Source organism: Variovorax sp. 05L425, from assembly GCF_056397705.1.
This window is the reverse complement of record NZ_JBFTNY010000005.1, coordinates 222,900-274,268: the sequence shown is the minus strand read 5'-3', so window position 1 is coordinate 274,268 and position 51,369 is coordinate 222,900. Positions and strand designations below refer to the sequence as shown.

Genomic DNA, 51,369 nt, shown 5'->3' with positions numbered 1-51,369 from the left:
CAAGGAGATGGTCATGCCCGGCGACAACGTGTCGATCACGGTGAAGCTGATCAACCCGATTGCCATGGAAGAAGGTCTGCGCTTCGCGATCCGCGAAGGTGGTCGCACCGTGGGCTCGGGCGTCGTGGCAAAGATCCTCGACATCTGATCGAACGCACGAAGGAATAACCATGGCTACCAAGCAAAAAATCCGTATCCGCCTGAAGGCGTTCGACTACAAGCTGATCGACCAATCGGCTGCAGAGATTGTGGACACCGCCAAGCGCACCGGCGCGATCGTCAAGGGTCCTGTGCCCCTGCCGACTCGCATGAAGCGCTTCGACATCCTGCGTTCGCCGCACGTCAACAAGACCAGCCGTGACCAGTTCGAGATCCGCACGCATCAACGCCTGATGGACATCGTCGATCCAACGGACAAGACCGTGGATGCACTCATGAAGCTCGACCTGCCGGCCGGCGTCGACGTTGAGATCAAGCTCCAGTAAAAACGTCTACTTACTTGGCAAAGCCCGCTTGCACTTCTGCAAGCGGGCTTTGTTCTTTTGGCCTACGGGTGTGGCATCCTAGAAACATGCGGCGACCGGCCGTTGCGAAGGCTAGCGAGGCGCTGGATATGGAATGCAGATTGTTTTGGCGGGGATTGGCGTTGTCGGCAGCGTTGGCACTCGTGGGAGGATGCGGCGGTGGTGGCGGTGGTGGAGGTGGAATCAGTGCGGTTCCGTCGCCCGCCGCAGGCGTGCCAGCCGCCGCTTCCGTCACCTTGAGCGGTGTCGCTACGTACGATTCGATCCCCAACACGACAGGTGCTTTGGCTTATGCGGCGAGCAGCGCCAAGCCGATTCGGGGGGCTGTGATCGAAATCTTGAACAGCGCGTCGACCGTCATCGCCTCAACAAGTACAGATGCAAACGGCGCGTACTCTGTGAGCGTACCGTCGGGCACGTCGCTCATCGTGCGCGTCAGGGCGCAGATGTCGCAAGTCGGCGCTGGTGCAAGCTGGGACGTCTCGGTCCGTGACAACACACAATCGAACGCCATCTATGCGATGGAGACGCCAACGTTCTCCTCAGGGACAACTGCTTCGCTCTCGCGTGACATTCATGCCCCGTCCGGGTGGGGCGGATCGAGCTACAGCGGGACGCGTGTAGCGGCACCTTTCGCCGCTCTGGATACGATTTACGCGGCCCAGGCGAAAGTCCTGTCGGTCGCGCCAAACACGGCCTTTCCCGCGTTGCGTGTGTTCTGGAGCGCCAACAACGTTCCGGCCACAGGCAATCCAGCCCTCGGCCAGATTGGAACGACCTTCTTCAGCAACGGAAGTGCAGGCCGTGCCATCTATGTTCTGGGCAAGGAGAACGTCGACACCGACGAGTACGATTCGTCGGTGATTGCCCATGAATGGGGTCACTACTATCAGTCGGCATTCAGTCGAGACGATTCGCCGGGCGGGAGCCACGCCATCACGGACAGCCTTGATCGCCGGGTCGCGTTTTCCGAAGGATGGGGCAATGCGTGGTCCGGCATTGCGCTCGGGCGCAGCAACTACACCGATTCGGTCGGCCCTGGCCAAGCGCAGGGCTCCAACGTTGATCTCCGCACCGGCGTTGATTCAAACCCTGGCTGGTTCCGCGAGGCGTCCATACAGTCGATCATTTGGAATCTGAACGGGCAGGTCGGCTTCAAGGCGATCCACGACACGATGACTGGCCCCTTCAAGAACGGCCTGCCTGTGACTTCCGTTCACCCGTTCGCAGTCGCCTTTTCTTCGGCGGCACCGGGAAGTGCTTCGAACTTGGCCACGTTGCTGGCAGGGCAGAGCATCAGTGCCGCATCCGACCCATTCGGTGGGTCGGAAACCAACAATGGCGGCGTTGCCGTCGCGCTACCGATGTACCAACGGGCCACGCCAGGTGCAGTCAATTCGGCTTGCGTCTCTAATCAGGCGGGTTCCGGCAACAAGCTGGGGAGCTACGTCTATCTTCGGTTTACCGTGCCATCGGCGGGCAACTACACCGTCACGGTCGCTGGCACGTCGACGGCCGTCGATCCTGACTTCGCGGTTTACAACGGTGGCCAGATTGCCGAGGCCGACGGGCTGGGTCAGAGCGAGACGGCCGCCGTAAGTTTGCCGGCCGGGGAGAGCATTCTGGTGATCAATGACTTCAACAACTCATCGGCCTCCACATGTTTCAACGTCACCATCCAATGAACGCTGCACCTTTGAAAATGGGCCCAGGCGCATGCGCTGCCGTCACGCTGGCGTTGGCGTTGGTGTTGGTGTTGGCGCTGCTCGCTCCTTCAAGCGCGGCAGCTGATGGCGCGAAGGCGCCTGGAATGGTCAAGGGTGCGCCGGCGAGCACATCCATGAAGACAGCTCCAATGAAAGCAAACGGTTCAGGAGTGGTCGTGCGATATCGCATCGACGGAACGCCCGCGATTGGCGTCGCCATTCCCTTAGTGTTGACCTTCGACGGAGTGACGGAACATGGCGGAGCGGCGCTTCGGTTGACGACTGAGGGTGGTCTGGCGCTCGGCGATGTCGCTGCGACTCGGACGCTGCCAGCAGGCGAAGTCACCTCATTGACGATCAAAGTCACCCCGTCCGCAGCGGGTATCGGTTATCTGCACGTGTTCACGACTCAGTACGGCGCGACCAGCGCAACTTCGATTCCCGTCCAAGTGGGCCAGTCCCCTTCAGCGCTGCCGGGTGCCGGTGAGCTCAAGCAAAGCCCCGGCGGGGATAGGGTCCGATCGATGCAGGTGAAGTAGGCCCCCAGCCGGGGCCACCATCCCCGTTGCAGCATTTGCGCATTGCGCGCTATAATCTTCGGCTCTGCCAAAATTGCGCCCCAGGGTTCATTTTGCGCGGAGCTTTATTAACCTTCTTTCGTATACCAAACGCTGTCGCCAATTGAAGTGGCAGCGGCGGAAGTTTTGGAGAAAACCAATGAGTCTGAGCAACTCCCTCGGGTTGCTGGGCCGCAAGGTGGGGATGATGCGTCTCTTCACCGATGACGGGGATGCTGTTCCTGTCACGGTGATTGATGTGTCCAACAACCGTGTGACCCAGATCAAAACCCAAGAGAATGATGGCTACGTCGCACTTCAAGTGACGTTCGGTTCGCGCAAGGCATCGCGTGTTACCAAGCCTGAAGCCGGTCACCTCGCCAAGGCGGGTGTCGAAGCTGGCGAAATCATCCAGGAATTCCGCGTGACCGCCGACACGGCCGGTCAGCACAAGACTGGTGGCGTCATTGCGGCCGCCAGTGTGTTTGCGGTCGGCCAGAAGGTGGACGTGCAGGGCACTTCCATTGGTAAGGGCTACGCTGGCACGATCAAGCGTCACAACATGAGCTCGCAGCGCGCGTCGCACGGCAACAGCCGTTCGCACAACGTGCCGGGTTCCATCGGCATGGCGCAGGATCCCGGACGCGTGTTCCCCGGCAAGCGTATGACGGGCCACCTCGGCGATGTCACCGTGACGACCCAGAACCTCGATGTGATCCGGATCGATGAAGCCCGTCAATTGCTCCTGATCAAGGGTGCAATTCCGGGTTCGAAGGGTGGCTTCGTCACCGTGCGTCCGGCTGTCAAGGCTAGGCCGCAAGCCGCTGAAGGAGCGAAGTAATGGAACTCGAACTCCTGAACGAACAAGGCCAGGCCGCGTCGAAGTACGACGCCCCCGAGACCGTGTTTGGCCGCGACTACAACGAAGACCTGGTTCACCAGATCGTCGTCGCATTCCAGGCCAACGCCCGCCAAGGCACGCGCGCCCAGAAGGACCGCGAGCAGGTCAAGCACTCGACCAAGAAGCCTTTCAAGCAAAAGGGAACGGGCCGCGCCCGTGCCGGTATGACTTCCTCGCCGCTGTGGCGTGGGGGTGGCCGCATTTTCCCGAACATGCCTGACGAAAACTTCTCGCAGAAGATCAACAAGAAGATGTATCGCGCCGGCATGGCCTCCATCTTCTCGCAGCTCGCTCGTGAAGGTCGTCTGGCCGTGGTCGATTCGATCAAGGTCGACTCTCCCAAGACCAAGGCGCTGGCCGCCAAGTTCAAGGCAATGAATCTCGAGTCCGTGCTCGTGATCGCCGAGGAAGTCGACGAGAACCTGTACCTGGCCTCGCGCAACCTGGTCAACGTGCTCGTGGTCGAGCCGCGTTACGCCGATCCGGTGTCGCTGGTTCACTACAAGAAGGTGCTGGTCACCAAGGGTGCCGTCGATAAGCTCAAGGAGATGTTCGCATGAGCCGCATGAACCCTACTCCCGCACAACGTCAGTTCGATGAAGGTCGCCTGATGAATGTGCTGATCGCCCCGATCGTGTCTGAAAAAGCGACGATGGTCGGCGAGAAGTCGAATGCCGTCACCTTCAAGGTGCTGCAGGATGCCACCAAGCCCGAGATCAAGGCCGCTGTTGAACTGATGTTCAAGGTCGAAGTCCAGGGCGTGTCGGTGCTCAACACCAAGGGCAAGACCAAGCGCTTCGGCAAGTCCATCGGTCGCCGCGACAACGTTCGCAAGGCCTATGTGACGCTCAAGGCTGGTCAAGAGCTCAACCTCGTCGGGGAAGGCGCTTAATCATGGCCGTCATCAAGATGAAACCCACTTCGCCGGGCCAACGCGGCGCGGTGAAGATCTCGCGAGACCACCTGTACAAGGGCGCGCCGCACGCGGCCTTGCTGGAGCCGCAATTCCAGAAGGCTGGCCGCAACAACAACGGTCACATCACGACCCGCCACAAGGGTGGTGGCCACAAGCACCACTATCGCGTCGTGGACTTCGTGCGCAACAAGGACGGCATCCCGGCCAAGGTCGAACGTATCGAGTACGACCCCAACCGTACCGCCCACATCGCGCTCGTGTGCTACGCCGATGGCGAGCGCCGCTACATCATCGCCCCGCGCGGTCTGGAAGCTGGTGCAACGCTGTTGAGCGGTTCGGAAGCTCCGATCCGTGCCGGCAACACGCTGCCGATTCGCAACATCCCTGTGGGTTCGACGATCCACTGCATCGAACTGCAGCCTGGCAAGGGCGCGCAGATCGCCCGTTCGGCCGGTACCTCGGCCACGCTGCTGGCCCGTGAAGGCGTCTATGCCCAGGTCCGTATGCGTTCGGGCGAAGTCCGCCGCGTGCACGTCGAGTGCCGCGCGACCATCGGTGAAGTCGCCAACGAAGAACACAGCCTGCGCCAGCTCGGCAAGGCCGGCGTGAAGCGCTGGATGGGTATCCGCCCGACCGTTCGCGGCGTGGTGATGAACCCGGTCGACCACCCACACGGTGGTGGCGAAGGCAAGACCGGCGAAGGCCGCCATCCTGTCGACCCATGGGGCAACCTGACCAAGGGTTATCGCACCCGTAACAACAAGCGCACGCAAGTCTTCATCGTGTCGCGTCGCAAGAAGTAAGGGTTAGCAAATGACTCGCTCTCTCAAAAAAGGTCCGTTCGTCGACCACCACCTCGTGGCCAAGGCCGACAAGGCCGTGACGACCAAGGACAAGAAGCCGATCAAGACCTGGTCGCGTCGCTCGATGGTTCTGCCCGAGTTCATCGGTCTGACCATTGCCGTGCACAACGGCAAGCAGCATGTGCCTGTGTACATCACCGACCAGATGGTCGGCCACAAGCTCGGTGAATTTGCGCTCACGCGCACGTTCAAGGGGCACCCCGCGGACAAAAAAGTCCAGAAGAAGTAAGGAACGACCATGTCTGAAACACGTGCAGTCCTCCGCGGCGTCCGCCTTTCGGTCGACAAGGGCCGTCTGGTCGCCGACCTGATCCGCGGCAAGAAGGTCGATCAAGCGCTCAACATTCTGCAATTCACGCAGAAGAAGGCCGCTGTGATCGTGAAGAAGGTGCTCGAGTCGGCCATCGCCAACGCCGAGCACAACGACGGTGCCGATATCGACGAACTGAAGGTCAAGACCATCTACGTCGAGCAAGGCGCCACGCTCAAGCGCTTCACCGCGCGCGCCAAGGGTCGCGGCAATCGCATCAGCAAGCCCACGTGCCATGTGTACGTGACGGTTGGCAACTAATAGGCCTGGAAGAAATATGGGACAGAAAATCCACCCAACCGGCTTCCGCCTTGCGGTCAGCCGTAACTGGTCCAGCCGCTGGTACGCAAGCAACCGCGACTTCGCCGGCATGCTGGCCGAAGACATCAAGGTGCGCGAGTACCTGAAGAAGAAGCTCAAGAACGCGTCCGTTTCGCGCGTGCTGATCGAGCGCCCCGCCAAGAACGCACGCATCACGATCTACTCGGCACGTCCGGGCGTCGTGATCGGCAAGAAGGGCGAGGACATCGAGAACCTCAAGCGCGAGCTGGGCAAGCAACTCGGCGTGCCGGTTGCTGTCAACATCGAAGAAGTGCGCAAGCCCGAGATCGATGCGCAACTGATCGCCGACAGCATCACTCAGCAGCTCGAGAAGCGGATCATGTTCCGCCGCGCCATGAAGCGCGCGATGCAGAACGCCATGCGTCTGGGTGCCCAGGGCATCAAGATCATGTCGGCCGGTCGCCTGAATGGCATCGAAATCGCACGTACCGAGTGGTACCGCGAAGGTCGCGTGCCGCTTCACACCCTGCGCGCCGACATCGACTACGGCACCTCGGAAGCCAAGACCACCTACGGCGTCATTGGCGTCAAGGTCTGGGTCTACAAGGGCGACACGCTGGGTCGTAACGACCTGCCGGCCGTCGAAACGCCGCGCCCCGACGAAGAGCGTCGCCCTCGCGGCCCGCGTCGTGATGGCCGTCCTGGTGGCGATCGTCCCGGCTCTGACCGTCGCGGTCCGCGCGCCGGTGCCCGTGGCCCGATCGGCGGCAACGTCGCCCCGGCCGATGGCAGCGACAAGCCCGCAGAAGCCACTGGCGCCGCTCCGGCGGCTCCAGGTGCAGACTCGAAACCCGCCGTTAAGCGCGTCCGCAAAGCCGCGCCAGCTGCAGCAGCTGACGGTGCCAAGACCGAGTGATCGGTCTTAGAACTACGGAGTAATAAACATGCTGCAACCTGCACGCAGAAAGTTCCGCAAGGAACAAAAGGGCCGCAACACCGGCATCGCGACTCGCGGCAACGCGGTGTCGTTCGGTGATTTCGGCCTGAAGTCGATCGACCGAGGCCGTCTTACGGCCCGTCAGATCGAAGCCGCACGTCGCGCGATCTCGCGTCACGTCAAGCGCGGTGGCCGCATCTGGATTCGTGTGTTCCCCGACAAGCCGATCTCCCACAAGCCCGCAGAAGTGCGGATGGGTAACGGCAAGGGCAACCCAGAGTACTACGTCGCCGAAATCCAGCCCGGCAAGGTGATCTATGAGATCGTCGGCGTCCCCGAAGAACTGGCTCGCGAGGCCTTCCGTCTGGCCGCTGCCAAGCTGCCGCTGCGTACGACCTTCGTCGCTCGCCAGCTCGGCGCCTGATCGAGGAGAACACCATGGCAACACGTAAGAAGAAGGAAGTTGCGGCTACGGCCAAGACTTCGAAGGCCGCCGAGCTGCGCAACAAGGACGTTGCGGGCCTGCAAGCCGAAATCAAGGATCTGCAGAAGGCTCATTTCGGCCTGCGCATGCAGAAAGCCACGCAACAGTTGTCGAATACCTCGACGCTGCGCGTGACGCGCCGCGACATCGCGCGCGCCAAGACCATTCTTGCTCAGAAGCAGCAAGAAGCCCAAGCCGCCAAGTAAGGAGTGAACATGACGGAAGCTAAAAAATCCCTCAAGCGCACCTTGATCGGCAAGGTGGTCAGCGACAAGCGTGAGAAGACCGTGACTGTGCTGGTCGAGCGTCGTGTGAAGCACGAACTCTACGGCAAGATCGTGGCCAAGACCAGCAAGTACCACGCCCATGACGAAAAGGGCGAGTACAAGCTGGGCGACACCATCGAGATCACCGAAAGCCGGCCGATTTCGAAGACGAAGAACTGGGTCGTGACCCGTCTGATCGAAAAGGCCGTTTTGGTCTGATCGCAGGCGAAGCAGCCCGAGCAAAAGCGGCCCACAATGTGGGCCGTTTTTCTTTTTCAGGAGTCCTTCAAATGATCAAAGTCGGCGACACGCTTCCCACTGCAACCCTCCAGGAATATTCCGAGGTCGAAGGGGAGGGCTGCAGCATCGGTCCCAACCCTGTCGATGTCGCGAAGGCCACTGCCGGGAAGACCATCGCGCTGTTCGCGTTGCCTGGCGCTTTCACACCCACCTGCTCTGCCAAGCACGTACCTGGGTATGTGCAGCATTTCGAGGACTTCAAGGCTGCGGGAGTCGATGAAATCTGGTGCGTGAGCGTCAACGATGCCTTCGTCATGGGCGCTTGGGCTCGCGACCAGAAGACGGGCAGCAAGGTCCGCATGTTGGCGGACGGCAGTGCTGCCTTTGCCAATGCGACCGGCCTGACGTTGGATCTGACCGCGCGAGGGATGGGTATCCGTAGCAATCGCTATTCCATGCTCGTCAGGGACGGCAAAGTTGTTTCGCTGAACGTCGAAGGCCCCGGAAAGTTCGAAGTCAGCGATGCCGACACGCTGTTGGCACAAGCCCGCGGCTGATCGCTCCCCGCGTTCGTAGCGCTCCGGGCCGCGTGAGGACGGGGCGAGCTACAAATCAGCTTTGAGGTAGTGCGACCCGGCAACCGGGTTGTGATAGTAAGGAGGCACTTCGATGAAGCCGAGGTCTTCGTAGAGTGCCCTCGCAGACTCCATGTCGTCGAGCGTATCGAGCAGTACGCACGCGTAGCCCGCTCCGCGCGCGGCGTCGAGAATGGCTTCCGCGAGTTGTCGCCCGAGCCCCACCCCCCGAAATTCCGGACGTACATACAGGCGCTTCATTTCGGCGGCATTGGGATAGTCCGCCGAATCCAAGGGACGCAGCGCGCAACAACCGGCGACATGCGCGAGATCGCCATTGGCTCTTTGCAGAGGTTGCGCATTCACGGGAACCGCCGTATCGATCGTGTTGACCAGTGCCAGAAGCAAGGCGCCACGCGGTTCCGCGTAGTCACCGGGCAAGTTGACAAGTTCAGCGTCGAAATTCTGAAATCCGAGGTCGATGCCCAGGGAAGCAGCATAGTCCTGAAAAATCGCCCGTGTGGCTTCGAGTTCGTGCGGTTCGTCGGGCGTCAGCAGCACGATTTCAGGCGTGTCTGCCAATGGCAGGGGACGTGACATGGAGTTGCTCATACGCGCAATGATGCTATCCAGACGGCAAAGCCTACGCAGACCGCGAACACGGCAAGCGCAAGAAGTCTTGACGCGAAATCGTCACGGCTCGGCGCGCCGTTGCCGTCGGCGAGCGGCTTGTCGCCGGAAATCATGGGCCGGATGAGCCGCCGGCCTTTGACAAATACATAGAAAAGAACCGCCAGGACGTGCAGGCTCACCAGCGTGATGACCAGCCACATGCCTGGCTCGGCATGCCACTTCGTTGCGGCGCTCACCACGGAACCGGGCACAAAGCGTGTCAGCGGCCCCGATGCCGAGATCTCGTCGTCGGCCACCAAGCCGGTCGCTACTTGCACCAGCAGCAGGCCAAGGACCGCGAACACCGATAGCGCGCCCAATGGAGAGTGGCCGATGAGATGGTCGGGGTGCGCACGACCTCGCAGATACGAAACGACCGAGCGCGGCGCATAAATGAAAGCCGAGAAGCGCGACCAACGACCGCCGACGAATCCCCAGACCAGACGAAAAAGCAGAAGCGACAGCGCGGTGTAACCGAGACGGAAATGCCATTCCATGATCCCGCCAAGTCCGGTTGCAATGAGGCTGATCACAGTCAGCGCCAACGCCCAGTGGAACAGCCGGGTCGGCAGATCCCAGACACGCGTTCGAATCGCGCCAGGCTCATCCAGCCTCGCGCGGCGCGTCGTGGGCTCGAAAGATGCGGTCATCGGTGGCTGTGACGCAGGATGCGGGATCCGCAGATTAGCAAACTTCGGTGGCGAGTGGCCTTGCGGGTTGTCTCTACCCATTGGCTGCGCCAAATCTCTAAACTGGACTACGGCACCGTACTCAGCGATGCACGAGCAAAAAGGATTCACGATGAAATCTCTCGTCACCCTCATCCTGGCTGCCGTTTGCGGAGCCTTTTCCGTGTCGGCCAGCGCTCAGTTCGCCAAGACTGAGGATGCCATCAAATACCGCCAGAGTGCGATGTTCATCCAGGGGCAGCATGTGGGGCGCCTGGGTGCCATGGCCAACGGCCGGGTTCCTTTCGATGCGACGGTTGCGGTCGCCAATGCCGAGGTGGTCGCCCAGATATCAAGGCTACCCTGGGCCGGCTTTGGGCCGGGCACGGAGGGCGGCAAGGCCAAGCCGGAGATCTGGAAGGAGCAGGCCAAGTTCAAGGAGTTGAGCGATCGGCTGATGGCCGAAACCGACAAGCTCCTTGTTGCGACGAAAACCGGCAACCTCGACGCGCTGAAAACCGCGATGGGCTCGCTCGGTGAAACGTGCAAGGCGTGCCACGATTCCTTCAGGAACAAATAGCTCGCACCTGGCCGCGAGCACCGAATACTCGTCGGGGGCTTTATGCCTCGGCGAGCAGTTTCTCGATCAACTTGTGCAATTCGGCGAAGTCGGGTTCGCCGACATAGCGCTTCACGATCTCGCCGCGCTTGTTGACCACGTAGGTGGTCGGCGTCAGCTGGACGTCGCCCCAAGCCTTGGCCACGGCGCCTGTGTTGTCGATCGCCACCTTGAACGGCAGTTTGCGCGTTTCGGCGTAATTGACGACGTAGGCCGGTGGGTCGTAGCTCATTGCCACGGCGAGGGTGTCGTAGCCCTGATTCTTGTATTTGTCGTAAGTCGCGATGACCTTGGGCATTTCACCCACGCAGGTGACGCAGCTCGTTGCCCAGAAATTGACCAGGGTGACCTTGCCCTTGAGGTCCTCGGTGCTTTTCTTCGTACCGTCGAGAAGCACGAAGGTCGATGCCGGCGCTGCGGAAACGCCCGTGTTCAGGTACACGCCCACGCCGACGACCAGGGCTAGCGCAGTTGCTGCGGCGTAGAAGAGCTTTTTCATGGAAGAAGAGGGTGGAGTTCGCGGATTTTAGTTCCCATCGCCGGATCGTGCCGGGCTCCCAGGCTCGCCGAAGGGGCGTTCGATAATGGGCTTTCCATGTCGACTCCGTCCTGCCATCGTCCCAGTCGCACGGCATACGCCGTGGCCGCGATCGCCCTTGCGGCGTGCAGTCCGACCTTCAACTGGCGAGATGCCCCGGTGGGGGACGCCGGCGTTGTCGTTCTGCTGCCATGCAAGCCTGACCACGCCACTCGGCAGATCCCCCTCGGAACCGAGGCGGTTGCAGTCGACATGGCCGGTTGCAAGGCCGGGGGCGCCACGTTTGCCGTCGCTCACGCCACGGCCGGCAGTGCCGAGCAGGCCGAGAGCTGGATTCGCGCATGGCGAGCCGCGACACGCTCCCAGCTCGCGAGCACCCAGGTCGTCGAGGCCCCTGCCACCGTGCCTCGTGCCGCTGCGTCGCCCGCCCCGGCGCGGCTCGATACCCAGGGCCCACCGGCCGAAAGCCGCGACGACGCGGCCCACGTCCTCTGGTTCGCGCAACAGCGACCGGACGGAATGGCGATTTATCAGGCTACCGTACAGGGTTCGCCGTCATCGTCCGACGCACTGGCGACGTTTTTCGAGGGAATTCGCATCCCGTGAGTGGACAAAGGCACGAAACAGGCCCTGGACGTTGATGAGATGCTGCGTGTTGTGTTGTCTTATTTCTACACCCTCACGGATGCCCCCGCATAATTGGCAGACTGTCTGCCGACTCACATGAACAGCATCTTCATCATTGCTCATTCGCCGCTTGCGCAGGCACTGCGGCAGTGCGCATTGCATGTGTTTCCTGATTGCGAGCAGTTCATCGTTGCGCTCGACGTCTTGCCTAACGTCTCCCCCGACGAAACTCTCGCCGCAGCGCGCATCACCTTGGCGCAGCTTCATCGCACACCGCGCTCGCAGGTGCTCGTGCTGGCCGACGTTTTCGGAGCAACGCCCTGCAATGTGGCCCAGAAGCTGGTCGACGGCGTCCGCTCCCGCCTGGTGGCTGGCGTTAACCTACCCATGTTGCTGCGCGCCGTCAGCTATCGGAACGAACCGCTTGATACGCTTGTGCAGCGTGCGCTCACCGGAGGAACCGCGGGCGTGATGCAAGTGGCCGTGACCGCTCCCCAGAATCAGGCAAGAAGAAAGCACAGTGACCAAGACATCCGTGACCATCAGCAATAAGCTGGGCCTGCATGCGCGGGCCTCGGCGAAACTCACCAAGCTTGCGGGGAGCTATCCCTGCGAAGTCTGGCTTGCGCGCGGCGATCGTCGGGTGAATGCGAAGAGCATCATGGGCGTGATGATGCTGGCCGCCGGCATCGGCGTGACTGTGGAAGTCGAGACGATCGGCGACCGCGAGCAAGAGGCGCTGGATGCCATCGTTGCACTCATGAACGACAAGTTCGGGGAAGGTGAATAGATGGCGCACTTCGTGGGGTAAGGCGTGACATTCTCGATCCACGGTCTCCCGGTTGCCCGTGGCATTGCCATCGGCCGCGCCGTGCTCGTCGTGTCGAGCCGCATCGACGTCGCGCACTATTTCATCAAACCCGAGGAAGTCGAAACCGAGATCGACCGAGTCCGGGTCGCCCGGAACGCGGTGGCCGAGGAACTGCAGAAATTGCAGGCCAGCGTGGCGCTGATGGGTCCCAACGACGCCCCGCACGAACTCTCCGCGCTCCTCGACGTGCACCAGATGCTGCTGCAGGACGAGGTGCTCACCGGCGGCGTCAAGCACTGGATCGTGGAGCGCCTCTACAACGCCGAGTGGGCGCTCACAACGCAGCTCGAAGTGGTTGCGCGCCAGTTCGACGAGATGGAGGACGAGTACCTCCGCGAGCGCAAGGCGGACCTGGAGCAGGTCGTCGAGCGCCTGCTGCACCGGATGAAGGGCACGGCAGCAGTTCTCGCGCCGAACCCGCCGCGCCGCAAGCGCGCCTCCGAAAACGACGACGACGAGCATTCCGACCCCACTGCCGGCGACGGCATCGACGTGCCGCTGGTGCTGATCGCGCACGATCTCTCGCCGGCCGACATGCTGCAGTTCAAGAAGAGCGTGTTCGCGGGCTTCGTGACCGACGTCGGCGGACGCACCTCGCACACGGCGATCGTCGCGCGCAGCATGGACATCCCGGCCGTGGTCGGCGCCCGCAGCGCGAGCCAATTGGTGCGGCAGGACGACTGGGTCGTCATCGATGGCGATGCTGGCGTCGTGATCGTCGATCCCTCGCCGATCATCCTGGCCGAATACGGCTTCAAGCAGCGACAGGGCGACCTCGAACGCGGGCGGCTTTCCCGGCTGCGGCACAAGCCGGCCGTGACGCTTGATGGTCAGCGCGTCGAATTGCTGGCCAATATCGAGATGCCCGAAGACACGGTGGGCGCGGTCCGAGCCGGCGCGGTCGGCGTGGGTCTGTTCCGTAGCGAATTCCTCTTCATGGGCCGCGAAGCGCAGCGCATGACGCGCCTGCCCGACGAGGAAGAGCAGTACCAGGCATACAGGCGCGCGGTCGAGGGCATGCAGGGCATGCCTGTCACCATTCGGACCGTTGATGTCGGCGCGGACAAGCAGCTCGACGGTAAGTCGGTCCGCGAAGACTCGCACCTGAATCCTGCCCTCGGTCTGCGCGCAATTCGCTGGAGCCTGGCAGATCCGGCGATGTTTCTTACACAGCTACGTGCCATCCTGCGCGCCGCAGCGCACGGCGAGATCCATCTGCTGATTCCGATGCTGGCGCACGTGAGCGAGATTCGGCAGACCCTGTCACTCATCGATTTCGCGCGGGGCGAACTGGACAACCGCGGCGTCGTTCACGGCAACGTGAAGCTCGGCGCGATGATCGAAATCCCGGCCGCCGCGCTCACGCTCAAGACCTTCCTGAAGTACTTCGATTTCCTGTCGATCGGCACCAACGACCTGATCCAGTACACGCTCGCCATCGACCGCGCCGACGAATCGGTCGCGCATCTCTACGATCCTGCGCATCCCGCTGTGCTTCGGCTGGTGGCCGACACCATTGCCGAGTGCCGGCGCCAGGGCAAGAGCGTGAGCGTGTGCGGAGAAATGGCGGGTGACGTCATGTTCACCCGATTGCTGCTCGGCTTGGGCTTGCGCAGCTTCTCGATGCATCCCTCGCAGATCCTGGCTGTGAAGCAGGAAGTGCTGCGCGCCGACACCCGAAAGCTCGAATCCTGGGCGCAGGGCGTGATCGAGGCCGAGGAACCCTCCGCCGCGCTAGCGCCGGTCGCCCTCGCGCCGCAATAAAACGAAACACGCCGAAACCGTCGCGAAAGGACTTCACGGCTGCGCAAAAGCACCATCGAGTCTCCCTGATCGATCCGATCACATGCAAAGGAAGACTCTCATGAAACGCTGGTTCAAACGTTCTCTCTTCGGTATCGCCGGTGCTGCGCTGGTTGCGGGCAGCCTGGCCGGTTGCGGACACCGCCACGGCTGGAGCGGCGACTCCGAGCAAGACCGGGCCGAGTTCCGTGCGCGCATCGTCGAGCGCGTGAGCAGCAAGCTCGAGCTCGACGCCACGCAGAAGCAGAAGCTCCAGGTGCTGACCGAAAAGATCCAGGCCCAGCGCGCAGCGTTGCGCGGCGGCGGCGATCCGCGCGCCGAGTTCCGTGCCTTGTTCGCCGGCGCAAAGCTCGACCAGGAGCGCGCGAAGAAGCTGGTCGAGGACAAGAGCGCCGCCGTGCAGGCCGGCAGCCCCGAAGTGATCGCGGCGGCCGCCGACTTCTTCGACAACCTGAATCCGGCGCAGCAACAGAAGGTCCGCGATTTCATGGACCGCGCCCGCCGCTGGAGAAGGGGATGAAAGTCCTCTGACGCATGCCCTCGGGTCTGGTGACGAGCCTTCTCTTTGCGCGTATGCACAATGCCCGAATGCCCCGCATCCTGTTGATCGACGACGACGAGCACCTGGGTGCGCCGCTCGCGAGTTACTTCGCGCGCTTCGACTACGTGCTGGACAGCGCGACCCGTCCGAGCGAAGGCCTGGCAAAGCTGCGCGCGACGACCTATGACGCCGCCATCCTGGACGTGATGCTGCCCGAGATGGACGGCTTTGCGCTCTGCCGCGAAATCCGCAAGCAAAGCGACATCCCGATCGTGATGCTGACCGCGCGCGGCGAGGTCATGGACCGCGTGGTCGGCCTCGAACTCGGGGCCGACGACTATCTGCCGAAGCCCTTCGAGCCTCGTGAACTGGTGGCGCGCGTGCAGACCATCCTGCGCCGCCAGCGGGCGGTGCCGCCTGCGGCGCCATCGCAGCGGCGGGAGTTCGAGGGTCTGTCGATTGACCTCGACAGGCGCGAGGTGCTGCGCCACGGCGAACGCGTGGATCTCACCGGCACCGAGTTCGAGCTGCTGGCCCTGCTGGCGGACCAGCCGGGGAAGGTCTGGAGCCGCGACGACATCCTGAATCGCCTTCGTGGGCACGAAGCCGAGCTCTACACGCGCGCGGTCGACATCGTCGTGAGCCGGCTGCGCAAGAAGCTCGAGCCGCTGGACTGCATCAAGACGCTGCGCAACGCGGGCTACACGCTCGCTGTCGGCAAGAGCGCGTCATGAGGACGCGGCGAGCTGGCCACGGCTGGCGCCATCGCTGGCGGCATTCGTTGCGTGTGCAACTGATCATCGCGTTCGTGCTGCTTGCGCTGGCGATGGCCGCGGTGTTCCTCGGCGGCATGCAGCGGGCCTTCTCGACCGGCTGGCGCGACGCCGCCAGGCCGCTCGTCGCCGACTACGTGGATCGCATCGTGGCCGAGCTTGGCACGCCGCCGGACGTGGCCCGCGCCGAGGCGCTGGTCACGCGGCTGCCGATCTCGATCCGTATCGAGGGACCGGTCGTGAACTGGGATTCACATCCAGACCGTCACCGGCACGGTTTCGGCCCGCGGGGGGACTGGCTCAGCCGCACGACCGCCGATGGCCACCGCATCAGCTTCGGCGTCGGCACGCTGCCCTGGGAGCGTGAGCCGCAGGGCATCGGCTGGATCACGCTCGGGCTGCTGCTGGCCCTGATCGTGCTGGCCTACGCGTACGTCCGCCGGCTGTTGCGGCCGCTGGACGACATCCGTGCTGGCGCGGAGCGCTTCGGGCGCGGCGCCTTCGAGGAACCGATCCCGCTGCGCCGGCGCGACGAACTGGGCGACCTCGCGCTGCGCATCAACACCATGGCCCATGACATCCAGGGGATGCTCGACGCCAAGCGCGCGCTGCTGCTGGCGCTGAGCCACGAGTTGCGCTCACCCCTCACGCGGGCGCGTCTCAACGCGGAACTGCTCCCGGCGACAACGGAGGGCGCGGCCGAGCGCGCTGCGCTCCTGCGCGACCTGGCCGAGATGCGCGACCTCATCAGCGACCTGCTCGAGAGCGAGCGACTCGCCAGCCCGCATGCCGCGCTGCACCGCGAACCGATCGATCTGGCGGCGCTCGTGCGCGAGGTGGTCGACGAGCTTGATGGGGGAGAGAACGTCGCCGTGGAAATCCTGGCGGATCTGCCTTTGCTCTCGCTGGACCGCGCGCGCGTCCGCCTGCTTGCGCGCAACCTGCTCGACAACGCGCTGCGCCACGGGGCCGAGGGTGCGGCGCCTCCTCGCGTGACACTGCGCAGGGCTGGGCAGGGTGTGGAACTGGAGGTGCGAGATTTCGGCCCGGGCGTCGACGTGGCGCAATTGGAACGCCTCGCGGAACCCTTCTACCGGACCGACAGCGCACGCCAGCGCGCGACCGGCGGCGTGGGCCTCGGCATGTACCTGTGCCGTCTGGTGGCCGAAGCGCATGGCGGCAAGCTCACCGTGCGCAACGCCGAACCCGGACTCGCTGTCACCGCGCTATTGACCTGAAGCTGCGGCCCGCGCCTGCTCTACGGCGTCGTCCACGCTCCAGGCGGCGTACGCGGCGGGCGGCAGATCGGGATTGCGCACCTGTTCGAGCAGATCGCGGACCGTGTCCTTGACCCGCGCGAGCAGCAGTCGCGCGCCGCGCTGGCGGACGGAAGCAGCGAAATCGCACAGCGCCTCGATGCTGGTGCCGTCGAGATCCGCCGACTCTTCGAGACTGAGCACCACGTGGCTGATCGGCTGCGTCGCTTCCACGCGGGTCCGGACCGTGGCCAACACGGTGTCGGCATTGCCGAAGAACAGCGGCACCTCGGGCCGTGCGATCAGCATGCCGGCGGGCACCTGGGCTTCCGGGTGGCGCGCAGTGTCCACGTAGTCGTGGCTCTGGCCTAGTCGGCCGAGCCAACTCACGTGTGAATTCGACAGGCCCTGCAACAGCAGGAGCAGGCTGACGCCGATGGCTGCCAGCAGGCCGTCCAGCACGCCGAACAGAAGCACCGCGCCGAACGCGACCAACGCGATGACCCGGTCGCGCCGCCAGGCGAAGTAGGGGCGCAGGCTGCCAGGATTCAGCGTGTGGCCGACGGCATGCATCACGATCGCAGCGAGCAAGGGCTCTGGCGTATGGGCAATCCATGGCAGCAGCGTGATGACAGCGAGCAGGACTACGGCCCCGGCGACTAGCCCGGCGGCGCGGCTTTGTGCGCCGGCGGCTTCGTTGGCGGAGGTGGCCGAATAGCCGGCGCCGACCGGCATCCCCTGGAACAACCCGGACGCCAGGTTGGCGGCACCGAGCGCCAGCAGGTCGCGATTGGGCGAGACGGTATCGCCGTGCCGCAGCGCAAAGGTGCGGATCGATCCACAGGATTCCGCATAGAGGATCAGCGCCATCGCGAAGGCCAGTTCGCCCATGCGCAGCCACTCCTCGCGCGTGAGCGTCGGCGTGTTGGGAGGCGAGAGACCGAGCTCGATCGGCCCGACCGCGGCAATGTGCCATTGGCGACAAAAGCCGGTGACGTCCAATGCGATGCCGGCGGCGATCACGAGCAGCGCTGCGGGCACCGTGCGCCAGCGCCCCAGCCCATGGAGCAGGGCCACGCCGATGGCGGCCATTGCCAATCCCGCGTAGTTCCATTGGGCGAAGCTGGTGATCAGCTCCCACGAAAGGCGAAAGAAATCGCTGTGCACCGGGTGCACATCCACAACCTTGGGCAACTGCTTGACCACGATGGTGAGCGCCAACCCGAGTGCGAAGCCGCGCAGCACCGGCTTGGCGATCAGGTTCGAGACGGCGCCGAGCCGCGCCGCCGCCGCGATCAGGAAGAAGCACCCCGCCAGCAGCACGATCCCTGCGCTGAGGGCCAGTTGCAATGCGGTGCCGCGCGCGCCGGCGGAAGTCGTGGCCGCCAGCAGCACCGCGGCCGAAGAAGACGTGGCCGAAACGATCGCGAAGCGGCTGCTTCCCAGAAGACCGTAGACGAACAGGCCCGCAAACAGCGCGATCACGCCCGACTGGGGCGGCATCCCCGCAATGCCCGAATAGGCGACCGCCTCCGGCAGCAGCAGTCCGGCGATGGAAAGGCCAGCGACCCAGTCGGCGGCGCGGATGGCGCGATGCGCGGGGGGTGGGTTCATGGATGAATGGCGAGGAAACCTGGCCCATTGTCGCCTTCGCTACCAGCCCCGGCGGGTGTCGGCACTACGATGCGCTTGCCCCAGCAAGCCCTCAAGGAGATATGAGCATGAGCAGCACACCCACCAATCGCCAGGTTCGACTCGCCAAGCGGCCCGAAGGCATGGCCACGCGCGACAACTGGCAGTTCACCACCGAGCCGGCGGGCGAACCTGCCGAAGGCGGCGTTCTCGTCAAGGCGCTGTCGCTCTCGCTCGACCCCGCGATGCGCGGTTGGATGAACGAGGGCAAGAGCTATATCCCGCCGGTCGAGATCGGCGCTGTGATGCGTGCGGGCGGCGTGGGGCGCGTGGCCGCATCGCGCAACCCGGCATTCGCGGTTGGCGACATCGTGTATGGCACGCTCGGCGTGCAGGAGTACGCGCTGATCCCGCAAGAGGAGATCAAGCGCAACGGGCTCACGAAGATCGACCTCAATGCCGGGACGATCACCCAATGGCTCAACGTCCTGGGCATGCCCGGCATGACCGGCTACTTCGGCCTGATGGACATCGGCGATCCCAAGCCCGGCGAGACCGTGCTGGTCTCCGGCGCCGCCGGCGCGGTCGGCCAGACCGTCGGGCAACTTGCGAAGATCAAGGGCTGCCGTGCCATCGGCATCGCCGGCGGGCGGGCCAAGTGCGAGTGGGTGGTGAAAGAGCTGGGTTTCGATGCCTGCATCGACTACAAGGCCGGCCCTGCCGCCGTGCGCGAGGGCCTGAAGACGCATTGCCCGAAGGGCGTGGACATCTACTTCGACAACGTCGGCGGCGAGATTCTCGACGCGGCGCTGGCCAAGCTCGCGCGCGGTGCCCGCATCATCATCTGCGGCGCCATCAGCCAGTACAACAACACGACGCCCGTGCAGGGGCCGAAGAACTACCTGAGCCTGCTGGTGAACCGGGCGCGCATGCAGGGCATGGTCGTGTTCGACTACGCCGACCGCTATCACCTCGCGGTGGCCGAGATGTCGGGCTATCTCAAGGATGGCCGCATGAAGAGCCGTGAAGATGTCGTCGAAGGCATCGAGACTTTCCCCGAGGCGTTGACGAAGCTCTTCACCGGCGAGAACTTCGGCAAGCTGGTGCTCAAGATCGCGGACTGACTACCTTCGCGCTCGCGTCCCCATCACTGCGGCGGAGATGATGAGGACGGCGGCGAGCGCGATGGTCCAACTGAGCGGGCGTTGCGTCACGATCAGCAGTAACGCGGTCGATGCCAGCGGTGTGATGTAGCTCAGGATGCCGATCTGCCGCGCGTCGCCGCGCTTGAGCGCCATGTCCCAGAAGAAGAACGCAGCGCCCAGCGGGCCGAGTCCGCACAGCGTGACGAGCAGCCAGTCGCGCGATGAGAGCGCGACGGAAGGCTCCAGAAGCGCATGGCACGCCAGCGAGAGCGCGCCCGACACCAGTCCGAAGAGGCCGATTGCAGTGGTCGGAAACGCCGGCACGCGCTGCGTCCAAAGCGAGTAGCTGGCCCAGATGAACGCGGAGCCCAGTGCGGGCAGAAAACCCCAGTAGCTCCCGCCAATGTTCGCCGAGACGCCACTGCGCGCGCCGAGGATGGCAATGGCCGCGCCCGCAAAACCCAGCAGCGCTGCCACCACGTGCAGCGGACGCAGCGACACGCCAGGCAGCAACACCGGCGCCAACACCACCATGAACAGCGGCCAGAGGTAGTTGACCAGGTTCGCTTCGACCGGTGGCGCGTGCCGCAGTGCGATGAACAGCAGGAAGTGAAAACCGAACAGACCGTAGACGCCCAGCGCCAGTGTGCGCGCCGGCACCGCCCATGCGCGGCGATTGCGCAGCACGAGCGGCCAGCTCATGACGCTGCCGATCATCAGCGCGAGCCCGGTCAGCAGGAAGGGCGGCAGATGCGAGAGCGAAGTGCCCAGCGAGGCGAGCGTGGCCCAGAGTGCGATGGCGGCGAGGGCGTTCAGCGTAGGAGACATGGGACCGAGCTTAAGCGGACCCGTCGCCCGCCACCTCACCCCAGTCGCAAGAGCAGCGCCGACGCGCCGCAGACAAGCAGGAACGGAATGCTGATGCGATGGAATTCGCGCAGACCGTTCGGCACTTTCGCAAGGCGCAGCGCGATCAGGTTGGCGAGCGAGCCCAGCACGCATCCGAAGCCACCCACGCTCACGCCCGCCGCGAGAGCGGGCAGGTCATGCACAAAGTTGTCGAGCAGGATGGTGGCCGGCACGTTGCTGATGAACTGAGAAGTCACGATCGCCGCCAGGTACGCGCGCCAGCCTTCGCCGATGGGCAACCGACCCAGAAGCGCGGCGATGGCCGGAAGCTCGGCCAATTGCCGCAGGTCGATGAACATCAGCGCAATGATCGCGAGCAAGGCCCAGTCCACGCCCAGCAGCACGCGCGGGCGCAGCAGGAGGAAGGCGCCGAACACACCCGCCAGACCGGCGAGCAGCCAGCGTTGATCGAGCGCAATCACGAAGCCGATGAAGAGCACGCCCGACAAGACCAGCAGGCGCGGTTCGATCGGCGTGGTTTCGCCCGATGGCTTCAGCGTGATCGGCGCGCGTGGCACCAGGAAGCGGATTGCCGCGAACAGCCAGAACAGCATGACCGCCACAGTCGGCGCCATCATGGTCATGAAGCCGACGAAGCTCTCGCCCGATCGATGCCAGAGGAAGAGGTTCTGCGGATTGCCGATCGGCGTCAGCGCGGAGCCGGCGTTGACGGCCAGTGCTTCGATCACCACCAGCCGAACCAAGGGAAGATGCGCTTGCGTTGCCAGCACCCGGGTGAGCGGCACGAGGAGGAACAGGCTCACGTCGTTGGTCACCAGTGCCGACAGCAACGCGGCGCTCGCGGCGAGCAAAAGGACGAGGTTGCGCAACTCGGTCGTGCGCGACAGCAGCCGCGCCGCCGCGGCCTGCAGCATGCCGCTGCGTTCGACGCCTTGCGTGATCGCCAGCAGGCCGGCCAGTGCGCCGACGGTCTGCCAGTCCACGAGCCGCACATAGTCCAACGGCGCGCGCGGACGGACCACGGCAAAGACCACGGCGGCGGCCAGCAACACCCACAGCAGCCCGTTTCCGCCGCCATGGTCGGCATCGGCCGGCGCGCCGTCAGCCGGTGTGGCGTTCACGCAGTTCGCGCTTGAGCACCTTGCCGATCGCACTGCGCGGGAGTTCGTCGATGAATTGCACCCCTGCGAGCCGCTGTGTCTTGCCCAACTGAGCGTTGGTCCACTGCAGGAGCGCCTCGGCCGGCGTGTCGTCTCCGGCGCGCCGCACCACGAAGGCCACAGGGGTCTCGCCCCATTGCACCGAAGGCACGCCGACCACCGCAACATCCGCCACCGACCCATGGCCGCGCAGCACCGCTTCGAGATCGCTCGGATAGATGTTGAAGCCGCCGCTGATGATCATGTCCTTCTTGCGATCGAACAGCGTGAGAAAGCCGTCGTCATCGAAACGTCCAACATCGCCGGTGCGGATGAATCGCTTGCCGGCCGGGTCGAACCATTCGGCCTCGCGTGTCTTGCCCGGCTGGCGGTGGTAGCCGACCATCATCCCGGCCGAGTGACCCACGACTTCGCCGGCCTCGCCGGGTGCGACTTCGTTGCCGGCCTCGTCGATGAGCCGGATGTCGCTGCCTTCGGCGGGGCGGCCGACGGTATGCAGCTTGTCCGGATGCAGATGGGCTTCGAGGATGCAGGTGCCGCCGCCCTCGGTCATGCCGTAGAACTCGATCAGTCCGCCTGGCCAGCGCGCGAGCACGTCGGCCTTCAGCGCGGCGTTGAACGGCGCGCTGGTGCTGAACTTGAAGCGGAAGCTCGAAAGTTCATGCGCGCCGAAATCGGGATGCGCCATCAGACGCTGGTATTGCACCGGCACCAGCATCGTATGTGTCACGCGATGACGCTCCGCCAGCTTCAGGTACCCCGCTGCGTCGAACTTCGGCATCAGCACGACGCAGCCGCCGAATGCGATGGTCGGGAAGAACACGACCAGCGTGGTGTTGGAGTAGAGCGGCGTGGACAGCAGCGTGACCGTCTCGGGCCCGTACTCGTACTTCGCGCCGCGCCTGACGTGTGACCAGCGCATGCCGTGGCCCTGCACGATGCCCTTGGGCTCGCCGGTAGTGCCGGAAGAATAGATGATGTTGAAGGGCGACGAAGGATGCAGTTCGACCGCTGCCGGCCGCGCGCCGGAGAGGACGAGCCAGTCGTCGAAGTCGCCGCCCGCGCTCGAGGCGTCAAGCGCAATGCGCGGAATGGCGCCGGGCGCCGCGGGCCCTATGACTTCCGCCGCTGCTTCGTCGACGAACAGGATGCGTGCGTCGGCGTCTTCGATCATCCGCGCGAGGCTCGCGGGCGTGGAGCCGGGCGCCAGCGGCGCGACCGCGACGCCCGCACGCAGCGCGCCCAGGAACACGGCTGCGTAGTTGACGCTGGATGCCGCGCAGATCGCGATGGCATCGCCGGCACGCAGGCCGTCGCGCTGCAGGCTGGCCGCGATGCGGTCCATGAGGGTGTCGAGCGCGCCATAGCTGAGTTCGCGCGTGGCATCCGCCAGAGCCGCCCGCCCGGGGGCCTGCTGCGCATGAAGATAAACAAGCTCGGCGATGGCACCGAAGTCGCGTTGGATGGCTGTCTCGAATTCGCTCATTGTTTGCTCGGGAGGTATTGATCAGCCCGGCCGGCGCAGCCAGGCACCTTCGCGAAACACCGCGGAACCGGCTTCGCCGGGCCGCTGGTTGTTGCCCCCGGTAGGAGGTGGGAGGCTACACGGATTGAGTCGACCTGGGGGCGAGCTTCGCTTCATGCGCCTGCTGGTCCGCGTGGTAGCTGCTGCGCACCATCGCACCCACGGCCGCGTGGCTGAAGCCCATCTTGTAGGCCTCTTCCTCGAACATCTTGAAGGTGTCGGGATGCACGTAGCGGCGCACCGGAAGATGGCTGTTGCTGGGCGAGAGGTACTGGCCGATCGTCAGCATGTCGATGTCGTGCGCGCGCATGTCGCGCATGACTTGCAGGATCTCTTCGTCGGTCTCGCCGAGTCCGACCATGATGCCGCTCTTCGTTGGCACCTTGGGATGCAACGCCTTGAACTTCTTCAGCAGGTTGAGGCTGAACTGGTAGTCGCTGCCCGGACGCGCTTCCTTGTAGAGGCGCGGCGCCGTCTCGAGGTTGTGGTTCATCACGTCCGGCGGGGCAGCCTTGAGGATTTCGAGCGCGCGATCGTCGCGGCCGCGGAAGTCGGGCACCAGGATCTCGATCTGCGTCTGCGGCGACAACTCGCGGATGTTGCGGATGCAGTCCACGAAGTGCTGGCTGCCACCGTCGCGCAGGTCGTCGCGGTCGACGCTGGTGATCACCACGTACTTCAGGCGCAGCTTGGCAATCGTCTTCGCGAGGTTGATCGGCTCGTCCTTGTCGAGCGGATCGGGCCGGCCGTGGCCGACGTCGCAGAACGGGCAGCGCCGCGTGCACTTGTCGCCCATGATCATGAAGGTCGCGGTGCCGTTTCCGAAGCATTCGCCGATGTTGGGGCACGAGGCCTCTTCGCAGACGGTGTGCAGGTTGCTTTCGCGCAGGATCTGCTTGATTTCGTAGAAGCGGGTCGTGGGCGAGCCGGCCTTGACGCGAATCCATTCGGGCTTCTTCAGGACTTCGCCCTGCACGACCTTGACGGGAATGCGCGACAGCTTGGCGGCGGCTTTCTGCTTGGCGAGAGGGTTGTAGTTCTCGGGGCTCTGCGCGTCGCGGACAACGTTGAGTGTGCTCATGGCTTCTCTTTGGCGGGGCTCAAGGTGCGAGATAGATGTTGAGCTTGTTGCCCAGCACCTGCGCTGCTTCGTCCCAGGTTGTTTGAACGCCGATTGTAGAAAGATCGACGGTTTTCAGCCCCGCGTACCCGCAAGGGTTGACGCGGGAGAAGGGTTCGAGGTCCATCGCCACATTGAGCGCGACGCCGTGGTAGGTGCAATGGCGGCTGACCTTGATACCCAGCGCGGCGATCTTGCCGAGCCCGCGAAACGGGTCATCGGGATGCACTGGGCCAGTCAGTGCCGCATGCGAAAAGGGATCGTCGAGCCGCACGTAGATCCCCGGCGCGCCGCCAACGCGATGGCCGGTGACGCCGAAATGGTCCAGCGTGCGGATCACCGATTCCTCGATGCGATAGACGTATTCCTTGACGTAGTAGCCGGCGCGCCGCAGGTCGATCAGCGGATAGGCCACGACCTGGCCCGGGCCGTGGTAGGTCACCTGACCGCCGCGGTCGGTCTGGACGACCGGAATATCTCCCGGGTTCAATACGTGGTCCGCCTTGCCGGCCAAGCCCTGCGTATAGACGGGCTCATGCTCGCAGATCCATAGTTGATCGGCCGATTCTGCCGTCCGCTCATGCGTCGCCTGTTGCATCGCGGCGTAAGTCGCGGCGTAGCCGGCGCGGCCGAGCAGCGTAACTTCGAGCGCAGCGGTCATCGGGAAGCGCTCAGAGCACCACCTTCACCATGGGATGGCTGGAAAGCGCGCGGTAGAGATCGTCGAGCTGCTCGCGGCTGGTCGCAGTGACGGTGATCGTCACGCCGAGGTAATTGCCGGCCTTGCTGTTGCGCAGCTCGACGGTGCTAGCGTCGAAGATCGGGTCGAACTGTTCGGCGATCTGCGTGACCGCATGCACGAAGCCGTCGACCTTCGCGCCCATGACCTTGATCGGAAACTTCGACGGATACTCGATCAGCGAATCCTTGCGCGCGTCGGTGGGCGCGCCGGGCGGTTGAGTGATGGTCATGCTGCGACTCCGTTCTCTTGCGTGCTGCGTGCCTTGGCCTGTTGATAGGCGGCATAAAGGGCCTGGTAGATGGGGCCTGGACGGCCTGCGCCAATCGTCTGGCCGTCGAGCCTCACGACCGGCAGGATTTCCTTGCTGGCCGAGGACAGCAGCAACTCGTCGGCACCGAAGACCTCGTCGCGCTCGATACGGCGCAAGGTGAACGCGATGCCGGCAGCGGCGCAAAGCCGCTCGATCAGGCCATAGCGAATGCCGGCGAGCACCAACTCGTCCTTGGGTGGGCCGCTGATCGCGCCGTCCTTCACCACCCAGACGTTGCTCGACGACGCCTCGCTCAGCCACTCGCCGCGGAACATGATGGTTTCCGCCGCGCCGGCCTCCACGCTGATCTGCCGCGCCAGCACGGCGCCGAGCAGGCTGGTGCTCTTGATGTGCGCCTTCTGCCAGCGGAAGTCGTGCGCGCTCACGCACGCGACACCCTTGGCGCGGACTGCATCGGGCACCGGCTTCATCGGGTTGGCCATGACGAAGACTGTGGGAGTGAGCCCTTGCGGCATCGCATGCTCGCGCGGCGCGACGCCGCGCGTCACCTGGATGTAGACGCCCTGCATTCCGGCGCGGACCGACGGCGACGCCGCTTCGATCAGCCGTATCACGATGTCACGCCATTGCGACGCGGCCAGCGGATTCTTGATCTGGAGTTCGGCCAGCGACCGGTCGAGGCGAGCCATGTGCTCGTCGAAGCAGAACGGATGTCCGCCGTAGACCGGCACCACTTCGTACACACCGTCGCCGAAGATGAAGCCACGATCCAGCACACTCACCTTGGCATCTCGAAGCGGCGTGTAGTTGCCGTCGAGGTAACAGATTGAATCGGGGAGGGCGTCGATGATCGGGTGCATGAGGAATTATGGTGGGGGCGCATCGAAGCTTTCCAACCCGGACCCGATTCCGCACCGGAGCGCAAGGATCATTTGCACACACTGGTCGGCCATATGGCGGGGAGCCGTAGCTTTCTACCTATAATCAATGGCTTTGTAGAAATTCTGGGTCGTCATCCGGGCTTCATTCGAAATGAAAACAATCGCCCGCGATGCCTCTAAGGGGGTCCATGAGGACAACCCCGACCCGGAAGACGACTTCAAGCCGTTGACAGCCGAGGAGGCGCAACGGCTGCGCGACAGGAAGCCGTCGATCTCGCCGTGGCGCGTGATCGCAATTCAGGTCGTGGCGGGACTCCTGGTGGCATTGGTCGCCTGGGGGCTGACTGGGAGGCAAAATCTGGGATGGTCCGCCGGATACGGCGCACTGGCGGTCGTTGTTCCCGCTGCGGTATTCGCACGGGGTCTGACCGGAAGGTTTTCTTCCCTGAATCCGGGCACTGCGGTGTTCGGATTCTTCTTGTGGGAAATGGTCAAGATGGTCTTGACGGTGGCAATGCTGATTGCTGCACCAAGACTGGTAGTGGCGCTGAGCTGGCCAGCAATGCTGATCGGCCTGGTGGTGACAATGAAGGCGGCGTGGGTGGCGGTAATGCTCGCTCCCAGGCGCCAGAAACTTTGAGACGAGTAACGGATGGCTGCTGAAAACGCTGCGGAACATGGTCAAACCGCTGGTGAATACATTGTTCACCATTTGACGCATCTTCAGAGCTCCTCGCCTGGAGGTGTCGCCGACTTCTCCGTTTTCAACTTCGATTCGCTTTTCTTCTCGATTGCGCTCGGCGTGCTGGGTTGCTGGATTCTCTGGCTGGCAGCTCGCAAGGCCACTTCCGGCGTTCCGGGCCGCTTCCAGGCCGCGGTCGAAATCCTGGTCGAAGTCGTCGATCAGCAGGCCAAGGGTATCGTCCACAACGCGAAAAGCCGCAAATTCGTCTCGCCGCTGGCGCTCACGGTCTTCGTGTGGATCGTCATGCTCAATGGGATGGATCTGCTGCCGGTCGATCTGTTGCCATTCCTCTGGGCCAAGATCTTTGGCCTGACCGGCGGCGACCCGCACCACGCCTACCTGCGCGTGGTTCCGACGGCTGACCTCTCGGTGGCCATGGGCCTGTCTGTCTCGGTGCTGCTCATCTGCCTTTACTACAACATCAAGATCAAGGGCCTGGGCGGCTGGATCCATGAGCTCTTCACGGCTCCCTTCGGCAATCACTGGGCGCTGTATCCGTTCAACTTCGCGATGCAGATGATCGAGTTCATCGCCAAGACTGTTTCGCACGGCATGCGATTGTTCGGCAACATGTACGCCGGCGAACTGATCTTCCTGCTGATCGCCTTGATGGGTGGCGCCTGGACCCTGTCGGCCACCGGCATTCTGCTGGCCCTCGGCCACATCATCGCGGGCACTGCCTGGGCCATCTTCCACATCCTGATCATCATCTTGCAGGCCTTCGTGTTCATGATGCTGACGCTCGTGTATGTGGGTCAGGCGCACGATCACCACTGATCACTGATCTGCCGGTTTCGATTTCGTTTTTTCTTTTCTCTTCAACCAAAGTCCTCTAGGAGTCATCATGGAAGTTATTAGCTTTGTCGCACTGGCCGCCGGCCTGATCATCGGTCTGGGTGCTGTTGGCGCTTGTATCGGTATCGGCATCATGGGTAGCAAGTACCTCGAGTCGGCCGCGCGCCAACCTGAGCTGATGGGCGAACTGCAAACCAAGATGTTCCTGCTGGCTGGTCTGATCGACGCTGCGTTCATTATCGGTACCGGTATCGCGCTGTGGTTCGCGACCGCCAACCCGTTCCTCGCGCAAATCGCCAACCTGCCGAAGTAATCGGTTCAGGCTTTCTCGTCGAACCCATGTCGTTCTTTCGCTGAATGGCGTTGGATTCATTCCCAAAGAGAGGGTGAAAAGTGAGCATTACCGGTACCCTGATCATCCAGATGATCGTGTTCCTGATTCTTGTCGGGTTCACGATGAAGTATGTGTGGCCGCCTATCGCCAAGGCGCTGGACGATCGTGCCCAGAAGATCGCCGAAGGCCTTGCCGCAGCCGACAAGGCCAAGTCCGAGCTGAGCGCCGCCAACAAGCGCGTGGAAGCCGAACTGGGGCAGGCTCGCAACGAGTCCGCCCAGCGTCTTGCAGATGCCGAACGTCGTGCGCAGGCCATCGTTGAAGAGGCCAAGGCCCGCGCCACGGAAGAAGGCAACAAGATCGTTGCGGCCGCTCGCATCGAAGCCGAGCAGCAGGCCATGAAGGCGCGTGAAGTCCTTCGCGAGCAAGTGGCTGCACTGGCCGTCAAGGGCGCCGAGCAGATCCTGCGGAAGGAAGTGAACCCGGCTGTCCATGCCGATTTGCTGTCCCGCCTGCAGACCGAACTCTGATCGAAGCCATGGCAGAACTCGCCACCATTGCACGTCCTTACGCCGAGGCGCTCTTCAAGGCGTCCTCGTCGGACCTGTCCGGCGCCAGCGCCTGGCTCGAGAAGGTTGCGGCCATCGCCGGCAACGCCGAGCTCCAGCAGTTCGCCGACAACCCCAAGGTCACGACCGACCAGGTGTTGAGCGTTGTCGCCGGTGCCTTCGATTCAACGCTGCCGCCCGCCGCGCAAAACTTCCTGACGGCACTGCTCGAGAACGGACGCTTCACCGCGCTGCCGGAAATCGCGAAGCAGTTTCGGACGCTGGCAAATGCGCAGAGCGGTTCGTCCGATGCGGTGGTGTACAGCGCCTTCCCCATCGACGAAGCCGCATTGGGCAACGTGGCTGCCGCGCTAGAAAAGCGCTTCGGCCGCAAGCTACAGGTCACGGTCCAGCAGGATCCGTCGCTGATCGGCGGCATCCGCGTAGTGGTCGGCGACGAAGTGCTCGACACCTCCGTCAAAGCGCGTCTTGAACAAATGAAAGTTGCGCTGGCAGCCTGAGGCCGCCAGCCCCCTTAACGAAAGAAGGAAAGAGTCATGCAACTCAATCCAGCAGAAATTTCCGAACTGATCAAGAGCCGCATCGAAGGTCTCGGCGTCAGCGCGAACATCCGCAACGAAGGCACCGTGGTGTCGGTGACCGACGGTATCGTGCGCGTGCACGGCCTGTCGGACGCGATGCAGGGCGAAATGCTCGAGTTCCCGCCTTCCGCCGATGGCACGCCGTCGTACGGCCTCGCACTGAACCTCGAGCGCGATTCCGTCGGCGCCGTGATCTTGGGTGAGTACGAGCACATCTCCGAAGGCGACACCGTCAAGTGCACGGGCCGTATTCTGGAAGTGCCGGTCGGCCCCGAACTCATCGGCCGCGTCGTGAACGCACTGGGCCAGCCGATCGACGGCAAGGGTCCGGTCAACGCCAAGATGACCGATGTGATCGAGAAGGTTGCTCCGGGCGTGATCGCCCGAAAGTCGGTCGACCAGCCGATGCAGACCGGCCTGAAGTCCATCGACTCGATGGTGCCGATCGGCCGTGGCCAGCGCGAGCTGATCATCGGCGACCGCCAGACCGGCAAGACGGCCGTGGCCATCGACGCGATCATCAACCAGAAGGGTCAGAGCATGACCTGCGTCTACGTCGCGATCGGCCAGAAGGCTTCGTCGATCAAGAACGTGGTGCGCGCTCTGGAACAAGCCGGTGCGATGGAATACACCATCGTGGTTGCCGCCTCCGCCTCGGAATCGGCCGCCATGCAATACGTGTCGGCCTATTCGGGCTGCACGATGGGCGAATACTTCCGCGATCGCGGCCAGGACGCGCTGATCGTCTATGACGACCTGTCCAAGCAAGCTGTGGCTTACCGCCAGGTGTCGCTGCTGCTGCGCCGCCCGCCAGGCCGCGAAGCCTACCCCGGCGACGTGTTCTATCTCCACAGCCGTCTGCTCGAGCGCGCAGCCCGCGTGAACGCCGACTACGTCGAAGCCTTCACCAAGGGTGAAGTCAAGGGCAAGACCGGTTCGCTGACCGCACTGCCGATCATCGAAACGCAAGCCGGCGACGTGTCCGCCTTCGTTCCGACGAACGTGATCTCGATCACCGACGGCCAGATCTTCCTGGAAACCAACCTGTTCAACGCTGGCATCCGTCCCGCCATCAACGCCGGTATCTCGGTGTCGCGCGTGGGTTCGTCGGCGCAGACCAAGGTCATCAAGGGCCTGTCCGGCGGTATTCGTACCGACCTGGCGCAGTACCGTGAACTCGCTGCCTTTGCGCAGTTCGCTTCCGACCTCGACGAAGCGACCCGCAAGCAGCTCGACCGCGGCGCCCGCGTGACCGAGCTCCTGAAGCAGGCGCAATACAGCCCGCTGCCCATCTCGCTGATGGGTGCCTCGCTGTTCGCAGTGAACAAGGGCTTCATGGACGACCTCGACGTGAAGAAGGTGCTGCCGTTCGAACACGGCCTGCATCAGTTCCTCAAGTCCAGCCATGGTGCGCTGCTCGACAAGATCGAGCAGGCCAAGGCGATCGACAAGGATGCGGAAGCCGAACTGACGACCGCCGTCACCGCGTTCAAGAAGTCGTTCGCCTGATCGACCAAGTAAGGAGCCCCAATGGCAGCTGGTAAGGAAATCCGCGGCAAGATCAAATCGGTGGAGAACACCAAGAAGATCACCAAGGCCATGGAAATGGTGGCCGCGTCGAAGATGCGCAAGGCGCAGGAACGCATGCGTGCCGCCCGCCCCTACAGCGAGAAGATCCGCAACATCGCGGCCAATCTCGGCCACGCGAACCCGGAGTACACGCACGCCTTCATGAAGACGCACGACGCGAAAGCATCGGGCTTCATCCTTGTCACGACCGACAAGGGCCTGTGCGGCGGCATGAACACCAACGTGCTTCGCGCCTTGACCACCAAGATGCGCGAAGAGCAGTCGGCCGGTGTCGCCATCGAGGCGGTGGCAATCGGCAACAAGGGCCTGGGTTTCCTGAATCGTGTCGGCGCGCGCGTGGTGTCGCATGTCACCCAACTGGGCGACACGCCGCACCTCGACAAGCTGATCGGCCCCGTCAAGGTTCTGCTCGATGCGTATGCCGAAGGCAAGCTCAGCGCGGTCTACCTCTGCTACACCAAGTTCATCAATACGATGCGCCAGGAGTCGGTGGTCGAGCAACTGCTGCCGCTGCAGGCCGACTCGCTGAAGGTCGAGAAGGGCCAGCACTCGTGGGACTACATCTACGAGCCCGATGCGCAGAGCGTGATCGATGAGCTGCTGGTGCGCTACGTGGAATCGCTCGTGTACCAGGCCGTGGCCGAGAACATGGCGTCGGAGCAGTCGGCACGCATGGTCGCCATGAAGTCGGCCACCGACAACGCGGGCAACGTGATCAACGAACTCAAGCTGGTCTACAACAAGACCCGCCAGGCAGGGATCACCAAAGAGCTTTCGGAGATCGTTTCCGGCGCCGCGGCGGCCGCGGGCGTCTGAGCCCTTCGGACCTCAACAGATTTAAATTTTTATCGGAGCAGACATGGCTCAAGCAGAAGCAGTTCAAGGCAAGATCGTTCAATGTATCGGCGCCGTGGTCGACGTGGAGTTTCCGCGCGACAAGATGCCCAAGATCTACGACGCCCTGAAGTACGAAAGCGGCGGGCTGACCCTCGAGGTGCAGCAGCAACTCGGCGACGGCGTGGTGCGCACGATTGCGCTCGGCTCGTCCGACGGCCTGCGTCGCGGCCTGATCGTGACCAACACCGGCGCACCGATCACGGTGCCCGTCGGCAAGGCGACGCTGGGTCGCATCATGGACGTGCTGGGTCGTCCCATCGACGAGCGCGGCCCCGTGGGCCAGGAACTCCAGGCTTCCATCCACCGCAAGGCACCTGAATACGACGAACTCTCGCCCTCGCAAGACCTGCTCGAAACCGGCATCAAGGTGATCGACCTGGTTTGCCCGTTCGCCAAGGGCGGCAAGGTGGGCCTGTTCGGCGGCGCCGGCGTGGGCAAGACCGTGAACATGATGGAGCTCATCAACAACATCGCCAAGGCGCACTCGGGTCTGTCCGTGTTTGCCGGCGTGGGTGAGCGCACTCGCGAAGGGAACGACTTCTATCACGAGATGGCCGACTCCGGCGTCGTGAACCTCGAGAAGCTCGAGGACTCGAAGGTGGCCATGGTCTACGGCCAGATGAACGAGCCCCCGGGCAACCGTCTGCGCGTGGCGCTGACCGGCCTGACCATCGCCGAGTCGTTCCGCGACGAAGGCCGTGACGTGCTTTTCTTCGTCGACAACATCTACCGCTACACGCTGGCCGGTACCGAAGTGTCGGCTCTGCTGGGCCGCATGCCTTCCGCCGTGGGCTACCAACCGACGCTGGCCGAGGAAATGGGCCGTCTGCAAGAGCGGATCACGTCGACCAAGGTCGGCTCGATCACCTCGATCCAGGCCGTTTACGTGCCGGCCGATGACTTGACCGACCCGTCGCCCGCCACGACCTTCGCCCACCTGGACTCGACCGTGGTGCTGTCGCGTGACATTGCCTCGCTCGGTATCTACCCTGCCGTGGACCCGCTCGACTCGACCTCACGCCAGCTCGATCCGCTGGTGGTTGGCGAAGAGCACTACAACGTGGCCCGCTCCGTGCAAGGCACGCTGCAGCGCTACAAGGAACTGCGCGACATCATCGCGATTCTGGGCATGGACGAACTGGCACCGGAAGACAAGCTGGCCGTGGCTCGCGCCCGGAAGATCCAGCGCTTCCTGTCGCAGCCTTTCCACGTCGCTGAAGTGTTCACGGGCTCGCCCGGCAAATACGTGCCGCTGTCCGAGACCATCCGCGGCTTCAAGATGATCGTGAACGGCGAAGCCGACCACCTGCCGGAACAAGCGTTCTACATGGTGGGCGGCATCGACGAAGCGTTCGAGAAGGCCAAGAAGGTCGCTTAAGGAATCACCATGGCAGGCACCATTCACGTGGACGTGGTCAGCGCCGAGGAGTCCATCTTCTCGGGCGAGGCCAAGTTCGTCGCGCTCCCCGGCGAAGTCGGCGAACTCGGCATCTACCCGCGCCACACGCCGCTGATCACGCGCATCCGCCCCGGCGCCGTGCGCATCGAGACGGCTGACGGCGGGGAGGAATTCGTCTTCGTAGCCGGCGGCATCCTGGAAGTGCAGCCTACCTCGGTGACCGTGCTGTCCGACACCGCGATCCGCGGCAAGGACCTCGACGACGAGAAGGCGAATGTCGCCAAGGCCGCCGCCGAAGAAGCGCTGAAGAACGCCAAGACCGATATTGACATCGCGATGGCGCAGTCGGAACTTGCCGTGATGGCCGCTCAACTGGCTGCCTTGCGCAAGTACCGCGAAAAGAAATAACTCGCCCCCAGGTTGCCCGGCACTTCGTGTCCGGGCGCCCACCCCCTACCGGGGGCAACACCAGCGGCCCGGCCAAGCCGGTTCCGCGGTGTTTCTGGATCAAGAAAGCCGCCTTCGGGCGGCTTTCTTCGTTCCGAGCATCGACAAACTTCGTCTTCGATCTTGATTTGGTCGAAGTTAAGTCTTGTTTGGCTGAAGCTCCGCTCATAGTATTCGGCTTCGCTTCGGTTCTCATCGTGGCCGAAGCGGACAAGAACAAGACGGAGACAAAACGTGAGCCCCTGGAGTCGCCTGACGACGGATGAGCTGCAGCTGCTGGAGACGACCTTCTGGTCGGCCGGCGGCTCGCGCCATCGCATGGCGGACGAGTTGGGCTTCTCCAAGAGCAAGGCGAACTCGCTGATCGCGGGGCTCGTCGAGCAGGGGCTTTTGGCCGAGGCGGGGCTCCAGCGTTCCACCGGCGGGCGGCGTCCCGAGAACCTCCAGTTGCATGCAGGGCTTGGCGTGTTGGTGGGCGTGGACATCGGCGCGACCAGTCTCGATGTCGCCGTCCTCGCACCCAATCTGAGCGTACTGGCCCATCACGCAGAGCCGGCCGATGTGCGCGAAGGGCCGGGCGTGGTGCTGGCTCGCGTCCGCAGTCTGATCCGGGAACTGCTTCAGAGGGCGGGCTTCGAGGCCAAAGACGTGATCGGTATCGGCATCGGTGTGCCAGGGCCGGTCAACTTCGAGATCGGGCAGCTCGTGAACCCGCCGCTGATGCCGGCGTGGGACAGCTTTTCCATCCGCGACTACCTGCGCGAGGACTACGCTGCGCCGGTCTTCGTGGACAACGACGTCAACCTGATGGCGCTCGGTGAACTCTGGCGGCTGAAGCGTTCGCTTTCCAACTTCCTCGTGATCAAGGTCGGCACCGGCATCGGCTGCGGCATCGTGTGCCACGGCGAGGTGTATCGGGGCGCAGCAGGCTCTGCGGGCGATGTCGGCCATATCTGCGTTGATCAGGAAGGACCGCGCTGCCACTGCGGCAACCTGGGATGCGTCGAGGCGATGGCGGCCGGTCCGGCGATCACGCGCATGGCGGTCGAGGCCGCTGAGGCCGGCGAAAGCGCCGCGTTGGCCGAATGTCTTCGCACGCAAGGCCGCATCGAGGCCACCGATGTCGGCCAGGCGAGCCGCGCCGGCGACGCGGCGGCCAACGCCATCGTGCAGCGCGCGGGCAGCCTCATCGGGCAGATGCTCGCGTCGATCGTCAATTTCTTCAATCCGTCGCACGTCTTCATCGGCGGGGGCATCACGCGCATCGGGCCGCTGTTCCTCGCTGCCGTGCGGCAGAGCGTCTATCAACGTTCGCTGGCGCTGTCCACGAGGCATCTGGAGATCCAGTACACGCCGCTCGAAGGGCAGGGCGGCTTGATCGGCGCGGGCGTCCTGGCCATGCAGGAGACCCTCAAGGTGCGAGGCGTGGCGCCATGAAGGCAACCGCCGCCAAGCCCTCGCTCGTGAAGGCCGCCGTCGCGGTGGAATTCGAAAACGTCGAGAAATCCTTCGGCCCGGTACAGGTGCTGCATGGTGTCAGCTTTTCGTTGGCGCCAGGCCGCGTCTACGGCCTGCTCGGCGAAAACGGCGCGGGCAAATCGACGCTGATGAAGATCCTCGCCGGCTACGAGTCGCCGAGCGGCGGCAGCCTGCGCGTCAACGGCGAACTGCAGATGTTCCACAGTTCGCGCGATGCCGAAGCGCTGGGCATCGTGCTGATCCACCAAGAGTTCAACCTCGCCGAAGACTTGAGCGTGGCGCAGAACATCTTCCTGGGGCACGAAAAGCGAAAGGGCTGGCTGCTCGACGATGCGGCCATGGTGCGCGACTCCGCCGCGGCACTGGCCCAAGTCGGACTTCGGATCGATCCGACGACCAAGGTGCGCCGGCTGATCGTCGCCGAAAAGCAGATGGTGGAAATCGCCAAGGCCATTTCGCGCCACGCCCGCCTGCTGATCATGGACGAGCCCACCGCGACTCTCACTCCGGGGGAAACCGAGCGCCTCTTCAAGCTGATCGCCCAATTGCGTGCAGACGGCGTGACCATCGTCTACATCTCGCACAAGCTCGACGAGGTGGAGCGCGTGACCGACGAAGTCATCGTGATGCGCGACGGTCGCTTCGTGGCGCGTGCGCCGACCTCCGACGTCACGCGGCACCAGATGGCCAACCTGATGGTCGGCCGCGAACTGGCCGATCTCTATCCGCCGCGGGACGCGGTCGTCGCCAGCGCCGCCCCCGCGATGCAGGTGCGCAACTTCACGGTGCCGGGCTGGGCCGACAGCGCCAGTTTCGAAGTTCGCCGCGGCGAGATCCTCGGCTTTGCCGGCCTGGTGGGCGCTGGCCGCACAGAGTTGTTCGAAGGCCTGCTCGGCTTGCGCCCGGCCAGCGGCGTGGTCGAGATCGGGGGCCGCGCCGTTCAGTTTCGCAATCCGCGCGACGCCGCGAAACACGGCCTGACCTATCTCAGCGAGGACCGCAAGGGTAAGGGCTTGCACGTCCATCTCGGCCTGCGGCAGAACCTCACGCTGATGGCCCTTGAGCGTTACGCCACACCGTGGCTCAAGCCCGACGCGGAACGGGCCGCGCTGGCCGAGGCCGTGAAGGACTACGGCATCCGCACCGGCAACCTCGATGCGCGCGCCTCGTCGCTGTCCGGCGGCAACCAGCAGAAGCTCGCGCTTGCGAAAGTGCTGCAGCCTCAGCCGAAGGTTGTCGTGCTCGACGAGCCGACGCGCGGTGTCGACGTCGGCGCCAAGCGCGACATCTATTTCCTGATCCAGCGGCTCGCCCGGCAAGGGCTGGCCGTCATCGTCGTGTCATCCGAACTGATGGAACTGATCGGGCTGTGCCATCGCGTTGCCGTGATGCGCGCAGGCCGTCTCGTCACCACGCTCGACGCCGAACATCTCACCGAAGAGGAGCTGATCGCTCATGCCACTGGAACAGCCCCAGAGCGCTGACCCGCAAGCTCAGCCCGCGCACCGCAGCGAGGCCCGGCCGCGCTGGACCGAGCGTCTGCACGGCCTCGGCCCCGTGATCGGGCTGGTGCTGCTTTGCATCGCGGGGACGCTGCTCAACAGCGACTTCGCGACGCTCGACAACGCGATGAACGTGCTCACGCGCACGGCCTTCATCGGCATCATCGCGGTCGGGATGTGCTTCGTGATCATCTCGGGCGGCATCGACCTCTCCGTGGGTTCGATGGCGGCGCTGATCGCGGGTTGCGTGATCATGTTCATCAACGCCATGGGGCCAGCGCTTGGTTCGCCGTTGCTGGCGGTGATGCTGGGCGCGGTCCTCGCGGTGGTGCTCGGCGCGGTGTTCGGGCTCGCGCACGGGCTGCTCATCACCAAGGGGCGCATCGAACCCTTCATCGTGACGCTGGGCACGCTCGGGATCTTCCGCGCCTACCTGACCTACTTCGCCAACGGCGGCGCGCTGACGCTCGACAACGACCTGTCGGACCTTTACGCGCCGGTGTACTACGCGAGCCTGCTCGGCATTCCGGTGCCGGTGTGGGTGTTCCTGGTCGTCGCGGTCATTGGCGGCGTGATCCTCAATCGCACGGCCTACGGCCGCTATGTGCAGGCAATCGGCTCCAACGAACAGGTCGCGCGCTACGCGGCCGTCGGCGTCGACAACGTGAAGATCCTGACCTACGTTCTGCTCGGCGTGTGCGTCGGCATCGCAACCTTGCTCTACGTGCCCCGGCTCGGTTCCGCATCCCCGACCACCGGCCTGCTGTGGGAGCTCGAAGCCATCGCCGCGGTGATCGTCGGCGGCACCGCGCTCAAGGGCGGCTCGGGCAGCGTCGTCGGCACGGTGATCGGCGCGATCCTTCTCTCGGTCATCAGCAACATCCTGAACCTCACCAGCATCATCAGCGTGTACCTCAACGCCGCGGTGCAGGGCTTCGTGATCATCGTCGTCGCCTTCCTGCAGAGAGGGCGCCGTTAGCCATGTTTTCAGCGTTTCCAGCGTTTCCCGTCCGTTCCGTTCCATCTATCCAAAGGAGACAAGCAGCATGACTTCCATTACCCGACGCATCGCCTTGAGCGCCGTTGCCGCCGCGGCCATTGCGGCCTTCCCGGTCCTCGCGGCCGCCGAACCGGTCAATCTCGGCGTATCGATCCCCGCGGCGACGCACAGCTTCATGGGCGGCATCAACTACTGGGCCGAGCAAGCCAAGAAGGATCTCGAGAAGGAACACAAGGACCTGAAGATCACGATCAAGACGGCCGCCAATGCGCCCGAGCAGGCCAATCAATTGCAGGATCTGTCGACCGTCACCAAGATCAACGCGCTCGTGATCTTCCCGTTCGAATCGGCAGCGCTCACCAAGCCGGTGGCGCAGGTCAAGGCCAAGGGCACCTACGTGACCGTGGTCGACCGCGGCCTCACCGACACCAGCGCACAGGACGCCTACGTGGCCGGCGACAACACGGCCTTCGGCAAGATCCCGGCCGAATACATCGCGAAGAAGCTGGGCGGCAAGGGCAATGTCGTCGCGCTGCGTGGCATCCCGACCACGCTCGACAACGAGCGCATGGACGCCTTCAACAGCGTGATGAAGAACTACCCGGACATCAAGATTCTCGATGCCAAGTACGCCAATTGGAACCGCGACGATGCCTTCAAGGTCACGCAGGACTATTTGACGCGCTTCAAGGACATCGACGCCATCTGGGCCGCCGACGACGACATGGCGGTCGGCGTGCTGAAGGCCGTCGAGCAGGCCAAGCGCAACGACATCAAGATCGTTTTCGGCGGCGCGGGTGCCAAGGGTATGGTCAAGACCATCATCGACGGCAAGGACCCGCGCATCGACGCCGACGTGAGCTATTCGCCCAAGTTCATCTACGACGCGATCAAGCTCACGGCCGAGGCGCGGCTGAAGGGCGAGAAGCTGCCGGCGACGACGATCATTCCTTCGGTGCTGATCACGAAGGACAACGCCAAGAGCTTCTATCACCCGGATTCACCTTTCTAAGGCTCGCCMCCAGGTTGGCTCACTTCGTGTAGCCGCCCACCCCCTACCGGGGGCAACACCAGCGGCCCGGCAAAGCCGGTTCCGCGGTGTTTCTTGAAGGGCGCGCTTCGCGGCGCTTGGAATTCCATGAACCAAGATAACTTTCAACGCAAGCTGCGCTACGCCATGGTTGGCGGGGGGCGCGATGCTTTCATTGGGGCGGTGCATCGCAAGGCGATGGCGCTCGACGGGCAGGTCGAGCTGGTGGCGGGGGCGCTTTCTTCGAGTCCGGAGAAGGCGAAGGCCTCGGGGCGCGATCTGTTTCTGGCGGAGGACCGCAACCATGGGGACTGGCGCAGTCTTCTGGATGACGAGCTCAAGCGGCCGGCGGATGAGCGGATCGACTTCGTCTCGATCGTCACGCCGAACCACATGCACTATCCGGTGGCGCAGGCGTTTGTCGATGCGGGCTTCCACGTCGTTTGCGACAAGCCGCTGGTGCATACGCGCGAACAGGCGGATGCGCTGGTGGCGGCGGTGGCGCGGCAGGGCACGGTGTTTGGCGTGACCTACAACTACACCGGCTATCCGATGGTTCGGCAGGCGCGGGAGATGGTGCGGTCGGGTGAACTCGGCGAGATCCGGAAGGTGGTCGTCGAATACAACCAGGGGTGGCTCGCAGCGCGGCTGGAAGACTCGGGCAACAAGCAGGCGGCTTGGCGCAGCGATCCTGCACAAAGCGGGGCGGCCGGGGCGATTGGCGACATCGGCTCGCATGCGGAGAACCTTGTCGCGACCGTCACGGGGCTGGAGATCGAAAGCCTCTGCGCCGACCTGAGTTCGCTGGTGCCGGGGCGTCCGCTCGATGATGACGGCAGCATGCTGTTGAGGTTTCGCGGTGGGGCACGAGGGGTGTTGATCGCATCACAGATCAGCACCGGCCTCGAGAACGACTTGCGGCTGCGCGTTTCCGGCGCGCTCGGCACGCTGGAGTGGCACCAGGAGCGACCCAGCGAGCTGACGCATCTGCCGCACGACGGGCCGAAGCGCGTCTTCACGCGCGGCGGAAGCTGGCTTTGCGAATCGGCGCGGCGCGCGAGTCGGCTGCCGACTGGGCATCCGGAAGGTTTCATCGAAGCCTTTGCCAATATCTACGGCGGCGTGGTCGCGGATATCCGTGCGCGGTTGGCGGGCGTGGCTGCCGATCCGCTCTCGACGGACTATCCGCGGGTGGAGGACGGTGCGCGTGGCGTGCGTTTCATCGAACGCACGGTGACTTCGTCCGCCAGCACGGTCAAGTGGACGGGGTGGTAGCCGACATGACCAGAACGGCCCCGTCGGCTTAAGCTGGCGAGGTGTCGCGCGACCTCGTCATTGCCCGCCCCGAAGGGCTCTACTGCCCGCCGGGCGATTTCTACATCGACCCATGGCGGCCGGTCGATCGTGCGGTGATCACGCATGCGCACTCTGACCACGCGCGTATCGGCCACGGTCACTATCTGGCGCACACCGATAGCGAAGGCACGCTGCGCGTCCGGCTCGGTGAGATCACGTTGCAGACCTTGCCCTACGGCGAGGCGATCGTGCATCACGGCGTACGAATTTCGCTCCACCCGGCCGGCCATGTGCTGGGGTCTGCCCAGATTCGCCTTGAACATGACGGGCGCGTGTGGGTCGCGTCGGGCGACTACAAGCCCGAAGCCGATGGCACCTGCTCGCCGTTCGAGCCTGTCCCTTGCGACACCTTCATCACCGAATCGACCTTCGGCTTGCCGATCTACCGCTGGCCCGCACAGGCGAAACTCTTTGCAGAGATCAACGACTGGTGGCGCGCCAACGCGGCGCAGGGGAGGGCCTCGGTGCTGCTGTGCTACGCCTTCGGCAAGGCGCAGCGCATCCTGCATGGCGTCGATGCGACGATCGGGCCGATCGTGGTTCACGGCGCGGTCGAGGCATTGAACGACGTCTACCGTGCGGCTGGCGTGGCGTTGCCGCCGACGCTGCGCGCGACAGATGCAGGCGTCGATGCGGCGTTGCTCAAGAAAGCGCTCGTGCTTGCACCCCCCTCGGCCCACGGTTCGCCCTGGATGCGCCGCTTCGGCAACTACGCCGATGCCTTCGCCAGCGGCTGGATGCAACTGCGTGGCACGCGGCGCCGTCGCGGGGTGGATCGGGGCTTCGTGATGTCCGATCACGCTGATTGGGCGGGATTGCAAGCAGCCATCGCGGGAACCGGCGCGGGGCGCGTCATCGTCACGCACGGCAACGTGGCCGTGATGGTACGTTGGCTCGGTGAGTTGGGGCTCGACGCGCAAGGCTTCGAGACAGAGTACGGCGACGAGGACCTGGAGCCGACCGGCACGGCGGTCGCGGCGCCATGAAGGCATTCGCCGCGCTCTACCGAGACCTGGATGCGACGACCTCCAGTCTCGCGAAGCAGGCGGCGCTTCAGCGCTACCTGCAAGTCGCGGCGGCGAAGGACGCCGCATGGGCCGTCTACTTTCTCGCAGGCGGAAAGCCGCGCCAGCTCGTGCCGACCAAGCTGTTGAGACTCCTGGCACAAGAAGCCGCGGGCCTGCCGGAATGGTTGTTCGACGAAAGCTACGAAGCCGTCGGCGACCTGGCGGAAACCATCTCGCTGCTGTTGCCGCCGCCCACGGAAGCGCACGACCTGGGGTTGGCGGACTGGGTCGAACAGCACCTTCTGCCGCTGCGCAAGATGACGCCGGAGGCCCTGTCGGATGCATTGCGCCGGCAATGGCGGCAATTGGCGCCGGAGGAGAGGCTCGTCTACTTCAAGCTGATCACGGGCGCGTTCCGCGTCGGTGTGTCGCGCCTGCAGGTGACCCAGGCACTCGCCGCAGTCGGTGCGCTCGATGCCAAGCGTGTCGCACAGAGGCTGATGGGCTACACGAACATCGGCGGCCAGCCGACCGCCGCCGACTATGCCGCGCTGATCGCGCCCGAGAACACCGGCGAACTGGATCAGCAGACGAGTGGACAGCCCTATCCGTTCTTTCTCGCGCATCCTTTCAACAATCCGCTCGATGAGTTCGATGCCACGCTCGGTGCGCCTTCGGCGTGGATCGTCGAGTGGAAATGGGACGGCATCCGCGCCCAACTGGTCAAGCGCGCCGGCCAGGTATGGCTGTGGTCCCGCGGCGAGGAACTGGTGACCGATCGATTCCCCGAACTCGCGCAAATGGGCGAAACGCTTTCCGACGGCACGGTGATCGACGGCGAAATCGTCGTCTGGCGGGATGACCGCGTGCAACCCTTTGCCGATCTGCAGAAGCGCATCGGACGCAAGACGCTGACGCCGAAGCTGCTGCGCGAAATCCCTGTCGTGCTGTTCGCCTACGACCTGCTCGAATGGGAGGGCCGCGATCTGCGCGACTCGCCGCTGCAGGAGCGCCGGGGGCGTCTCGACGAACTGGTCACCGTCGCCCAGCATCCATCGCTCGTCGCCAGTCCCATGCTGCATGGCGACACTTGGCAGGATCTCGCGCGACAACGCGAAGCTGCGCGTTCGATGGGGGTCGAGGGATTCATGCTCAAGCAGCGTGACGCGCGCTATGGCGTCGGGCGCACCAAGGACGTCGGTGTCTGGTGGAAATGGAAGATCGATCCACTCTCCGTCGACGCCGTACTCGTCTACGCGCAACGCGGGCACGGGCGCCGCGCAAGCCTCTACAGCGACTACACCTTCGCGGTGTGGGACAGCGCACCCGACAACGCCGACCGCACGCTCGTGCCTTTTGCCAAGGCCTATTCGGGCTTGACCGATGCCGAAATGGCGAGCGTGGACGCGGTGATCCGCAAGACCACGATCGAAAGCTTCGGCCCCGTCCGCAGCGTGAAGCCGACGCTGGTCTTCGAACTCGGTTTCGAGGGCATTGCACGGAGCGCGCGGCACAAGAGCGGCATCGCCGTGCGTTTCCCGCGGATGCTGCGCTGGCGCCAGGACAAGCCGGTGGAAGAGGCCGACACCCTCCAGACGTTGGAGACCTTGCTGCCGTCATGACAGCCGAGGCGGGGCTGCCCGACAATGCGGCATGGACAATTCCCGTGACTCCTATCCCGCCGTCGATTTGCGCGAGCAGGCCGTCTACATGCTCACGCAGGCCGCGCCGATGATGGGCATGACCCCCAACGAGGCGCGGCTCGTGCTCGACGTGATGCGACCTGTGCATCTCCTGCCCGACACCTTGCTGTTCGAGGAAGGCGACACGGAGGACAACAACTACATGGTGCTCGTGCTCGATGGCCAGGTGCGCGCCACCAGCGCCGGACTGCCGGGCGAAGAAGTGGTGATCTCCGTCATCGGGCCGGGCAGCCTGATCGGCGAGATGGGCGTGCTCGACGGCGGTCCGCGTTCGGCCACCTGCACGGCGCTCACGGAGGTCAAGCTCGGCGTGCTGTCGCGCGAGGCCTTCATGGGGCTCATCAAGTTGCAGCCTGCGGCGGCGTCGCGGCTCGCACTGGCGTTGTCGAAAGGTCTCGCGGACCGTCTGCGTGAAAGCAATCGGCGCCTGCGCACCTTGTCGCAGGTCACGCGTGCCCTGCAATCCGAGCTGGATGCGGTGCACGCCGTCAACCGAAGGCTGCTGGACGCCCAGGGCTACTGAGGCGCAGCGCCTCAGAGGATGACGGGCGCGTCCGGGAGTTCGTTGCGGTCGGCCTCGCCTTCGGCCAGCGGAAAGTGTTCGACCAGCAGGGCCGACACTTCTTCGAGCGCCTGCGTGAGGCCATCCTCGAATCGACCTTCGCGAAAGGCCGCACCCATGCGTTTCGCCATGGCTGCCCAGTCGTCATCACTCACGCGCGAATCGATGCCGCGATCGGCCACGATCTCGATCGCATGCTCGGCCAGCAGCAGGTAGATCAGCACGCCATTGTTGTGCTCCGTGTCCCAGACCCCCAGCTTGCCGAACAGCGTGATGGCGCGCTCGCGCGGCGGCGCGTCTCGCCACAGGTAGGACATCGGCAGGCCGGCCTCGACGCAGATGCGGATCTCTCCGCTGTGCCGTCGTTCGCTCGCGCCCACGCGGCGTTCGAGGCGTTCGAGCACTTCGGGCGGCAAGGCCTTGCGCACCTCGGCCTCATCGACCCACCGGTGGCGCCAGAGCCGCGCGAAACGGGAAAGCATCGATGCCATGGTCACCAGTCCCCCGAGGCGCCGCCGCCGCCGAAATTGCCGCCGCCACCGGAACTGAAGCCCCCGCCGGAGGAACCGCCACCCCAGCCTCCGCCACCTCCGCCGAAGCCGCCTCCAAACCCGCCACCGCCAAAGCCTCCACCCCGCCGACCGACGCCCGAGCCGAAGGCCAGCGACAGCAGCGTGAACAGCAGGGCGCCCAGGCCCGCCAGCACCGCGATCACGACGCTCGACGTCAGGACCATCACCACGACGCCGGTGAGTCCGCCCATCGCCAGCGAGCCAGGGACCTTGCCGAGAATGCGTCGCGCGATCGGCCCCGCCACCAGCACGCCGACGAAGAGGAACACCGCGAGGTCTTGCCAGTTGAATCCGTTGTTGTTGCCGCGGCCGTCGCCGAAGTCGCCGCTGCGGGCATCGACCTCCGGCAGCGGCTCACCCTTGACGCGCGCGATCAACTGGTCGGCCGCCGCATCGAGGCCGCCGGCAAAGTCGTTCTCCCGGAAGCGCGGCTTCATCGCGTCGTCGATGATGTGCGCGGCGGCGAGGTCGGGCACCGCGCCTTCGAGCGCCTTCGCGACTTCGATGCGCATCTTGCGGTCGTTCTTCGCGACGATGACGAGAATGCCGTCGCCGACCTCCTTGCGCCCGATCTTCCACGCATTGCCGACGCGATTGGCATAGCTGGCGATGTCTTCGGGCTGCGTGGTCGGGACCATCAGCATCACGATCTGCGAGCCCTTCTGCTGTTCGAAGGCCTGCAGCTTGGCTTCGAGCGCCGCGCGCTGGGCATCGCTCAGCGTGCCGGTCTGGTCGATGACCCGCGCCTCGAGCTTCGGCACGGGCAACAGGCCCTGCGCGTGCGCACCGAAGACGGCCCACAGCAAGAGGACCGTCAGGGCGCGCAGGATACGGGCTGCCGTCATGGCGATGGCCCGGGCCTACTTCTTCGGCGCGCTGAAGTCCACCGTGGGCGGGGTCGAGATCTGTGCCTCGTTCTGCACCGTGAAGTTGGGCTTGGGCTCGTAGCTGAAGACCTTGGCCGTCAGGTTCGTAGGAAAGCTGCGCGCCAGCACGTTGTATTCCTGGACCGTCTGGATGTAGCGGTTGCGCGCCACCGTGATGCGGTTCTCGGTACCTTCGAGGGTCACGCGCAGATCGCGGAAAGCCTGGTTGGCCTTGAGATTGGGGTATTGCTCCGACACCGCCATCAGCCGCGACAGCGCGCTCGACAGTTCGCCTTGCGCCTGCTGGAACTTGTTGAAGGCCTCGGGGTTGTTGAGCGTCTCGGGCGTGACCTGGATCGACGTGGCCTTGGCGCGCGCCTCGATCACCTTGGTGAGCGTTTCCTGCTCGAAGTTGGCTTCGCCCTTGACCGTGGCCACGATGTTCGGCACCAGGTCGGCGCGCCGCTGGTACTGGTTGAGCACTTCGCTCCAGGCCGATTTGCTGGCCTCGTCGAGGCGCTGGAAGTCGTTGTAGCCGCAGCCCGCCAGCGAGAACGCCGCGAGGATGATCAAAAGCCAGCGTTTCAACATCACCAAGCCCCTTGTTGTGAAGTCGGCAAAGGTAGCATAGATGGAATGGCTGTCGATCCTTTCCAAGCGCTGCAGGCGGCCAACCGTGGGCCGGTGTCGAGCGTTGCCGCAAGTGAATCCAAAGGCACGCTGCTGATCTGCGGCGCGACCGGCGTGCTGGGCCAGGAGCTGGTCCGGCGCCTTGCCGGGAGGCACCGCTTCGATCACACCCTCGTGCTGGCGCGCGAGCCGATTCGCGATGGGCTTCGCGGGGTCGAATCCGTTCTGGCGCCGAACACGCCGGTCGCCGAGTGGCCACGGGTCGCGGCCGCTACGGCACTGGTCCTCTTCGAGCCGCCGCGGCTCTACTACGACCGCGAGCGCGCGCTCTGGACGCCCGAGCCCGCGCAACTGCCGGCGCTCGCGGGCTGGCTGCGTGCCTGCGGGGTGCGGACCCTCGCCATCGTTCAGCCGCACGCGCAGGGGCGGCTGCCGGAAGCACTCAAGCGCGGACTGGCGAGTCTCGATGAGCAGGCGGTGGTGGCGCAGGGTTTCGAGCGCGTCATCCTCGTGCGTTCCGCCCAGAAGCCGATACAGGTCCGCTTCACGAATCCGGCCGAGCGGCTGGCGACATGGATGCTGTCCATCGCCCGCTTCATGGTGCCGACGAGCGAGCAGCCGGTGCGCGCGTCCAAGGTGGCTGAACTTGTCGACGTCGCACTGCGCATCGCGCCGCCGGGTGTGCGCGTGGCGGCGCCTGAATTGGTGTGGCAGGCGTCACAGGGGGATGTTCGCTCGGTGGTGGAGGGCTGGCTGGCCGGGCCTCCATGAAGCCCTCGTCCAAGGCAAAATCGGCGCTTCAGGCCGCATCACCCATGTCCACGAAGACCAAACTCCGCGCCGCGACTGTCGGCGGCACCGCCGACGATGTCGAAGCGGCTTTCTATGAGGCGCTGCAGCGCGGCGACGTCGATGCGCTGATGGACTGCTGGGCCGACGAGGATGAAATCTTCTGCGTGCATCCCGGCGGCCCGCGACTGGTCGGCGCGGACGCGATCCGAGCCGCTTTCGAACACATGTTCGGCAACGGTGCGATCCACGCCACGCCGGCGCGCGTGCGCAAGGTCGAATCGCTCGCGAGCGCGGTGCACAACGTGCTCGAGCGCATCGAGGTGCTGACCGCCGAAGGGCCGCGCCATGCCTTCGTTCTGGCGACCAACGTTTATCACAAGACGGCGCAGGGCTGGCGCATGGTCGCGCACCATGCCAGCCCGGGCAGCGTGCAGGACCCGGGCGACACCGGCGACGCACCGCAGACGATCCACTGATGCAATACGTCGCGCCGCGATGGTTGCCGGGCGGCAACCTGCAAACCATTTGGGCCGCGCTGTACGGGCGGCGCGTGGTGACACCTTTGCCCGACTATCGGCGCGAACGCTGGACCACGCCGGACGGCGACTTCATCGACGTCGATTTCCTCGACGCACCGGGCGAAGGGCCCAAGCCGTTGCTCGTGCTGTTTCATGGACTCGAGGGATCGTCGCGCAGCCACTATGCCGAAGCGTTCGCGGCCTCCGCGAGCGAGCGCGGCTGGGACTATGCCGTGCCCCATTTCCGCGGTTGCAGCGGCGAGCTCAACCTGGCGCCGCGCGCCTACCACTCCGGGGACTTCGAGGAAATCGGATGGATCCTGGCGCGGATGCGCGAGCGGCGCGAGGTCGTCAGGGCGGCGGGCGTGTCCCTTGGCGGCAATGCGTTGATGCGCTGGGCCGAGGAGGCGGGCAGCGAGGCGTCGAAGTTCGTGCGTGCGGTTGCATCCGTTTCGGCGCCGCTGGACCTGGCCGCGGGGGGCTCCGCCATCGGGCGCGGCTTCAACAAGCTGGTCTACACACGCATGTTCCTCTCGACCATGAAGCCCAAGGCGCTGGCCAAGCTGGCGCAACATCCGGGCCTGTTCGATCGCGAAACGCTCATCGCGGCGCGGAACCTGTACGACTTCGACAACGTTTTCACCGCGCCGCTGCACGGCTTTCGCGACACGGATGACTATTGGACGCGCGGCTCGGCCAAGCCCCATCTGCACGCGATCCGGATTCCCGCGCTGGTCGTGAACGCCGCCAACGATCCCTTCGTGCCGGCCGAGAGCCTTCCGCGGCCGGGGGAAGTCGGCCGCCACGTCACACTGTGGCAGCCTGCCCATGGCGGGCACGTCGGTTTTCCGCTCGGAATGCCGCCCGGCCATGTGCGCGAAATGCCCGAGCGCGTAGTGACCTGGTTGGCGAGCCGCTGACCGCCCCGGCAGGAGCAAAATTCCCCTATGGATGACATCGTCAAGCAAGCTTTGGCCAAGTGGCCGAACGTGCCGCACTGTTATGGATGGCTCGGCCTCGACGCACGCGGCAACTGGTACTTGCGAGACGACCCTACGCAAGCCGCAGGAACGTTCGCAATGGCCAAGGGGTCGATGCTGCGTCACGACAAGTTGATCGAGTTCATCCAGCGCAACTACGAGCACGACGACCTCGGCCAGTGGTTTTTCCAGAATGGTCCGCAGCGGGTGTACGTCGAACTGGAAGTCGCACCGTGGGTCTGGCGCATCGGCGAGGACTTCTCGGTCCGCTCGCATTCAGGCCTGGCCATCGAACCTTCCGCCTGTCTCCTCGATGAGGACGGCAAGCTGTATCTGGTGGCGCCCATCGGGCTCGGGCTGGTTCACACCCAGGATGTCGGCATGGCGTCGGAGGCCATCGAGCAGGGGCGATGGGTGCCGGAGGACGTGAGGGCGGATGATTTGCCCGGGCGCTTCGGATTCGTTGTGAGCCCCGCGGCGCGCCAACCGGCCAAGTCCGCTGCGTCTCACTGAGGACTGATCAGGCATTAAAAAAGCCCGCACATGCGGGCTTCTCTATTTCTGGGGTGATGCTATTGCTTGGTCTCGGCTGGTGCAGTTGCTGCGGGCGCAGCTGCGGCGTCGGTTGCCGGTGCCGCCCCATCCGCCGGAGCGGCAGCCGGGCGATCCGGCACAGGGAACGTGGCACCACCCGCATTCGCCATGTAGACCACTGCGCGACCCACTTCCAGATCCTCGAAATCGCCGCCGCCTTGTGGAGGCATCGCGCCCTTGCCCTTGAGCGCATGCTCCAGCAGCGTCGCGTAGCCTTGACCGATGCGGGGGCCCCAGGCAGCGGCGTCGCTGAAATGCGGAGCGCCGGGGATGCCCGGGCTGCCGTGGCAGATCACGCACTGCGCCTTGAACACCGCTTCGCCGGTGGTGAGGGGGCGGTTGGCGTCGCGGATCTCGATCGAGCCGACCTTCTTCAGGCGCTCGGCGATCTCTTTATCGCGCACTTCTTTCGAAACGCCGTAGAGCGACATGCTTTCGCCAACCACGGAACCCGAAGGATGGATGCCGGAGACCACGTACGAGACAAGGCCCGCAATGATCAGGATCGGAGCAACGAACGAGAAAAATACAGCGATCAGGAGTTGCTTGGGATTCTTGATCGGGCCGGTGTGGGCTTCTTCTGCGGCCTGGTAGTGCGGATCGTCGCTCATTGGGTCCTCAGTATCTGGGGCTCTTCGGGGGGCTTTTCTAAATCAACCGCGGATTATAGGGATGAGCACACCCCCAGGTTGGCTCACTTCGTGTAGCCGCCCACCCCCTTGCAGGGGGCGCTGCCGGCGGCCCGGCGGAGCCGGTTCCGCGGCAGCCCGCGAAGGGTGGGCGCTTTGCGCCGCACCTTGCTACCTCGTGCTCCAGCCGCCGCCCAGGGTCTTGAAGAGTGTTACCTGGTTTTGCAGCTTCGATTGGCGTGCTTGCGCTGTCGCGAGTTGTGAGGTGTACAGGGAGCGTTGCGCGTCCAGCAGGTCGAGGCCGCTCGCGACGCCGTTGCGATAGCGGAGGTCCGACAGCTTGAAACGGATCTCTTCCGCGTTGGACTGAGCAATCAGGGCGCGGAGTTCATCGTCGAAGGTCGCACGGCCCGCGAGCGCGTCGGCGACCTCGCGGAACGCGTTCTGGATGGCCTTTTCGTACTGCGCCACGGCGATCTCGCGGCCTGCGCGCGCTGAATCCAGGGTCGCTTGATTGCTGCCCGCGTTGAAGATCGGCAAGGTGACCTGCGGTGCGAAGGTCCATGCCTTGGACCCGCTGCCGAAGAGTCCCGAGAACTCGGTGCTGGCGGTGCCGATCGACGACGTCAGCGTGACGCGCGGGAAGAAGTTGGCCCGTGCGGCGCCGATGTTCGCGTTGGCCGAAATCAATTGCTGCTCGGCTGCGCGGATATCGGGGCGTTCGGTCAACAGGTCCGAAGGCAGTCCGGCGGGCAGGTCCTGCATCGGCGCGAGGGCCTGCAGTCCTTCCGTGCTTCCTGTGGTGGCCTCGGGCGGCACCGGCGCGCCGAGCAGCAGTGCGAGCGCGTTCTCGTCCTGCATGCGCACGCGCTGCTGCTGCGCATAGGCGGCGCGGGCGGTTTCGGCCTGCGATTCCGCAAAGCGAAAGTCGATCTCGGAAGACACGCCGTTGTCGAATCGCATCTTCGTGAGCTTGAGCGACTCGTCGCGCGTCACCATCGTCTGCCGCGTGATTTCGAGCACTTCGTCGTCACCCAGCACCGCGAGCCAGCCGTTGGCGACTGCGGCAACCAGGCTGATCTGCACCGCCTTGCGCGATTCCTCGGTGCCGAGGTATTGCGCCAGTGCCGCATCCTTCAGGCTCGCGATGCGCCCGAAGAAATCGATCTCCCAGGACGTGATGCCGACGCCGACCGTGTAGACCGACGACACACCGGTCCCGACCAGCGAGGGCCGCTGACGCGTTTCGCTGGCGGCCGCATCGAGTGCCGGAAACAGCGCCGACCGCTGGATCTGGAACTGCGCGCGCGCCTGCTCGATGTTGAGAACTGCCACACGCAGATCGCGATTGTTGGCCAGTGCCATGTCGATCAGCTTCACGAGACGTGGGTCCGTGAAGTAGTCCTGCCACGCAATGGTCGCGGCCAGCGGTTGTTGCGCTTCAGCCGGCTGCGTATTCGGAAACACCGCAGGCACGGGCGCCGCCGGTCGCTCATAGGTAGGAATCAACGAACAACCGCTCAGGAAAAGAGCCGAGGCCGTCGCGACAGCGGCCAGGCTGGGGGTGTACTTACTCTTCATGGTTTTCCTCAATACCCGCAGCCTGCGCATGGCGCTTGTCCATCTCGTGCTGGCGCTCGCTGCCCTTGAACAGCGTGCGCACAACCACGAAGAACACCGGCACGAAGATCACGGCGAGTGACGTGCCGGTCAACATGCCGCCGAGCACGCCGGTGCCGATCGCACGCTGGCTCGCCGAGCCGGCGCCGGAGGCGAGCACCAGCGGCAGCACGCCCAGGCCGAAGGCCAGCGAGGTCATGATGATCGGACGGAACCGCAGGTGGGCGGCGGCCAGGGCGGACTCGATCACGCCCTTGCCTTGTGCCTGCAGGTCCTTGGCGAATTCGATGATCAGAATCGCGTTCTTCGCGGACAGGCCGATGATCGTGATCAGCCCGACCTGGAAGTACACGTCGTTGGAGTAGGAGCGAATCAGCGTCGCGAGCAGCACGCCGAGCACGCCCAGCGGCACCACCAGGATCACCGACAGCGGAATCGTCCAGCTCTCATACAGCGCGGCGAGGCACAGGAACACCGCCAGGATCGCGAAGCCATACAGGATGATGGCCTGCGAGCCCGCGAGCTTTTCCTCGCGCGATTGCCCGGTCCATTCGTAGCCGAAGCCGGCCGGCAGTTGGGCAGCGAGCTTCTCCATCTCGGCCATGGCGGCGCCCGAGCTGTAGCCCGGTGCGGCGGAACCCGAAATGCGGATGGCCGGATAGCCGTTGTAGCGCACGGTCTGTTGTGCGCCGGTGATCCAGCGCGTACTCGCGAACGTCGAGAGCGGCACAGGCAGGCCCTGGGCATTGCTCGCATTGAGCTTGAGCAGGTCTTCCGGCTGCATGCGTGCCGGCGCGTCGGCCTGCACCACCACGCGCTGCAGACGACCCTGGTTGGGGAAGTCGTTCACGTAGTTCGAACCGAGCGCTGTCGACAGCGTGGTGTTGATCGAATCGA

General features: G+C 64.4%; 62 protein-coding genes (1 of these 62 cut by a window edge). 45 read left to right on the top strand and 17 right to left on the bottom strand.

Going from position 1 to position 51,369, the window contains the following annotated elements:
* From AC1DN9_RS08740 to AC1DN9_RS08670, 15 genes are all read left to right on the top strand, one after another.
* A partial coding sequence (locus AC1DN9_RS08740; RefSeq protein WP_478099174.1) for an EF-Tu C-terminal domain-related protein occupies positions 1-148 on the top strand: 148 nt, incomplete at its 5' end.
* Between the two features lie 22 nt (positions 149-170).
* The gene (gene rpsJ / locus AC1DN9_RS08735) at positions 171-485 is read left to right on the top strand and encodes a 30S ribosomal protein S10 (RefSeq protein WP_028250951.1); all 315 of its coding nucleotides are present in this window, start codon (positions 171-173) and stop codon (positions 483-485) included.
* 128 nt (positions 486-613) lie between these two features.
* Positions 614-2,209: a hypothetical protein gene (locus AC1DN9_RS08730; RefSeq protein WP_478099162.1), complete on the top strand. Its 1,596-nt coding sequence runs from the start codon at positions 614-616 to the stop codon at positions 2,207-2,209.
* Positions 2,206-2,769 carry a hypothetical protein gene (locus AC1DN9_RS08725; RefSeq protein ID WP_478099161.1) on the top strand — a complete coding sequence of 188 codons (564 nt, stop codon included), beginning with the start codon at positions 2,206-2,208 and terminating at the stop codon, positions 2,767-2,769. Before AC1DN9_RS08730 ends, AC1DN9_RS08725 begins: the two co-directional genes overlap by 4 nt.
* Before the next feature lie 178 nt (positions 2,770-2,947).
* Positions 2,948-3,628: a 50S ribosomal protein L3 gene (gene rplC, locus AC1DN9_RS08720; RefSeq protein ID WP_478099159.1), complete on the top strand. Its 681-nt coding sequence runs from the start codon at positions 2,948-2,950 to the stop codon at positions 3,626-3,628.
* Positions 3,628-4,248, top strand: a complete 621-nt coding sequence (gene rplD / locus AC1DN9_RS08715; protein WP_286569495.1) for a 50S ribosomal protein L4 — start codon at positions 3,628-3,630, stop codon at positions 4,246-4,248. Before rplC ends, rplD begins: the two co-directional genes overlap by 1 nt.
* Positions 4,245-4,580, top strand: coding sequence for a 50S ribosomal protein L23 (gene rplW / locus AC1DN9_RS08710; RefSeq protein ID WP_478099158.1), 336 nt, complete (start codon positions 4,245-4,247; stop codon positions 4,578-4,580). Before rplD ends, rplW begins: the two co-directional genes overlap by 4 nt.
* 2 nt (positions 4,581-4,582) lie before the next feature.
* Positions 4,583-5,407 (top strand): 50S ribosomal protein L2, encoded by an 825-nt coding sequence (rplB, locus tag AC1DN9_RS08705; RefSeq protein ID WP_028250945.1) that lies wholly within the window; start codon positions 4,583-4,585, stop codon positions 5,405-5,407.
* Between the two features lie 10 nt (positions 5,408-5,417).
* Positions 5,418-5,696: a 30S ribosomal protein S19 gene (rpsS, locus tag AC1DN9_RS08700; protein ID WP_007838132.1), complete on the top strand. Its 279-nt coding sequence runs from the start codon at positions 5,418-5,420 to the stop codon at positions 5,694-5,696.
* A gap of 9 nt (positions 5,697-5,705) precedes the next feature.
* Positions 5,706-6,038 (top strand): 50S ribosomal protein L22, encoded by a 333-nt coding sequence (rplV, locus tag AC1DN9_RS08695; RefSeq protein ID WP_019657678.1) that lies wholly within the window; start codon positions 5,706-5,708, stop codon positions 6,036-6,038.
* A gap of 16 nt (positions 6,039-6,054) precedes the next feature.
* Entirely contained in the window at positions 6,055-6,975 is a 921-nt protein-coding gene (rpsC, locus tag AC1DN9_RS08690) for a 30S ribosomal protein S3 (RefSeq protein ID WP_435518133.1), read from the top strand.
* Positions 6,976-7,003: 28 nt separating this feature from the next.
* Positions 7,004-7,420: a 50S ribosomal protein L16 gene (gene rplP, locus AC1DN9_RS08685; RefSeq protein WP_028250943.1), complete on the top strand. Its 417-nt coding sequence runs from the start codon at positions 7,004-7,006 to the stop codon at positions 7,418-7,420.
* 14 nt (positions 7,421-7,434) lie between these two features.
* Positions 7,435-7,686: a 50S ribosomal protein L29 gene (rpmC, locus tag AC1DN9_RS08680; protein ID WP_478099155.1), complete on the top strand. Its 252-nt coding sequence runs from the start codon at positions 7,435-7,437 to the stop codon at positions 7,684-7,686.
* A 9-nt stretch (positions 7,687-7,695) separates the two neighbouring features.
* Positions 7,696-7,965 (top strand): 30S ribosomal protein S17, encoded by a 270-nt coding sequence (rpsQ, locus tag AC1DN9_RS08675; RefSeq protein ID WP_478099153.1) that lies wholly within the window; start codon positions 7,696-7,698, stop codon positions 7,963-7,965.
* Between the two features lie 71 nt (positions 7,966-8,036).
* A complete protein-coding gene (locus tag AC1DN9_RS08670) occupies positions 8,037-8,543 on the top strand; it encodes a redoxin family protein (RefSeq protein ID WP_478099151.1) in 507 nt (168 codons plus the stop codon).
* 48 nt (positions 8,544-8,591) lie between these two features.
* Here the strand turns inward: AC1DN9_RS08670 and AC1DN9_RS08665 are convergent, their stop codons facing one another.
* Both AC1DN9_RS08665 and AC1DN9_RS08660 read right to left on the bottom strand, forming a co-directional pair.
* On the bottom strand, positions 8,592-9,173 hold the full coding sequence (locus tag AC1DN9_RS08665; RefSeq protein WP_478099149.1) for a GNAT family N-acetyltransferase: 582 nt from the start codon (positions 9,171-9,173) through the stop codon (positions 8,592-8,594).
* Positions 9,170-9,883, bottom strand: a complete 714-nt coding sequence (locus AC1DN9_RS08660; protein ID WP_478099172.1) for a cytochrome b/b6 domain-containing protein — start codon at positions 9,881-9,883, stop codon at positions 9,170-9,172. Before AC1DN9_RS08660 ends, AC1DN9_RS08665 begins: the two co-directional genes overlap by 4 nt.
* Positions 9,884-10,034: 151 nt before the next feature.
* Here AC1DN9_RS08660 and AC1DN9_RS08655 point away from each other — a divergent pair, with 151 nt between their 5' ends.
* Positions 10,035-10,481, top strand: coding sequence for a c-type cytochrome (locus AC1DN9_RS08655; protein WP_478099147.1), 447 nt, complete (start codon positions 10,035-10,037; stop codon positions 10,479-10,481).
* Positions 10,482-10,521: 40 nt separating this feature from the next.
* On the opposite strand, the gene AC1DN9_RS08650 is transcribed toward AC1DN9_RS08655, so the two are convergent.
* On the bottom strand, positions 10,522-11,019 hold the full coding sequence (locus tag AC1DN9_RS08650; RefSeq protein ID WP_478099145.1) for a TlpA disulfide reductase family protein: 498 nt from the start codon (positions 11,017-11,019) through the stop codon (positions 10,522-10,524).
* Positions 11,020-11,115: 96 nt separating this feature from the next.
* On the opposite strand from AC1DN9_RS08650, the gene AC1DN9_RS08645 reads away from it, so the two are divergent.
* The 7 genes from AC1DN9_RS08645 (at position 11,116) to AC1DN9_RS08615 (ending at position 16,911) form a co-directional block, all read left to right on the top strand.
* Positions 11,116-11,664: a hypothetical protein gene (locus AC1DN9_RS08645; RefSeq protein WP_478099143.1), complete on the top strand. Its 549-nt coding sequence runs from the start codon at positions 11,116-11,118 to the stop codon at positions 11,662-11,664.
* A gap of 117 nt (positions 11,665-11,781) precedes the next feature.
* The gene (locus tag AC1DN9_RS08640; RefSeq protein WP_478099141.1) at positions 11,782-12,237 is read left to right on the top strand and encodes a PTS sugar transporter subunit IIA; all 456 of its coding nucleotides are present in this window, start codon (positions 11,782-11,784) and stop codon (positions 12,235-12,237) included.
* On the top strand, positions 12,206-12,475 hold the full coding sequence (locus AC1DN9_RS08635; RefSeq protein WP_478099139.1) for an HPr family phosphocarrier protein: 270 nt from the start codon (positions 12,206-12,208) through the stop codon (positions 12,473-12,475). The genes AC1DN9_RS08640 and AC1DN9_RS08635 overlap by 32 nt, the downstream gene beginning before the upstream one ends.
* 24 nt (positions 12,476-12,499) lie before the next feature.
* On the top strand, positions 12,500-14,320 hold the full coding sequence (gene ptsP / locus AC1DN9_RS08630) for a phosphoenolpyruvate--protein phosphotransferase (protein WP_478099137.1): 1,821 nt from the start codon (positions 12,500-12,502) through the stop codon (positions 14,318-14,320).
* A 100-nt stretch (positions 14,321-14,420) separates the two neighbouring features.
* Positions 14,421-14,879 carry a Spy/CpxP family protein refolding chaperone gene (locus AC1DN9_RS08625; RefSeq protein ID WP_478099135.1) on the top strand — a complete coding sequence of 153 codons (459 nt, stop codon included), beginning with the start codon at positions 14,421-14,423 and terminating at the stop codon, positions 14,877-14,879.
* Positions 14,880-14,947: 68 nt separating this feature from the next.
* Complete coding sequence (locus AC1DN9_RS08620) at positions 14,948-15,634, top strand: response regulator transcription factor (RefSeq protein ID WP_478099133.1); 687 nt, start codon at positions 14,948-14,950, stop codon at positions 15,632-15,634.
* Entirely contained in the window at positions 15,631-16,911 is a 1,281-nt protein-coding gene (locus AC1DN9_RS08615) for a HAMP domain-containing sensor histidine kinase (protein ID WP_478099131.1), read from the top strand. The genes AC1DN9_RS08620 and AC1DN9_RS08615 overlap by 4 nt, the downstream gene beginning before the upstream one ends.
* Here AC1DN9_RS08615 and AC1DN9_RS08610 read toward each other — a convergent pair.
* A complete protein-coding gene (locus AC1DN9_RS08610; protein WP_478099130.1) occupies positions 16,900-18,543 on the bottom strand; it encodes a SulP family inorganic anion transporter in 1,644 nt (547 codons plus the stop codon). The genes AC1DN9_RS08615 and AC1DN9_RS08610 overlap by 12 nt on opposite strands.
* A gap of 107 nt (positions 18,544-18,650) precedes the next feature.
* Between AC1DN9_RS08610 and AC1DN9_RS08605 the strand changes: the two genes are divergently transcribed.
* A complete protein-coding gene (locus tag AC1DN9_RS08605) occupies positions 18,651-19,685 on the top strand; it encodes an NADP-dependent oxidoreductase (protein ID WP_478099128.1) in 1,035 nt (344 codons plus the stop codon).
* On the opposite strand, the gene AC1DN9_RS08600 is transcribed toward AC1DN9_RS08605, so the two are convergent.
* The 7 genes from AC1DN9_RS08600 to AC1DN9_RS08570 form a co-directional block, all read right to left on the bottom strand.
* Positions 19,686-20,534, bottom strand: a complete 849-nt coding sequence (locus tag AC1DN9_RS08600; protein ID WP_478099127.1) for a DMT family transporter — start codon at positions 20,532-20,534, stop codon at positions 19,686-19,688. It lies immediately after the preceding gene.
* Between the two features lie 35 nt (positions 20,535-20,569).
* A complete protein-coding gene (locus tag AC1DN9_RS08595) occupies positions 20,570-21,697 on the bottom strand; it encodes an SLC13 family permease (protein ID WP_478099126.1) in 1,128 nt (375 codons plus the stop codon).
* Positions 21,678-23,222, bottom strand: coding sequence for a class I adenylate-forming enzyme family protein (locus tag AC1DN9_RS08590; protein WP_478099124.1), 1,545 nt, complete (start codon positions 23,220-23,222; stop codon positions 21,678-21,680). The genes AC1DN9_RS08595 and AC1DN9_RS08590 overlap by 20 nt, the downstream gene beginning before the upstream one ends.
* Positions 23,223-23,337: 115 nt before the next feature.
* A complete protein-coding gene (lipA, locus tag AC1DN9_RS08585; RefSeq protein ID WP_478099123.1) occupies positions 23,338-24,342 on the bottom strand; it encodes a lipoyl synthase in 1,005 nt (334 codons plus the stop codon).
* 19 nt (positions 24,343-24,361) lie between these two features.
* A complete protein-coding gene (gene lipB / locus AC1DN9_RS08580) occupies positions 24,362-25,042 on the bottom strand; it encodes a lipoyl(octanoyl) transferase LipB (RefSeq protein ID WP_478099122.1) in 681 nt (226 codons plus the stop codon).
* 10 nt (positions 25,043-25,052) lie between these two features.
* Positions 25,053-25,352, bottom strand: a complete 300-nt coding sequence (locus tag AC1DN9_RS08575; protein ID WP_478099120.1) for a YbeD family protein — start codon at positions 25,350-25,352, stop codon at positions 25,053-25,055.
* Positions 25,349-26,254 carry an aminotransferase class IV gene (locus AC1DN9_RS08570; protein ID WP_478099118.1) on the bottom strand — a complete coding sequence of 302 codons (906 nt, stop codon included), beginning with the start codon at positions 26,252-26,254 and terminating at the stop codon, positions 25,349-25,351. Before AC1DN9_RS08570 ends, AC1DN9_RS08575 begins: the two co-directional genes overlap by 4 nt.
* A gap of 172 nt (positions 26,255-26,426) precedes the next feature.
* Here AC1DN9_RS08570 and AC1DN9_RS08565 point away from each other — a divergent pair, with 172 nt between their 5' ends.
* The 17 genes from AC1DN9_RS08565 to AC1DN9_RS08485 all read left to right on the top strand — a co-directional run bounded on the left by AC1DN9_RS08565 (position 26,427) and on the right by AC1DN9_RS08485 (position 43,232).
* On the top strand, positions 26,427-26,915 hold the full coding sequence (locus AC1DN9_RS08565; RefSeq protein WP_478099117.1) for an ATP synthase subunit I: 489 nt from the start codon (positions 26,427-26,429) through the stop codon (positions 26,913-26,915).
* Between the two features lie 12 nt (positions 26,916-26,927).
* On the top strand, positions 26,928-27,797 hold the full coding sequence (gene atpB / locus AC1DN9_RS08560) for a F0F1 ATP synthase subunit A (protein ID WP_478099115.1): 870 nt from the start codon (positions 26,928-26,930) through the stop codon (positions 27,795-27,797).
* A 67-nt stretch (positions 27,798-27,864) separates the two neighbouring features.
* Positions 27,865-28,128, top strand: a complete 264-nt coding sequence (atpE, locus tag AC1DN9_RS08555) for a F0F1 ATP synthase subunit C (protein ID WP_007830191.1) — start codon at positions 27,865-27,867, stop codon at positions 28,126-28,128.
* Between the two features lie 80 nt (positions 28,129-28,208).
* Positions 28,209-28,679 (top strand): F0F1 ATP synthase subunit B, encoded by a 471-nt coding sequence (locus tag AC1DN9_RS08550; RefSeq protein WP_478099113.1) that lies wholly within the window; start codon positions 28,209-28,211, stop codon positions 28,677-28,679.
* An 8-nt stretch (positions 28,680-28,687) separates the two neighbouring features.
* Positions 28,688-29,218, top strand: a complete 531-nt coding sequence (locus tag AC1DN9_RS08545) for a F0F1 ATP synthase subunit delta (RefSeq protein ID WP_478099111.1) — start codon at positions 28,688-28,690, stop codon at positions 29,216-29,218.
* Between the two features lie 36 nt (positions 29,219-29,254).
* Entirely contained in the window at positions 29,255-30,808 is a 1,554-nt protein-coding gene (gene atpA / locus AC1DN9_RS08540; protein WP_478099109.1) for a F0F1 ATP synthase subunit alpha, read from the top strand.
* A gap of 21 nt (positions 30,809-30,829) precedes the next feature.
* Positions 30,830-31,705 (top strand): F0F1 ATP synthase subunit gamma, encoded by an 876-nt coding sequence (gene atpG / locus AC1DN9_RS08535; protein ID WP_478099107.1) that lies wholly within the window; start codon positions 30,830-30,832, stop codon positions 31,703-31,705.
* Between the two features lie 43 nt (positions 31,706-31,748).
* Positions 31,749-33,164 (top strand): F0F1 ATP synthase subunit beta, encoded by a 1,416-nt coding sequence (atpD, locus tag AC1DN9_RS08530; RefSeq protein WP_478099106.1) that lies wholly within the window; start codon positions 31,749-31,751, stop codon positions 33,162-33,164.
* A gap of 9 nt (positions 33,165-33,173) precedes the next feature.
* Positions 33,174-33,593, top strand: a complete 420-nt coding sequence (locus AC1DN9_RS08525) for a F0F1 ATP synthase subunit epsilon (protein WP_478099104.1) — start codon at positions 33,174-33,176, stop codon at positions 33,591-33,593.
* Between the two features lie 306 nt (positions 33,594-33,899).
* Positions 33,900-35,069, top strand: coding sequence for an ROK family protein (locus AC1DN9_RS08520; RefSeq protein ID WP_478099170.1), 1,170 nt, complete (start codon positions 33,900-33,902; stop codon positions 35,067-35,069).
* Positions 35,066-36,595 carry a sugar ABC transporter ATP-binding protein gene (locus AC1DN9_RS08515; protein ID WP_478099102.1) on the top strand — a complete coding sequence of 510 codons (1,530 nt, stop codon included), beginning with the start codon at positions 35,066-35,068 and terminating at the stop codon, positions 36,593-36,595. The genes AC1DN9_RS08520 and AC1DN9_RS08515 overlap by 4 nt, the downstream gene beginning before the upstream one ends.
* Positions 36,567-37,592: an ABC transporter permease gene (locus AC1DN9_RS08510; protein WP_478099101.1), complete on the top strand. Its 1,026-nt coding sequence runs from the start codon at positions 36,567-36,569 to the stop codon at positions 37,590-37,592. The genes AC1DN9_RS08515 and AC1DN9_RS08510 overlap by 29 nt, the downstream gene beginning before the upstream one ends.
* Positions 37,593-37,659: 67 nt before the next feature.
* Positions 37,660-38,625: a substrate-binding domain-containing protein gene (locus AC1DN9_RS08505; RefSeq protein ID WP_478099099.1), complete on the top strand. Its 966-nt coding sequence runs from the start codon at positions 37,660-37,662 to the stop codon at positions 38,623-38,625.
* Positions 38,626-38,751: 126 nt separating this feature from the next.
* Positions 38,752-39,918, top strand: a complete 1,167-nt coding sequence (locus AC1DN9_RS08500; protein ID WP_478099097.1) for a Gfo/Idh/MocA family protein — start codon at positions 38,752-38,754, stop codon at positions 39,916-39,918.
* Between the two features lie 41 nt (positions 39,919-39,959).
* On the top strand, positions 39,960-40,985 hold the full coding sequence (locus tag AC1DN9_RS08495) for a ligase-associated DNA damage response exonuclease (protein WP_478099095.1): 1,026 nt from the start codon (positions 39,960-39,962) through the stop codon (positions 40,983-40,985).
* Positions 40,982-42,628, top strand: a complete 1,647-nt coding sequence (locus tag AC1DN9_RS08490; RefSeq protein ID WP_478099093.1) for an ATP-dependent DNA ligase — start codon at positions 40,982-40,984, stop codon at positions 42,626-42,628. The genes AC1DN9_RS08495 and AC1DN9_RS08490 overlap by 4 nt, the downstream gene beginning before the upstream one ends.
* Before the next feature lie 31 nt (positions 42,629-42,659).
* Complete coding sequence (locus AC1DN9_RS08485) at positions 42,660-43,232, top strand: Crp/Fnr family transcriptional regulator (RefSeq protein WP_478099091.1); 573 nt, start codon at positions 42,660-42,662, stop codon at positions 43,230-43,232.
* 11 nt (positions 43,233-43,243) lie between these two features.
* On the opposite strand, the gene AC1DN9_RS08480 is transcribed toward AC1DN9_RS08485, so the two are convergent.
* The 3 genes from AC1DN9_RS08480 to AC1DN9_RS08470 are packed head-to-tail and all read right to left on the bottom strand — an operon-like array spanning position 43,244 to position 45,300.
* Positions 43,244-43,753 (bottom strand): TPM domain-containing protein, encoded by a 510-nt coding sequence (locus tag AC1DN9_RS08480; protein ID WP_478099089.1) that lies wholly within the window; start codon positions 43,751-43,753, stop codon positions 43,244-43,246.
* Between the two features lie 11 nt (positions 43,754-43,764).
* Positions 43,765-44,688 (bottom strand): TPM domain-containing protein, encoded by a 924-nt coding sequence (locus AC1DN9_RS08475; protein WP_478099087.1) that lies wholly within the window; start codon positions 44,686-44,688, stop codon positions 43,765-43,767.
* A 15-nt stretch (positions 44,689-44,703) separates the two neighbouring features.
* On the bottom strand, positions 44,704-45,300 hold the full coding sequence (locus AC1DN9_RS08470) for a LemA family protein (RefSeq protein WP_478099085.1): 597 nt from the start codon (positions 45,298-45,300) through the stop codon (positions 44,704-44,706).
* Positions 45,301-45,345: 45 nt separating this feature from the next.
* Here AC1DN9_RS08470 and AC1DN9_RS08465 point away from each other — a divergent pair, with 45 nt between their 5' ends.
* Genes AC1DN9_RS08465 through AC1DN9_RS08450 form a run of 4 tightly spaced genes read left to right on the top strand, consistent with a single transcriptional unit; the run spans position 45,346 to position 48,142 of the window.
* A complete protein-coding gene (locus AC1DN9_RS08465) occupies positions 45,346-46,110 on the top strand; it encodes a hypothetical protein (RefSeq protein ID WP_478099083.1) in 765 nt (254 codons plus the stop codon).
* Between the two features lie 44 nt (positions 46,111-46,154).
* Complete coding sequence (locus tag AC1DN9_RS08460) at positions 46,155-46,607, top strand: YybH family protein (protein ID WP_478099081.1); 453 nt, start codon at positions 46,155-46,157, stop codon at positions 46,605-46,607.
* A complete protein-coding gene (locus AC1DN9_RS08455; RefSeq protein WP_478099080.1) occupies positions 46,607-47,569 on the top strand; it encodes a YheT family hydrolase in 963 nt (320 codons plus the stop codon). Before AC1DN9_RS08460 ends, AC1DN9_RS08455 begins: the two co-directional genes overlap by 1 nt.
* A gap of 27 nt (positions 47,570-47,596) precedes the next feature.
* Positions 47,597-48,142, top strand: coding sequence for a DUF2946 family protein (locus AC1DN9_RS08450; protein ID WP_478099079.1), 546 nt, complete (start codon positions 47,597-47,599; stop codon positions 48,140-48,142).
* Between the two features lie 59 nt (positions 48,143-48,201).
* Here AC1DN9_RS08450 and AC1DN9_RS08445 read toward each other — a convergent pair whose 3' ends face one another.
* The 3 genes from AC1DN9_RS08445 to AC1DN9_RS08435 form a co-directional block, all read right to left on the bottom strand.
* Positions 48,202-48,834, bottom strand: a complete 633-nt coding sequence (locus AC1DN9_RS08445) for a c-type cytochrome (protein ID WP_478099077.1) — start codon at positions 48,832-48,834, stop codon at positions 48,202-48,204.
* A gap of 189 nt (positions 48,835-49,023) precedes the next feature.
* Positions 49,024-50,433 (bottom strand): efflux transporter outer membrane subunit, encoded by a 1,410-nt coding sequence (locus AC1DN9_RS08440; protein ID WP_478099075.1) that lies wholly within the window; start codon positions 50,431-50,433, stop codon positions 49,024-49,026.
* On the bottom strand, positions 50,423-51,369 hold the 3' end of the coding sequence (locus tag AC1DN9_RS08435) for an efflux RND transporter permease subunit (protein WP_478099073.1). It continues 2,215 nt past the right edge of the window; only the last 947 of its 3,162 coding nucleotides appear in the window; its start codon lies beyond the right edge, outside the window; it ends in the stop codon at positions 50,423-50,425. The genes AC1DN9_RS08440 and AC1DN9_RS08435 overlap by 11 nt, the downstream gene beginning before the upstream one ends.

What these genes read in the sequence shown, in the direction of transcription:
- rpsJ (WP_028250951.1), top strand. Translation starts at nt 171, where the DNA reads ATGGCTACCAAGCAAAAAATCCGTATCCGCCTGAAGGCGTTCGACTAC.
- AC1DN9_RS08730 (WP_478099162.1), top strand. Translation starts at nt 614, where the DNA reads ATGGAATGCAGATTGTTTTGGCGGGGATTGGCGTTGTCGGCAGCGTTG.
- AC1DN9_RS08725 (WP_478099161.1), top strand. Translation starts at nt 2,206, where the DNA reads ATGAACGCTGCACCTTTGAAAATGGGCCCAGGCGCATGCGCTGCCGTC.
- rplC (WP_478099159.1), top strand. Translation starts at nt 2,948, where the DNA reads ATGAGTCTGAGCAACTCCCTCGGGTTGCTGGGCCGCAAGGTGGGGATG.
- rplD (WP_286569495.1), top strand. Translation starts at nt 3,628, where the DNA reads ATGGAACTCGAACTCCTGAACGAACAAGGCCAGGCCGCGTCGAAGTAC.
- rplW (WP_478099158.1), top strand. Translation starts at nt 4,245, where the DNA reads ATGAGCCGCATGAACCCTACTCCCGCACAACGTCAGTTCGATGAAGGT.
- rplB (WP_028250945.1), top strand. Translation starts at nt 4,583, where the DNA reads ATGGCCGTCATCAAGATGAAACCCACTTCGCCGGGCCAACGCGGCGCG.
- rpsS (WP_007838132.1), top strand. Translation starts at nt 5,418, where the DNA reads ATGACTCGCTCTCTCAAAAAAGGTCCGTTCGTCGACCACCACCTCGTG.
- rplV (WP_019657678.1), top strand. Translation starts at nt 5,706, where the DNA reads ATGTCTGAAACACGTGCAGTCCTCCGCGGCGTCCGCCTTTCGGTCGAC.
- rpsC (WP_435518133.1), top strand. Translation starts at nt 6,055, where the DNA reads ATGGGACAGAAAATCCACCCAACCGGCTTCCGCCTTGCGGTCAGCCGT.
- rplP (WP_028250943.1), top strand. Translation starts at nt 7,004, where the DNA reads ATGCTGCAACCTGCACGCAGAAAGTTCCGCAAGGAACAAAAGGGCCGC.
- rpmC (WP_478099155.1), top strand. Translation starts at nt 7,435, where the DNA reads ATGGCAACACGTAAGAAGAAGGAAGTTGCGGCTACGGCCAAGACTTCG.
- rpsQ (WP_478099153.1), top strand. Translation starts at nt 7,696, where the DNA reads ATGACGGAAGCTAAAAAATCCCTCAAGCGCACCTTGATCGGCAAGGTG.
- AC1DN9_RS08670 (WP_478099151.1), top strand. Translation starts at nt 8,037, where the DNA reads ATGATCAAAGTCGGCGACACGCTTCCCACTGCAACCCTCCAGGAATAT.
- AC1DN9_RS08665 (WP_478099149.1), bottom strand. Translation starts at nt 9,173, where the DNA reads ATGAGCAACTCCATGTCACGTCCCCTGCCATTGGCAGACACGCCTGAA.
- AC1DN9_RS08660 (WP_478099172.1), bottom strand. Translation starts at nt 9,883, where the DNA reads ATGACCGCATCTTTCGAGCCCACGACGCGCCGCGCGAGGCTGGATGAG.
- AC1DN9_RS08655 (WP_478099147.1), top strand. Translation starts at nt 10,035, where the DNA reads ATGAAATCTCTCGTCACCCTCATCCTGGCTGCCGTTTGCGGAGCCTTT.
- AC1DN9_RS08650 (WP_478099145.1), bottom strand. Translation starts at nt 11,019, where the DNA reads ATGAAAAAGCTCTTCTACGCCGCAGCAACTGCGCTAGCCCTGGTCGTC.
- AC1DN9_RS08645 (WP_478099143.1), top strand. Translation starts at nt 11,116, where the DNA reads ATGTCGACTCCGTCCTGCCATCGTCCCAGTCGCACGGCATACGCCGTG.
- AC1DN9_RS08640 (WP_478099141.1), top strand. Translation starts at nt 11,782, where the DNA reads ATGAACAGCATCTTCATCATTGCTCATTCGCCGCTTGCGCAGGCACTG.
- AC1DN9_RS08625 (WP_478099135.1), top strand. Translation starts at nt 14,421, where the DNA reads ATGAAACGCTGGTTCAAACGTTCTCTCTTCGGTATCGCCGGTGCTGCG.
- AC1DN9_RS08620 (WP_478099133.1), top strand. Translation starts at nt 14,948, where the DNA reads ATGCCCCGCATCCTGTTGATCGACGACGACGAGCACCTGGGTGCGCCG.
- AC1DN9_RS08615 (WP_478099131.1), top strand. Translation starts at nt 15,631, where the DNA reads ATGAGGACGCGGCGAGCTGGCCACGGCTGGCGCCATCGCTGGCGGCAT.
- AC1DN9_RS08610 (WP_478099130.1), bottom strand. Translation starts at nt 18,543, where the DNA reads ATGAACCCACCCCCCGCGCATCGCGCCATCCGCGCCGCCGACTGGGTC.
- AC1DN9_RS08605 (WP_478099128.1), top strand. Translation starts at nt 18,651, where the DNA reads ATGAGCAGCACACCCACCAATCGCCAGGTTCGACTCGCCAAGCGGCCC.
- AC1DN9_RS08600 (WP_478099127.1), bottom strand. Translation starts at nt 20,534, where the DNA reads ATGTCTCCTACGCTGAACGCCCTCGCCGCCATCGCACTCTGGGCCACG.
- AC1DN9_RS08590 (WP_478099124.1), bottom strand. Translation starts at nt 23,222, where the DNA reads ATGAGCGAATTCGAGACAGCCATCCAACGCGACTTCGGTGCCATCGCC.
- lipA (WP_478099123.1), bottom strand. Translation starts at nt 24,342, where the DNA reads ATGAGCACACTCAACGTTGTCCGCGACGCGCAGAGCCCCGAGAACTAC.
- lipB (WP_478099122.1), bottom strand. Translation starts at nt 25,042, where the DNA reads ATGACCGCTGCGCTCGAAGTTACGCTGCTCGGCCGCGCCGGCTACGCC.
- AC1DN9_RS08575 (WP_478099120.1), bottom strand. Translation starts at nt 25,352, where the DNA reads ATGACCATCACTCAACCGCCCGGCGCGCCCACCGACGCGCGCAAGGAT.
- AC1DN9_RS08570 (WP_478099118.1), bottom strand. Translation starts at nt 26,254, where the DNA reads ATGCACCCGATCATCGACGCCCTCCCCGATTCAATCTGTTACCTCGAC.
- AC1DN9_RS08565 (WP_478099117.1), top strand. Translation starts at nt 26,427, where the DNA reads ATGAAAACAATCGCCCGCGATGCCTCTAAGGGGGTCCATGAGGACAAC.
- atpB (WP_478099115.1), top strand. Translation starts at nt 26,928, where the DNA reads ATGGCTGCTGAAAACGCTGCGGAACATGGTCAAACCGCTGGTGAATAC.
- atpE (WP_007830191.1), top strand. Translation starts at nt 27,865, where the DNA reads ATGGAAGTTATTAGCTTTGTCGCACTGGCCGCCGGCCTGATCATCGGT.
- AC1DN9_RS08545 (WP_478099111.1), top strand. Translation starts at nt 28,688, where the DNA reads ATGGCAGAACTCGCCACCATTGCACGTCCTTACGCCGAGGCGCTCTTC.
- atpA (WP_478099109.1), top strand. Translation starts at nt 29,255, where the DNA reads ATGCAACTCAATCCAGCAGAAATTTCCGAACTGATCAAGAGCCGCATC.
- atpG (WP_478099107.1), top strand. Translation starts at nt 30,830, where the DNA reads ATGGCAGCTGGTAAGGAAATCCGCGGCAAGATCAAATCGGTGGAGAAC.
- atpD (WP_478099106.1), top strand. Translation starts at nt 31,749, where the DNA reads ATGGCTCAAGCAGAAGCAGTTCAAGGCAAGATCGTTCAATGTATCGGC.
- AC1DN9_RS08525 (WP_478099104.1), top strand. Translation starts at nt 33,174, where the DNA reads ATGGCAGGCACCATTCACGTGGACGTGGTCAGCGCCGAGGAGTCCATC.
- AC1DN9_RS08515 (WP_478099102.1), top strand. Translation starts at nt 35,066, where the DNA reads ATGAAGGCAACCGCCGCCAAGCCCTCGCTCGTGAAGGCCGCCGTCGCG.
- AC1DN9_RS08510 (WP_478099101.1), top strand. Translation starts at nt 36,567, where the DNA reads ATGCCACTGGAACAGCCCCAGAGCGCTGACCCGCAAGCTCAGCCCGCG.
- AC1DN9_RS08505 (WP_478099099.1), top strand. Translation starts at nt 37,660, where the DNA reads ATGACTTCCATTACCCGACGCATCGCCTTGAGCGCCGTTGCCGCCGCG.
- AC1DN9_RS08500 (WP_478099097.1), top strand. Translation starts at nt 38,752, where the DNA reads ATGAACCAAGATAACTTTCAACGCAAGCTGCGCTACGCCATGGTTGGC.
- AC1DN9_RS08490 (WP_478099093.1), top strand. Translation starts at nt 40,982, where the DNA reads ATGAAGGCATTCGCCGCGCTCTACCGAGACCTGGATGCGACGACCTCC.
- AC1DN9_RS08485 (WP_478099091.1), top strand. Translation starts at nt 42,660, where the DNA reads ATGGACAATTCCCGTGACTCCTATCCCGCCGTCGATTTGCGCGAGCAG.
- AC1DN9_RS08480 (WP_478099089.1), bottom strand. Translation starts at nt 43,753, where the DNA reads ATGCTTTCCCGTTTCGCGCGGCTCTGGCGCCACCGGTGGGTCGATGAG.
- AC1DN9_RS08475 (WP_478099087.1), bottom strand. Translation starts at nt 44,688, where the DNA reads ATGACGGCAGCCCGTATCCTGCGCGCCCTGACGGTCCTCTTGCTGTGG.
- AC1DN9_RS08470 (WP_478099085.1), bottom strand. Translation starts at nt 45,300, where the DNA reads ATGTTGAAACGCTGGCTTTTGATCATCCTCGCGGCGTTCTCGCTGGCG.
- AC1DN9_RS08465 (WP_478099083.1), top strand. Translation starts at nt 45,346, where the DNA reads ATGGCTGTCGATCCTTTCCAAGCGCTGCAGGCGGCCAACCGTGGGCCG.
- AC1DN9_RS08460 (WP_478099081.1), top strand. Translation starts at nt 46,155, where the DNA reads ATGTCCACGAAGACCAAACTCCGCGCCGCGACTGTCGGCGGCACCGCC.
- AC1DN9_RS08455 (WP_478099080.1), top strand. Translation starts at nt 46,607, where the DNA reads ATGCAATACGTCGCGCCGCGATGGTTGCCGGGCGGCAACCTGCAAACC.
- AC1DN9_RS08450 (WP_478099079.1), top strand. Translation starts at nt 47,597, where the DNA reads ATGGATGACATCGTCAAGCAAGCTTTGGCCAAGTGGCCGAACGTGCCG.
- AC1DN9_RS08445 (WP_478099077.1), bottom strand. Translation starts at nt 48,834, where the DNA reads ATGAGCGACGATCCGCACTACCAGGCCGCAGAAGAAGCCCACACCGGC.
- AC1DN9_RS08440 (WP_478099075.1), bottom strand. Translation starts at nt 50,433, where the DNA reads ATGAAGAGTAAGTACACCCCCAGCCTGGCCGCTGTCGCGACGGCCTCG.